The organism is Leeuwenhoekiella parthenopeia (assembly GCF_020782115.1).
Lineage (GTDB): Bacteria > Bacteroidota > Bacteroidia > Flavobacteriales > Flavobacteriaceae > Leeuwenhoekiella > Leeuwenhoekiella parthenopeia.
This window is the reverse complement of sequence record NZ_JAJGMW010000018.1, coordinates 1-57,671: the sequence shown is the minus strand read 5'-3', so window position 1 is coordinate 57,671 and position 57,671 is coordinate 1. Positions and strand designations below refer to the sequence as shown.

50 protein-coding genes (1 of these 50 running past the window's edge) are annotated in these 57,671 nt (G+C 44.0%); 35 read left to right on the top strand and 15 right to left on the bottom strand.

The genetic code is table 11. The annotated features are described in order from the left end of the window. Both LLW17_RS13430 and LLW17_RS13425 read left to right on the top strand, forming a co-directional pair. Positions 1–110 carry the 3' end of an NAD(P)H-hydrate dehydratase gene (locus LLW17_RS13430; protein ID WP_228230805.1) on the top strand. It extends 1,426 nt beyond the left edge of the window, so 110 of the gene's 1,536 nt are visible here — the last part of the coding sequence; its start codon lies beyond the left edge, outside the window; it ends in the stop codon at positions 108–110. 174 nt (positions 111–284) lie between these two features. Then, positions 285–797: a hypothetical protein gene (locus LLW17_RS13425; protein WP_228230804.1), complete on the top strand. Its 513-nt coding sequence runs from the start codon at positions 285–287 to the stop codon at positions 795–797. 208 nt (positions 798–1,005) lie between these two features. Here LLW17_RS13425 and LLW17_RS13420 read toward each other — a convergent pair whose 3' ends face one another. The 6 genes from LLW17_RS13420 to LLW17_RS13395 form a co-directional block, all read right to left on the bottom strand. Continuing rightward, a complete protein-coding gene (locus tag LLW17_RS13420; protein WP_228230803.1) occupies positions 1,006–1,518 on the bottom strand; it encodes a DUF6787 family protein in 513 nt (170 codons plus the stop codon). A gap of 37 nt (positions 1,519–1,555) precedes the next feature. Beyond that, complete coding sequence (locus tag LLW17_RS13415) at positions 1,556–1,987, bottom strand: DUF6146 family protein (RefSeq protein ID WP_228230802.1); 432 nt, start codon at positions 1,985–1,987, stop codon at positions 1,556–1,558. A gap of 90 nt (positions 1,988–2,077) precedes the next feature. Beyond that, complete coding sequence (locus LLW17_RS13410) at positions 2,078–2,713, bottom strand: DUF937 domain-containing protein (protein ID WP_228230801.1); 636 nt, start codon at positions 2,711–2,713, stop codon at positions 2,078–2,080. A 118-nt stretch (positions 2,714–2,831) separates the two neighbouring features. Next, complete coding sequence (locus tag LLW17_RS13405; protein ID WP_228230800.1) at positions 2,832–3,785, bottom strand: D-2-hydroxyacid dehydrogenase; 954 nt, start codon at positions 3,783–3,785, stop codon at positions 2,832–2,834. 29 nt (positions 3,786–3,814) lie between these two features. Next, positions 3,815–4,879: a 3-phosphoserine/phosphohydroxythreonine transaminase gene (gene serC / locus LLW17_RS13400; protein WP_228230799.1), complete on the bottom strand. Its 1,065-nt coding sequence runs from the start codon at positions 4,877–4,879 to the stop codon at positions 3,815–3,817. 184 nt (positions 4,880–5,063) lie between these two features. Beyond that, positions 5,064–6,122: an acyl-CoA reductase gene (locus LLW17_RS13395; RefSeq protein ID WP_228230798.1), complete on the bottom strand. Its 1,059-nt coding sequence runs from the start codon at positions 6,120–6,122 to the stop codon at positions 5,064–5,066. A 143-nt stretch (positions 6,123–6,265) separates the two neighbouring features. On the opposite strand from LLW17_RS13395, the gene LLW17_RS13390 reads away from it, so the two are divergent. The 4 genes from LLW17_RS13390 (at position 6,266) to LLW17_RS13375 (ending at position 9,743) form a co-directional block, all read left to right on the top strand. Then, positions 6,266–6,616 (top strand): 4Fe-4S dicluster domain-containing protein, encoded by a 351-nt coding sequence (locus LLW17_RS13390; RefSeq protein WP_228230797.1) that lies wholly within the window; start codon positions 6,266–6,268, stop codon positions 6,614–6,616. 300 nt (positions 6,617–6,916) lie between these two features. After that, positions 6,917–8,011 (top strand): redox-regulated ATPase YchF, encoded by a 1,095-nt coding sequence (gene ychF, locus LLW17_RS13385; protein ID WP_228230796.1) that lies wholly within the window; start codon positions 6,917–6,919, stop codon positions 8,009–8,011. A gap of 498 nt (positions 8,012–8,509) precedes the next feature. Continuing rightward, complete coding sequence (ybiA, locus tag LLW17_RS13380; RefSeq protein WP_228230795.1) at positions 8,510–9,046, top strand: riboflavin biosynthesis intermediates N-glycosidase; 537 nt, start codon at positions 8,510–8,512, stop codon at positions 9,044–9,046. A gap of 88 nt (positions 9,047–9,134) precedes the next feature. Continuing rightward, positions 9,135–9,743: a hypothetical protein gene (locus tag LLW17_RS13375; RefSeq protein WP_228230794.1), complete on the top strand. Its 609-nt coding sequence runs from the start codon at positions 9,135–9,137 to the stop codon at positions 9,741–9,743. Between the two features lie 61 nt (positions 9,744–9,804). Here LLW17_RS13375 and LLW17_RS13370 read toward each other — a convergent pair whose 3' ends face one another. After that, positions 9,805–10,212 carry a glyoxalase gene (locus tag LLW17_RS13370; RefSeq protein WP_228230793.1) on the bottom strand — a complete coding sequence of 136 codons (408 nt, stop codon included), beginning with the start codon at positions 10,210–10,212 and terminating at the stop codon, positions 9,805–9,807. Positions 10,213–10,429: 217 nt separating this feature from the next. Between LLW17_RS13370 and LLW17_RS13365 the strand changes: the two genes are divergently transcribed. Further along, positions 10,430–11,782, top strand: coding sequence for an NAD-dependent succinate-semialdehyde dehydrogenase (locus LLW17_RS13365; RefSeq protein ID WP_228230792.1), 1,353 nt, complete (start codon positions 10,430–10,432; stop codon positions 11,780–11,782). Between the two features lie 285 nt (positions 11,783–12,067). Further along, positions 12,068–12,541, top strand: coding sequence for a GNAT family N-acetyltransferase (locus tag LLW17_RS13360; RefSeq protein WP_228230791.1), 474 nt, complete (start codon positions 12,068–12,070; stop codon positions 12,539–12,541). Positions 12,542–12,687: 146 nt separating this feature from the next. Here the strand turns inward: LLW17_RS13360 and LLW17_RS13355 are convergent, their stop codons facing one another. Continuing rightward, on the bottom strand, positions 12,688–13,674 hold the full coding sequence (locus LLW17_RS13355; RefSeq protein WP_228230790.1) for an aldo/keto reductase: 987 nt from the start codon (positions 13,672–13,674) through the stop codon (positions 12,688–12,690). Positions 13,675–14,136: 462 nt separating this feature from the next. Here LLW17_RS13355 and ilvD point away from each other — a divergent pair, with 462 nt between their 5' ends. The 20 genes from ilvD to LLW17_RS13255 all read left to right on the top strand — a co-directional run bounded on the left by ilvD (position 14,137) and on the right by LLW17_RS13255 (position 40,262). After that, a complete protein-coding gene (ilvD, locus tag LLW17_RS13350; protein ID WP_228230789.1) occupies positions 14,137–15,819 on the top strand; it encodes a dihydroxy-acid dehydratase in 1,683 nt (560 codons plus the stop codon). A 7-nt stretch (positions 15,820–15,826) separates the two neighbouring features. Next, positions 15,827–17,560 (top strand): biosynthetic-type acetolactate synthase large subunit, encoded by a 1,734-nt coding sequence (gene ilvB, locus LLW17_RS13345; RefSeq protein ID WP_228230788.1) that lies wholly within the window; start codon positions 15,827–15,829, stop codon positions 17,558–17,560. Positions 17,561–17,562: 2 nt separating this feature from the next. Then, positions 17,563–18,090, top strand: coding sequence for an acetolactate synthase small subunit (ilvN, locus tag LLW17_RS13340; protein WP_228230787.1), 528 nt, complete (start codon positions 17,563–17,565; stop codon positions 18,088–18,090). Between the two features lie 57 nt (positions 18,091–18,147). Beyond that, positions 18,148–19,644: a ketol-acid reductoisomerase gene (gene ilvC / locus LLW17_RS13335; protein ID WP_228230786.1), complete on the top strand. Its 1,497-nt coding sequence runs from the start codon at positions 18,148–18,150 to the stop codon at positions 19,642–19,644. Between the two features lie 78 nt (positions 19,645–19,722). Next, on the top strand, positions 19,723–20,988 hold the full coding sequence (ilvA, locus tag LLW17_RS13330; protein ID WP_228230785.1) for a threonine ammonia-lyase IlvA: 1,266 nt from the start codon (positions 19,723–19,725) through the stop codon (positions 20,986–20,988). A gap of 26 nt (positions 20,989–21,014) precedes the next feature. Beyond that, complete coding sequence (locus tag LLW17_RS13325) at positions 21,015–22,610, top strand: NADP-dependent glyceraldehyde-3-phosphate dehydrogenase (protein WP_228230784.1); 1,596 nt, start codon at positions 21,015–21,017, stop codon at positions 22,608–22,610. Positions 22,611–22,999: 389 nt separating this feature from the next. Continuing rightward, entirely contained in the window at positions 23,000–23,656 is a 657-nt protein-coding gene (locus LLW17_RS13320) for a GNAT family N-acetyltransferase (RefSeq protein ID WP_228230783.1), read from the top strand. A gap of 83 nt (positions 23,657–23,739) precedes the next feature. Next, a complete protein-coding gene (gene argG, locus LLW17_RS13315; RefSeq protein WP_228230835.1) occupies positions 23,740–24,948 on the top strand; it encodes an argininosuccinate synthase in 1,209 nt (402 codons plus the stop codon). After that, a complete protein-coding gene (argC, locus tag LLW17_RS13310) occupies positions 24,945–25,922 on the top strand; it encodes an N-acetyl-gamma-glutamyl-phosphate reductase (RefSeq protein WP_228230782.1) in 978 nt (325 codons plus the stop codon). The genes argG and argC overlap by 4 nt, the downstream gene beginning before the upstream one ends. Positions 25,923–26,200: 278 nt before the next feature. Beyond that, on the top strand, positions 26,201–27,001 hold the full coding sequence (gene proC, locus LLW17_RS13305) for a pyrroline-5-carboxylate reductase (protein ID WP_228230781.1): 801 nt from the start codon (positions 26,201–26,203) through the stop codon (positions 26,999–27,001). Then, positions 27,001–28,134, top strand: a complete 1,134-nt coding sequence (locus LLW17_RS13300) for an aspartate aminotransferase family protein (RefSeq protein ID WP_228230780.1) — start codon at positions 27,001–27,003, stop codon at positions 28,132–28,134. The genes proC and LLW17_RS13300 overlap by 1 nt, the downstream gene beginning before the upstream one ends. Positions 28,135–28,298: 164 nt before the next feature. Next, a complete protein-coding gene (locus LLW17_RS13295) occupies positions 28,299–29,294 on the top strand; it encodes an N-acetylornithine carbamoyltransferase (RefSeq protein WP_228230779.1) in 996 nt (331 codons plus the stop codon). Next, the gene (gene argB, locus LLW17_RS13290) at positions 29,284–30,090 is read left to right on the top strand and encodes an acetylglutamate kinase (RefSeq protein ID WP_228230778.1); all 807 of its coding nucleotides are present in this window, start codon (positions 29,284–29,286) and stop codon (positions 30,088–30,090) included. The genes LLW17_RS13295 and argB overlap by 11 nt, the downstream gene beginning before the upstream one ends. Further along, positions 30,090–31,154, top strand: a complete 1,065-nt coding sequence (locus LLW17_RS13285) for a M20 family metallo-hydrolase (protein ID WP_228230777.1) — start codon at positions 30,090–30,092, stop codon at positions 31,152–31,154. Before argB ends, LLW17_RS13285 begins: the two co-directional genes overlap by 1 nt. A gap of 183 nt (positions 31,155–31,337) precedes the next feature. Further along, positions 31,338–32,636, top strand: a complete 1,299-nt coding sequence (gene argH / locus LLW17_RS13280) for an argininosuccinate lyase (RefSeq protein ID WP_228230776.1) — start codon at positions 31,338–31,340, stop codon at positions 32,634–32,636. A 220-nt stretch (positions 32,637–32,856) separates the two neighbouring features. After that, the gene (locus tag LLW17_RS13275) at positions 32,857–33,243 is read left to right on the top strand and encodes a hypothetical protein (RefSeq protein WP_228230775.1); all 387 of its coding nucleotides are present in this window, start codon (positions 32,857–32,859) and stop codon (positions 33,241–33,243) included. A gap of 150 nt (positions 33,244–33,393) precedes the next feature. After that, positions 33,394–34,476 (top strand): efflux RND transporter periplasmic adaptor subunit, encoded by a 1,083-nt coding sequence (locus LLW17_RS13270; RefSeq protein ID WP_228230774.1) that lies wholly within the window; start codon positions 33,394–33,396, stop codon positions 34,474–34,476. A gap of 22 nt (positions 34,477–34,498) precedes the next feature. After that, entirely contained in the window at positions 34,499–37,702 is a 3,204-nt protein-coding gene (locus tag LLW17_RS13265; protein ID WP_228230773.1) for an efflux RND transporter permease subunit, read from the top strand. Further along, positions 37,692–39,137: a TolC family protein gene (locus tag LLW17_RS13260; RefSeq protein ID WP_228230772.1), complete on the top strand. Its 1,446-nt coding sequence runs from the start codon at positions 37,692–37,694 to the stop codon at positions 39,135–39,137. The genes LLW17_RS13265 and LLW17_RS13260 overlap by 11 nt, the downstream gene beginning before the upstream one ends. Before the next feature lie 363 nt (positions 39,138–39,500). Then, positions 39,501–40,262 carry an oxygenase MpaB family protein gene (locus LLW17_RS13255; RefSeq protein ID WP_228230771.1) on the top strand — a complete coding sequence of 254 codons (762 nt, stop codon included), beginning with the start codon at positions 39,501–39,503 and terminating at the stop codon, positions 40,260–40,262. Positions 40,263–40,384: 122 nt separating this feature from the next. Here LLW17_RS13255 and leuB read toward each other — a convergent pair whose 3' ends face one another. The 4 genes from leuB to LLW17_RS13235 all read right to left on the bottom strand — a co-directional run bounded on the left by leuB (position 40,385) and on the right by LLW17_RS13235 (position 44,918). Then, positions 40,385–41,500, bottom strand: coding sequence for a 3-isopropylmalate dehydrogenase (leuB, locus tag LLW17_RS13250; RefSeq protein WP_228230770.1), 1,116 nt, complete (start codon positions 41,498–41,500; stop codon positions 40,385–40,387). Between the two features lie 82 nt (positions 41,501–41,582). After that, positions 41,583–42,167, bottom strand: coding sequence for a 3-isopropylmalate dehydratase small subunit (leuD, locus tag LLW17_RS13245; RefSeq protein ID WP_228230769.1), 585 nt, complete (start codon positions 42,165–42,167; stop codon positions 41,583–41,585). A 1-nt stretch (position 42,168) separates the two neighbouring features. Then, positions 42,169–43,554, bottom strand: a complete 1,386-nt coding sequence (gene leuC / locus LLW17_RS13240) for a 3-isopropylmalate dehydratase large subunit (RefSeq protein ID WP_228230768.1) — start codon at positions 43,552–43,554, stop codon at positions 42,169–42,171. Positions 43,555–43,745: 191 nt separating this feature from the next. After that, positions 43,746–44,918, bottom strand: coding sequence for a 2-isopropylmalate synthase (locus LLW17_RS13235; protein ID WP_228230767.1), 1,173 nt, complete (start codon positions 44,916–44,918; stop codon positions 43,746–43,748). A gap of 127 nt (positions 44,919–45,045) precedes the next feature. Here LLW17_RS13235 and LLW17_RS13230 point away from each other — a divergent pair, with 127 nt between their 5' ends. The 3 genes from LLW17_RS13230 (at position 45,046) to LLW17_RS13220 (ending at position 48,095) form a co-directional block, all read left to right on the top strand. After that, complete coding sequence (locus tag LLW17_RS13230; RefSeq protein ID WP_228230766.1) at positions 45,046–46,608, top strand: hypothetical protein; 1,563 nt, start codon at positions 45,046–45,048, stop codon at positions 46,606–46,608. A gap of 244 nt (positions 46,609–46,852) precedes the next feature. Continuing rightward, positions 46,853–47,725 carry a DMT family transporter gene (locus tag LLW17_RS13225; RefSeq protein WP_350355213.1) on the top strand — a complete coding sequence of 291 codons (873 nt, stop codon included), beginning with the start codon at positions 46,853–46,855 and terminating at the stop codon, positions 47,723–47,725. Positions 47,726–47,846: 121 nt separating this feature from the next. After that, entirely contained in the window at positions 47,847–48,095 is a 249-nt protein-coding gene (locus LLW17_RS13220; RefSeq protein ID WP_228230765.1) for a hypothetical protein, read from the top strand. A 53-nt stretch (positions 48,096–48,148) separates the two neighbouring features. Here LLW17_RS13220 and LLW17_RS13215 read toward each other — a convergent pair whose 3' ends face one another. Then, positions 48,149–48,853, bottom strand: a complete 705-nt coding sequence (locus LLW17_RS13215; protein ID WP_228230764.1) for an RluA family pseudouridine synthase — start codon at positions 48,851–48,853, stop codon at positions 48,149–48,151. An 83-nt stretch (positions 48,854–48,936) separates the two neighbouring features. Further along, positions 48,937–49,755, bottom strand: a complete 819-nt coding sequence (panB, locus tag LLW17_RS13210; RefSeq protein ID WP_228230763.1) for a 3-methyl-2-oxobutanoate hydroxymethyltransferase — start codon at positions 49,753–49,755, stop codon at positions 48,937–48,939. A 69-nt stretch (positions 49,756–49,824) separates the two neighbouring features. Here panB and LLW17_RS13205 point away from each other — a divergent pair, with 69 nt between their 5' ends. Together LLW17_RS13205 and LLW17_RS13200 are read left to right on the top strand one after the other, a co-directional pair. Then, positions 49,825–50,274, top strand: coding sequence for a nuclear transport factor 2 family protein (locus tag LLW17_RS13205; protein ID WP_228230762.1), 450 nt, complete (start codon positions 49,825–49,827; stop codon positions 50,272–50,274). Positions 50,275–50,360: 86 nt separating this feature from the next. Next, positions 50,361–53,747 (top strand): ankyrin repeat domain-containing protein, encoded by a 3,387-nt coding sequence (locus LLW17_RS13200; RefSeq protein WP_228230761.1) that lies wholly within the window; start codon positions 50,361–50,363, stop codon positions 53,745–53,747. Here LLW17_RS13200 and LLW17_RS13195 read toward each other — a convergent pair. Beyond that, positions 53,744–55,177, bottom strand: coding sequence for an L-serine ammonia-lyase (locus LLW17_RS13195; RefSeq protein WP_228230760.1), 1,434 nt, complete (start codon positions 55,175–55,177; stop codon positions 53,744–53,746). The genes LLW17_RS13200 and LLW17_RS13195 overlap by 4 nt on opposite strands. Before the next feature lie 116 nt (positions 55,178–55,293). Here LLW17_RS13195 and LLW17_RS13190 point away from each other — a divergent pair, with 116 nt between their 5' ends. Together LLW17_RS13190 and LLW17_RS13185 are read left to right on the top strand one after the other, a co-directional pair. Beyond that, entirely contained in the window at positions 55,294–55,665 is a 372-nt protein-coding gene (locus tag LLW17_RS13190) for a S24 family peptidase (RefSeq protein ID WP_228230759.1), read from the top strand. Beyond that, the gene (locus LLW17_RS13185) at positions 55,662–56,936 is read left to right on the top strand and encodes a Y-family DNA polymerase (protein WP_228230758.1); all 1,275 of its coding nucleotides are present in this window, start codon (positions 55,662–55,664) and stop codon (positions 56,934–56,936) included. The genes LLW17_RS13190 and LLW17_RS13185 overlap by 4 nt, the downstream gene beginning before the upstream one ends. Positions 56,937–57,671 lie beyond the last annotated feature (735 nt).

The following is a 57,671-nucleotide window of genomic DNA, read 5'->3' as shown; positions in this document are numbered from 1 at the left end:
TAAATCATACTGCCTACGAAGCGCTAACCGCCGGGACAATTATTGAATTCCTTGGAGCGGCAGTGCTTGATTTGTTTGAACAACCCGGGAAGGAAAATGGTAAAGGTTAATGGTAATTTGAATTACAGTGGAGAGGTTTGAATGTGAAGTAAGTTGTGAGAGGTGAGAAGTAAAAGGTTAAAAGTTAATGGTGGAATACAGTTGGCAGTAGCAGTGGGCAGGTTTTCAGGGGCTTATTTTTGAAGTAATAAAGCTTAAAATACTTTCTAAAAAACGTTTTTAACATGACAAAGGCTCTTATTTTAATATTCCTGGTATTGCTGATAGGTTGTGATCATAGGTTGAATTCAACTTCTATCGAAGAAGCCGCAATATTTGAGTCCAATGCTATAGTAGGTATAGAGACTCTAGGAAGGCCTGAAATAATTGGAATTTGGTATTCTTCTTTCTTAAACTTAAATGAAAGCCTTACTCTACTTGAAGACTCAGAGTCCATTGAGGGATCGATTTTGTACGAATTTCAATTTAAAGAAAACGGAAATTTAATATTTACGGACCTTACGGAAAGCTACGTTTGTGGACTTGGAATTTTAGAAATAAATAAAGGAACCTGGAAAATGCACCACGATAATTTCCTTACGGTCTTTATTGAAGGCGAGATAACTGGAGAATGTAGTTTTGAAAAGGAGTTACAGTACGAAATAATCCCCTCGAAAAAAGGAGTTCTACACTTGCGTCTTGATAATGTGAATAGAAATTGTGAAATAGGTTATGGAGGAACTGCTTTCGTTGACTAACACCAATGATTAATAAATAATAGAATTTATAAGACTCTCAAAATCGCATTCTCTTAAGTTGAATTAAGAATTCTCCCATTATTAGGTTTGTAGTTTTTTAAATAAGAAGCATAAAATTTGAAGCTCAAAGCAAACTGAAGCTAAGAGCTATAAACTGAAAACCCCAAACGGCAAACAGAAAACAGTAAAACAAATAAGGAATCACAAATCACTTAAAAAGGAACCCAAGCCCCATACGGCTGAGCATTTTCTTTTCAAACTGGTAGAAGAATTTATATTGGCCAAAAATCCAGGCTACGATGAGCAGGAGTATTTGATAGAGGGGGAAAATCAACAAAATGCGCAGAGGCCAGTAGAGCCAACCTGAAATAGCATCTCTGCCCAATCCCAGAAATTGCATCACGGGACTTGAAATGCGGCCTGCAGTGCTTCCGGTTATTGCAAATACCATAAAAACCGCAATAAACTGCCAGCGGTATTCTAAAATCCAGCGGTTTTTTAGTTTTCTAAAACAAAAAAGACTGATTACAATAAATATGTAGGTCAGGACCAACGTAACAACGGCCAGAAAAATGCCTTGCTGAACAGGTTTGCCAACCAAAAAGCCGTCAAAACGAGTGGCGATAAGTAAACCAAACCCCAAAGCGAGCAAGATGCCCAATACAGGATATATAAGTTGCCAGTTTTGGGTAATCTCCCAGTTTTCTTTGAATTTTTTCACGCGGCAAATATACTATTCTGTCTTCGAATAGCCTTGCCTAAATGCGTGTGGGAACTCCAAACCGCTGATTGTACTGCCGGCTGAAATACACAAAGTAATTGTAGAGTTTGTAATTCACTTCATACCCATAGTCAATCTGGCTGTTGTAATCAATTTGCTGCGGATAGAGATTGGGGTCAAAGCGGAAGGGCTGCTGTACCCGTTGGTTGTATTCTATAACGAGGAACTGGTTTTTGTTCTCCAGATAAGATTGCGAATAATAACCTTCCGGCCGAGCGATAGAATTGAGGAAGGTGTTAAAACCGGGTTCTATGATTATGATTTCATACTCCAGACTGTCGTTTGCGATACGTACTGTGTCATTAGCTGTTGCCGCAGGGTCTGAAGAGCCCATTTGTTTATCATTTTGGGTGCTGGCACAGCCGTACACAAATGCTGCTGTTATAAGGAAGTATATAAACGTTCTCATCTCTTTTTCTTTTAAATGTACAAAAATTGGATCTAAAGTCCGGGTATAAAAAAAGCCGCTACTGGAGCGGCTTCTAATAATTCAGATTTTTTATTTACCGAAAAGTCCGCCCAGCATACCGCCCAGGCCGCCTTTCTTTTTGTTAGATCCCAGAACCATATCGGCTACATCATCCAGTACACTGCCATCGCCATCAGCATCGATGAGTTTTTCAATAAGGCTTTGATTTTCGCGGGGCTGACCACCCAGCATACTGCCCAGAATCCCGGTAAGACCGTCTGAGTCGTTTACATTGTTCTGTTTGGTCTGTTTACCGATTATACCCAGAAGTACCGGGGCTGCAATCTTTAAAATTTGTGCCACTGTGCCGGCGTCCAATCCGGTTTTTTGGCTAAGGGTATTTTCTACAACGGGTTGCTTTCCGCCCAAAACGTGACCTAAAATCCCGGCTCCGTCCTGCATCACCTCCTGGTCTACGCTACCACAGCCTAAAATACTTCCCAGATTGTCGAGAATGCTGCCGTCGTGTTTTTTACTGAGCGCACCCATAAGTCCGGAAGCACCCTCCTGAGTAGAGGCATTTTTTTTCATGGCACCCAGTAATACGGGTAAGGCCATGCTGAGTACGTCTGCTGTTTTACTTTCGGAAGCGCCGGTTTCTGCGCTGGCTCCACTGATGAGCTTTTTACCCAGATCGCTATTTAATAAATCTAATAATCCTGACATGTTTTCGATTGGTTTTAGTTACTCTTTTAAAGATACTTATAATCGTTAAAAAATTAACAGAGGCGCATAAAAAAAGCCGAATAAAACTATTCGGCTTTTTGCTTTTATACGTTGTGAACTAGTCTTTTAAGATCGAAGCGATCTGTTCAGCAAGTTCGGTACCAATACGATCCTGAGCTTCGTTTGTCGCGGCACCAATGTGCGGAGATAACGAAATTTTAGGATGCATCAGAATTCTAATTTCAGGTTTGGGTTCGCTTTCAAATACATCTAAAGCAGCAAAGGCCAGTTTACCGCTGTCTAATGCATCGATAAGTGCGATCTCATCAACCACACCGCCGCGGGCAGCGTTTACCAGAGCGGCACCGTCTTTCATCAGTTCCAATTCGGCTTTGCCAATTACATATTCTTTTTGTGCAGGAACGTGTAGGGTAATAAAGTCGGCTTCCTTAAGTACGTCTTCTTTCGATTTGCTCTCAAATTTAAAAGTCACTTCCTGGCCGTCGAAGAAATCGAGTTTTACTTCGGCTTTTTCCATATACGGATCAGAGTAGATCACCTTCATTCCGGCACCTAAAGCTACTTTAGCAGTCGCCTGACCAATTCGGCCAAAACCAATAACACCTAAAGTCTTTCCGCGAAGCTCAACACCGTCAGCATAGGCTTTTTTAAGGTCACCAAACTTAGACTCGCCCTCCAAAGGCATATTGCGATTCGAATCGTATAGGAAACGCACCCCACCATATAAGTGTGCAAAAACAAGTTCGGCTACAGAAGCTGAAGAAGAAGCAGGCGTATTGATCACGCTTAGACCTTTGTCTTTAGCGTACTGTACGTCAATATTATCCATACCAACACCACCACGACCTATTAACTTAAGGTCCGGGCACGCGTCGATAAGATCTTTGCGCACTTTAGTAGCACTGCGCACTAACAGCGCGTCTACCTTATGCTCATTGATATAATTTACCAGCTGCTCCTGTGCAACTTTAGTGGTGATTACTTCAAAACCGGCTGCTTCAAGAGCATCTACGCCAGATTGAGAAATCCCATCATTTGCTAAAACTTTCATGTTTTTATTTTGAAATTAATAGTTGGTTTTTAGGCTTTGCGCTCTAATTCGCTCATCACGTCTACCAGTACACCTACACTCTTAAGCGGTAGTGCGTTGTACATAGAAGCACGATAACCGCCTACGCTACGGTGACCGTTAACACCACTGATGCCGGCTTCTTTTACCATTGCGTCGAAGGTTTCCTTCAGATTGTCTTCGGTAAGATTAAAGGTCGCGTTCATAAAAGAACGGTCTTCTTTAGCTGCAAAACCGGTAAATAGTGGGTTCAGGTCAATTTCGGAATAGATAAGCGTGGCTTTTTTCTCGTTTTCTTCTTCAATCGCGCTGATACCGCCTTTGCTTTTTAACCAACGCATGGTTAATAAGGAAACGTAAACGGCAAAAACAGGAGGTGTGTTGTACATACTTCCTTTAGAAACGTGCTGCGCATAATCGAGCATATTGGGGATCTGGCGGGTTACTTTACCCAAAAGATCTTCCTTGATCACCACAAGAGTAGTCCCTGCAGGTCCCATATTTTTCTGAGCTCCTGCGTAAATGATTCCGAATTTTGAAAAGTCGATGTTACGTGAGAAAATATCACTACTCATATCGGCTATAAGAGGTACATCGGTTTGTGGAATTTCTTTCAGCTGGGTACCAAAAATAGTGTTGTTAGTCGTTACGTGCAGATAATCTAAATCTGAAGGAACGCTGTAGTTTTTAGGAATGTAGTTGAAGTTCTTGTCTTTTGAACTCGCCACTTCTACCACTTCGCCAAAAAGCTTGGCTTCTTTGATGGCTTTATCACTCCAGGTACCAGTGTTTAGGTAACCGGCTTTATTTTCTAGAAGATTGTAGGCAGTCATAACAAACTGCATACTCGCACCTCCCTGTAAGAAAAGGGCTTTATAGCCTTTGCCTTCAAGACCCATAAGCTCAAGAGCGAGTTCGCGGGCTTCTTCCATCACATCCACAAAATCCTTGCTGCGGTGTGAAATTTCCAAAAGGGAAAGATTAAGATTGTTAAAATTTAATACGGCGTCAGAGGCCTGCTTCAGAACTTCCTGTGGAAGTATACTTGGGCCGGCACTGAAATTATGTTTTTTCATGGGTTGAATATTTGGTCTGATCCAATTAGTTTTCAGGTCGAAAAATTACTGCTTTTTGCACACAATGCGTGAGAATTTAAAGGGAATCTCTGCAAACGCAACTGCGTTTTAAAAAGCCATGCAAAGATGTGGAAAAGCTTGTCAAAACAGCTTAAGAAATCAATAAATTATGTAGGCAATTCAATTATATTTTTAATAAAAATGCAACGGTATCCACACCGTCTGCATAATCGTGAAGTTTGGGTTTTTGAGCCTGCCCAAAAGCGATTTCACCGGTGTCAAAACCCGATGCCACAACGCACTGTATTTCTTCGGTTTTAGCTTTTAAATAGGCTTTTAGGCTATCCTGGGATTCGTAGTATTCGTAAAAGACTACCGAGATGGGTGAGGAGAAGTTTTCGTCCTCTTTCAAAACCATAAACTCATTGTCCAGGATAGGGAAGAGGCTCATTAAATACACCGCCTTATTGTAATCGTAATTGTTGGCATATTTGTGATGGTGTATCACCTCTTTATGCTCGTACATCGCTTTAAAGAAGGCATCGAAGTTATACGCTTTTGGCACAAAAAGTTTGGAAACACTGCGGCAACCCATTCCAAAATAGCTGAAAATATCGTTGCCCAGCGCTACGAGTTGCTTGTGAGTCTCATTACCGGTAAGCACGGCTAAGGCGTTTCGGTTTTTGCGGATGATGTGGGGCTTGTCTTTAAAGTAGTACTCAAAATAGCGTGCAGAATTGTTGCTTCCGGTGGCGATCACCGCATCGTGATGGGTGAGCTTTTTGTCGGTAAAGCTTATGGCTTCCGCAAAGGCCGGTTCAAGCTGAATTAAGACTTTCGCCAGAAATGGCATCAGTAGCTTATCGTCGCTTGAAAGTTTGGCTAAAAGATGATGCCCGCTCAGCAAGACGCTTACAAAATCATGAAAACCCACCAGTGGCAGGTTGCCGGCCATAATTACGGCAACGGTTTTGGGATTTTGAGTATTTATAGCATAGGGCTCGAGCCAGTTCTTCAGGTTTTCCTGCTTTAATATATCGGCCCAGGAACTTAAGGCGAGGCTTATATGCTCTGGCGTAAACCAGGAATTGGCGCGGTAAGCCGCATCAATTACCGCCTCAAATTCTTCGGTCAACAGATTGTAATCTGCTAAGTTGAGCTCTGTTTTTTTGTCCTTTGACAGAAAATCGGTTAAAAATTGTCCGAGGTTTGCGAATGCGGTAATTCTTTGTTTTAAATCCATAAATGGTTTGGTAGAGTTCTACTCAGGTCTTAATTTTACACACCTGAAAAAGCTAAAGTCTATTTAATTAGTAGGATTTTAGGTTTACAGGTTTTTAATGCGTCTTGAGACGCCAAAATTACACATTAGAAAACGATTATACTATGGCAATTATAATAACAGACGAATGCATCAACTGCGGAGCTTGTGAGCCGGAATGCCCAAACACCGCTATTTATGAAGGAGCAGATGACTGGCGTTATGCAGACGGGACTGATTTGAAAGGCAAAGTTGTATTGCCTAACGGAAAGGAAGTCGATGCAGACGAGGCTCAGGAGCCTATAAGCGATGAGGTCTACTACATCGCACCAGATAAGTGTACCGAATGCATGGGCTTCCACGAAGAGCCTCAGTGTGCCGCGGTTTGCCCGGTAGATTGCTGTGTGCCCGATGAAGATCATGTGGAGACCGAAGAAGAGTTGCTTGGGAAACAAGCCTTTATGCACCACAACTAGAATTTATTTGAAATTTATATCGAAAGCCCGGTTTTACCGGGCTTTTTTATGCCTGGAGGCATAGCAAAAACCAAAGGATTAAGCAGAGTTCGTATATGTAACACCGGGTATAGTCTCCTCTGACTGAAAGGAAAGATTTGAGAGCGATTTATATGGATATTTTGTACAATGATGTGAAGTACCGAAACCTTTGAAAAGCTTGCTCAAAATCCAACTTCAAACCTCTTAAAACACTTATTAAATTAATAGGGCTGAGTTTTAACGAAGCTTCCTATATTTGCGCCTCAAAAATCGAGCGACATGAAAGCAGGTATCGTAGGATTGCCTAACGTAGGTAAATCAACACTTTTTAATTGTTTGTCTAATGCCAAAGCGCAGAGTGCAAACTTTCCGTTTTGTACCATTGAGCCTAACGTAGGGGTGGTAAATGTGCCTGATCCGCGTTTGTCTAAGCTTGAAGAGCTGGTTAAACCCGAGCGTGTGGTTCCGGCTACGGTAGATATTGTAGATATTGCCGGTCTGGTAAAAGGAGCGAGCAAGGGAGAAGGTCTGGGAAACCAGTTTTTGGCTAACATCCGGGAGACCGATGCCATCCTGCACGTATTGCGTTGTTTTGATAACGATAATATTGTTCACGTAGACGGAAAGGTAAATCCAATCCGCGATAAAGAAACTATTGATATCGAGCTGCAGCTTAAAGATCTTGAAACCGTAGAGAAAAAGCTGGAAAAAGTTAAGAAAGCTTCGCGAACCGGAAACAAAGATGCCCAGAAAGAAGAAGCCGTACTTACCCGGATCAAGCAGGGTCTGGAGCAGGGTAAATCGATTCGTGCGCTGGAGTTTTCAGATGATGATTATGCCGACTTTGTAAAGCCCTTGCAGTTTATCACAGATAAGCCGGTAATGTACGTGTGTAATGTAGATGAAGGTTCTGCCGTAAGCGGAAACGCCTATGTAGAGCAGGTACGCGAAGCGGTTAAGGATGAAAATGCTGAAGTTTTGGTGCTTGCGGTAGGTACCGAAGCAGACATAAACGAACTCGACGATTACGAGGAACGCCAAATGTTCTTACAGGACATCGGTCTTGAGGAACCAGGTTCGGCAAAGCTCATTCGTGCTGCTTATAAATTACTAAAGCAACAAACCTATTTCACCGCAGGTGTCAAAGAAGTGCGTGCCTGGACCATCAACATCGGTTCTACCGCGCCACAGGCTGCCGGAGTGATTCATACCGATTTTGAAAAGGGATTCATTCGTGCCGAAGTAATTGGCTATGAAGATTACGTAAAATACGGGAGCGAAGCCAAAGTAAAAGAAGCCGGTAAAATGGGCGTTGAAGGAAAGAATTACATTGTAAAGGACGGCGATATCATGCACTTCCTGTTTAATGTATAATTCAGTTTGCAGGCTGAAGTCGCAGTTGGCAGTATACTGAAATTGATAAAAATTGAAGAATCCCTTTGGTAGCAATGCCGGAGGGATTTTTTTATGTTTAACCGTTTAAAGGTTGAATCGTGGAATCGTGGAATTGTTTTTTTTCTTCTATTTCCTGATTGTCGATTCCTGTTTCGAGTGATAATTATAGAGGGAAAATAAAAATTATTTGAGATTACTTCATCATCGAGAGTAATGTTTTCCGGAAAAGTCCTAGATTATGACTAATTGAAAAATTAAACAGCTCGATATGGAACCAAAGCAAAAATGGTATAACCGATATATTGTAGGATACTTATTAATATTGGTACCTCCACTTGGGCTATACGGGGTCTATAAAAGTGAAACGATTCCGGTTAAATGGAAAAAAGTCACCTTTGGAGCTTTTGCACTAGCATTGTTTGGGGGTGTTTTAATTCATTCGTTATAACTATTTAGTGATTCAGTTTTTTTGTAATTATGGATAACGCCCAACTTATCAAACTTTTTGATTCTGGTGAGAATCTCAAGTTTCTCTTTTTCTGGGGACATCAGAAATCCGATTCGGTCACCAAGTCTTGTTTTAGTCAGTGGTATGAAATTTCATTCGAGATCGAGGGTGTAACCTATCATAATGCAGAGCAGTTTATGATGGCGCAGAAGGCGTTATTGTTTAAGGACCACGACATCTATAACCAAATTATTTCCAGTACTAAACCGGGTAAAGTAAAAGAATTAGGCAGACAGGTGCGTAATTTTGACCAGCAGGTATGGGAAGACAGGCGCTATGATATTGTGGTACGGGGTAATTACCATAAGTTTTCTCAAAATAAAGAGCTCTCAACTTTTTTGATAAATACGAACGACCGCATTTTAATAGAAGCCAGTCCGGTTGATACCATTTGGGGTATTGGTTTAGCTCAAGATGATGAGCGGGTTTTGAATCCAAATCTTTGGAAAGGTCAAAATTTATTGGGTTATGCTTTGATGGAGGTACGGGATCAGCTTAAAGGATAAATCCTTAATTGAGCTTTTGTTTTTAACTTAGGAGCTAATTGTTAAAATAGATTATACTTTAATCTGTTCATTTTATAAAATAAAAGAAGTGCGAATTTTAGTTTTTTTGCTTTGCGTTCTAGGTACTAATTGCTTTTGTCAATCTTCTGTTGAAAGCTTTGAAATGCGTCAAGACTCGTTACGCAGCGAACTTTTGAAATTCAAAAATGATACACTTTTATTCGGGACAGTTATCGAAGAGCATTACATCGGTGGGCTTGTTAAAAATGAGGGGGATCAACTGAAGTTTGTCCTTCCTTTTGATCTGCACGCTCCTGATTGTGGAGCCCCTGATTGCTACACCACTGAGTTGACATTTCAAATTTCAAATGAATACCCATTAAAGTTTCCCAATCAAATTGAAGTAAAGATATATGAGTATGGTTGTGTGAAAAATCAGGAATGGTCCAGTGGTTTTAGCCTTGCAAAGTTTGATAAAAAGCAGGTAAACTATTATTCTGCAGATTTAAGGAGCAACCTTTACTTTACTAAAGACGGGAGATTACTTTATTTCCCGCACAACGAAAGTAAATCATTAAGCTTGAAAGAGCTGGAAGAGTGGCTTTTTAAAAATGAGTCGGATGGTTTAGAAATCCCACCATACGAATCTACACTAATGAAATCATTTGAGTATATGAACTTTTTTGGAAAAAGATAGCTTAGCAAATAGAATTCCTTCTTTAAAGTCTCCCCAGTGTGACTGCCAACTGAAAACCCCCTTACACCGCCATCTCTTTTTCCAACAGCTGAATATTATTTTGAATACGCTCCTTAACCAGATTCATCATACGTTTGTTTAGCGCAGACGAATTTTGAATGTAGCTGCGGTATTCCTCAACCGTAAACTGGCCAATCACCATTCCCTTTAAACTGTTTCTAAACTTGATGTCTTTCTGAATCGCATTTTCGATGTAATTCATACGGCGCTCAATGGTCAGGTTGTAAAACACATTTTTATGCTTGGCGATGTAGTTGCGAAAAGCTTCCAGAAGCAGGTCGTTTTGCAATTTAACCACCGGTCTGAGTGTACCGTTTTGAAATTGCTCGTCAGCGCTCATCGAGTCGTTTACCTGAGCCGATGGAATTGAAGGTCTTAACGCAAGTAACTGGGTATCCCGGGTTTCCATAAAGTGAAGTTTTCTAAAATTACAATTATATCAAACGCTTCAAGTACGATGCCAAAAGAGTTGTAAACGACTTATAAACAAACTAACCTCCTTGACATTCAATCTGCTTTCTTTTGAAGGGAAGGCCGGGATGGGATGTTCCGTTAAAGTGCTCTTAATCCGCCCCCGGCTTTAGCCTGCGGTTGCTAACTTTAAGGAAAATATTCGCATAAATACTATGATTCAGTCTATAAATCCTTACAATCAGGAGGTTGTATTTGAAACCAAAGAATTCACTAAAAAACAAACCGAAGATGCCATAGATGCAGCACACGAGCGGTTCTTATCCTGGCGGAAAACATCGTTTACTGAACGCAGTAAATTGATGCAGGCTGCGGCAGACGAACTCAAAAAGAACAAACAGGAATATGCTGAAACCATGACGCTCGAGATGGGAAAACCCATCAGCCAGTCAGTCGCCGAGATTGAGAAATGCGCCTGGGTTTGTGAATACTATGCCGAGCACGCTGAAAGTCACCTGGCAGACAAAACCATTAAAACCGATGCTTTAGAAAGCTACGTGAGTTATGCGCCCATAGGTGTGGTGCTTGCGGTAATGCCCTGGAATTATCCATTCTGGCAGGTCTTTCGCTTTGCGGCTCCGGCTCTAATGGCGGGTAATATCGGGGTGCTGAAACACGCTAGTAATGTAATGCGCAGTGCAGATAATATTCAAAAGGTTTTTGAACGGGCGGGCTTCCCTAAAGGTTGTTTTACGCATATGCCCCTAAGTAGTTCAAAGATCGACGACGTGATTAAAAATCCCAAAATCAAAGCGGTTACCCTCACCGGAAGCAAACCGGCCGGTAGCGCTGTTGCAGCAACTGCCGGAAGCGAAATTAAAAAGTCGGTTCTCGAACTCGGCGGCAGTAATGCTCTGGTGGTTTTTGAGGATTGTGATCTGGACGAAACCCTGAAAACCACGGTACAGGCGCGTTTTCAGAATACGGGACAAAGCTGTATCGCGGGTAAGCGTTTGCTTGTACACGAGGATATTGCCGAAGCATTTACCGAAAAATACGTTAAAGCCGTACGCGAACTCAAAAGCGGCGATCCGATGGCGGAAGATACCTTTATCGGGGTGATGGCGCGACCCGATCTCGCTGAGGAACTTGAAGAACAACTGCAGGCCAGCGTTAAAGCCGGAGCTAAAATCCTCATTGGCGGGAAACGGGATAAAGCCTATTTTGAACCTACCGTTGTTACCGGTGTTACTCCCGAAATGTCCCTGTTTAAAGAGGAAACTTTCGGTCCGGTAATTGGCATCACGACTTTTAAAACCGAAGAAGAAGCGGTAGACCTGGTCAATCAATCCGCATTTGGTCTGGGTGTTTCCATTTTTACTGAAGATAAGAAGCGTGCTAAAAAACTCGTTCCTCAATTTGAAGACGGGGCCGTGTTTGTCAACGAACTTGTGAAAAGCGATCCGCGTTTGCCTTTTGGCGGCACCAAGATTTCCGGTTATGGCCGCGAACTTTCCGCAGACGGAATTCAGGAGTTTGTCAATAAAAAAACGGTTTATTTTAAATAGTAATATGAAAGTAGAAGGAGGAGTTATTTTCTCAGGAGAATTAAAGAATATAGAACAAAGAATATAGAACAAAGAATAAGGAAAAAGGAATAAGGAATAAGAAATAAGGAATAAGGAATAAGAAATAAGGAATTCATTTCTTACGATTCAACGATTCAACGATTCAACGATTCAACGATTCAACGATTCAACGATTCCACGATTCCACGATTCCACGATTCCTCCTTTCAACTCTTCCCTAAAAAGTATATCTTTTAACCATTAAACACCCTAAACCTAAAAAGCATGCCCGATATTAACATACGCCGCGTAAAAAAAAGCGATACTGATTTTATTTTGAATTTGTTGCCCAGCCTGGCTGACCCGGAGCTGCCCCATTGGCGCGATCCCGATGTGATGCTTGATATTGATCAGCGAATATTAAAATCGGAGATTCACGACGGGAGTGAAGACAATGCCATTTTTATTGCTGAAGATGTCGCAACCAAACAGCAACTCGGTTTTATCTTTCTGGAAATAGGTACCGATTATTACCATCGCGAACCCCACGGTCATATTGCGGACATCATCGTTTCGCCTGATGCCCGTGGCCGTGGAATTGGTAAAATGCTGATGGCAAAAGCCGAAGAATGGACCAAAGACTGCGGTTACAAACTGCTTACCCTTAACGTCTTTGACGACAACAAAAAAGCCCGAAAACTCTACAAGTCTCTGGGCTTTTCTCCCGATTTAACCAAATATGGCAAAATCCTGGAGTAAAAAATCGAAAATACGAAATTAGAAATACGGAGTTGTTTTTGAGAATTGAGAACAATAAACAATGCATTTATTTGTCCACCTTCCAACTATTCAAACTTCAGCTTTAAACCTAATATTAATAAAAATAGAAATAATAATATTTGAATTTACCACCTCTGGTGCACATCAGCTTTGATGTACTCTTTATAAATGCCATTCATCTTTTTGATTTGCGCCTGAGTCAATTTTTTTCGGTCTAGGGCAGAAAGGTTAGACATCAAATGCTCTTCTTTAGAGGCACCGGGGATGATGGTGCTTACTTCCGGATATTGTAATATCCATTGCAGTGCGATTGGAGCGAGATTGTCAGTATCCGGAAATAGTTGTTTCAATTCATTTACCGCTTCGATTCCTTTCTCGTAATCAACACCTGAAAAGGTTTCGCCTTTATCAAAAGCTTCGCCATCCCTGTTGAAATTACGATGGTCTTCCGCCTCAAAAGAAGTGTTTTTATCAAACTTTCCGGTAAGGAGACCGCTGGCGAGTGGCACCCGCACAATCACACCTACATTATTTTTTTCCGCTTCGCGAAAGAATAACTCCGCCGGACGCTGTCTAAACAGGTTAAAGATGATTTGCACGGTGGTAACGTTGTCGTATTGCATCGCTTTGATACCTTCTTCTACTTTCTCAACGCTAACGCCCAGGTTTGCGATTTTTCCTTCCTTTTTCAAATCGTCAAAAAGACCGAAAATCTCCGGTCTGTAATAGGTATCGGTAGGAGGGCAGTGCAGTTGTATGAGATCGAGACGTTCCAGTCCGGTATTTTTAAGACTGTCTTCCACAAATTTGCGTAGCGCTTTTGGTGTATAACCTGCATCCACGTGCGGATTGATCTGCCGCCCGCACTTGGTCGCCACATAAACGTTTTCTTTTCTGCTGCGAACCACACGGCCTACAGCGGCTTCGCTCATTCCGTTTTCATAAACGTCTGCGGTGTCAATAAAATTAACTCCGCTATCGATTGCACTATGGATTATTTTTTCGGCGTGAGCGTCGTCAAAACCCGAGCCCCATTTACCGCCTACCTGCCATGTACCCAGTGATAGTTCAGAAATTTTAAGGTTGGTTTTACCTAATGTGCGATAGTTCATGAAAATGTGTTTTAAAATTTGCACTAAAAGTACAAAACCACTTCAGTTCTGCTAACAGAATCCTCTTAAAGCGGTCTTAAAATAGTTGATTTTGAAAAATTACGCCGATAGCGCTCTTTTTCGGCTTTTGCCAAGGCTAAACGCCAATTAATAAATAGTTTTACAGCGTATGAAAAAACAAGTGGTAATCATCCGTTCTATTCGTGTCATCAGGCAAGCTTGATGCGGAACGGTGTATATTAACTCAAAACCTTCCGCCGGCCGGGAGGTTTTTTTTTGACCGCTTTTTTTTCAAACCAAAACAAGCTTTTTTGCAGTATTGAACATAGTAGTATTTTGTATTCAAGTATCTGTAAATCAGTTTTTTAATTAGTTTTTAAGATTTTTTGGTATATCCAAAGGTTTTTAAGACTAAAGCTATTAAAATGAATGAATAACTAATTTCGACTTAGAATTATACTAATGGAATTGAATAAATACAGTAAAACTGTTACTCAGGATCCCACATTGCCGGCAGCACAGGCAATGCTACACGCCATCGGTCTGACCGATGAAGATTTGAAAAAACCCTTTATCGGTATCGCAAGTACCGGTTATGAGGGCAATCCCTGTAATATGCACCTCAATGATTTGGCGACTCACGTCAAAAAAGGTGCTGAGCAGGCCGATATGGTGGGCTTAATTTTTAATACAATTGGCGTAAGCGACGGGATCTCAAACGGGACTCCGGGAATGCGTTTTTCGCTGCCTTCGCGCGACATCATTGCAGACTCTATTGAGACGGTGATGCAGGCGATGAGCTACGACGGTCTTGTGACTGTGGTAGGTTGCGACAAGAATATGCCGGGTGCACTGATGGCGCAGTTGCGTTTAAATCGTCCGTCGATATTGGTGTACGGTGGTACCATCGCTTCCGGTTGTCATAATGGAAAAAAACTCGATATCATTTCGGCTTTTGAAGCGTATGGTCAAAAAGTAGCCGGAACCATCGACGAGAACGAATACAAAGAAGTGGTACACAAAGCCTGCCCCGGTGCGGGTGCCTGTGGCGGTATGTACACGGCAAACACGATGGCTTCAGCGATTGAGGCTTTAGGTATGTCGCTTCCGTTTAACTCTTCAAACCCTGCGGTTACAGACAGTAATATTAAAGAGCAGGAATGTGTAAAGGCCGGTGAGGCGCTTAAACTGCTTTTAGAAAAAAATATTAAACCTTCAGATATCGTTACCCGCAAATCGCTTGAAAATGCGTTTAGGCTGGTAACTGTTTTGGGAGGTTCTACCAACGCAGTGCTTCACTTTTTGGCAATAGCCAAAGCAGCACAGGTTGAATTTACGCTGAAAGATTTCCAGAAAATCAGCGATAACACCCCGCTTTTGGCTGACTTAAAGCCTAGCGGAAGATACTCGATGGAAGATTTGCACGGAGTAGGCGGAATTCCCGGTGTGCTGAAGTATATGCTGGATAACGACATGCTGCACGGCGACTGTCTTACTGTAACCGGAAAGACTTTGGCTGAAAACCTGAAAGACGTACCCAATCTGATCGACGGTCAGGACATCGTACGCACTTTAGACAAGCCAATAAAAGATAGCGGTCACATCCGTATTCTTTTTGGTAACCTCGCCACCGAAGGTGCTGTTGCTAAAATCACCGGAAAAGAAGGTCTGGAGTTTAGGGGAACTGCCAATGTTTTTGACAGTGAAGCAGCGGTGAATGAGGGCATCAAAAACGGTAAGGTTAAAAAAGGTGATGTGGTGATCATTCGCTACGAAGGACCAAAAGGTGGACCCGGTATGCCCGAAATGCTGAAGCCTACTTCCTTCATTATGGGAGCCGGTTTAGGTAAAGATGTGGCTCTTATTACGGATGGTCGCTTCTCCGGAGGTTCTCACGGTTTTGTGGTGGGTCACGTATCTCCCGAAGCTCAGGTAGGGGGTAACATCGCACTGGTTGAAAATGGCGATATCATTGCTATTGACGCGGTTAAGAATACAATCAATATTGAAATTTCTGACGAAGAGTTAGAAAAAAGAAGATCAAAATGGACAGCTCCAAAACTTAGATTTGAGCGCGGGGCACTTTATAAATATGCTAAAACGGTCTCGTCAGCTTCTAAAGGTTGTGTGACAGACGAAATGTAGAAGGCTTATGGAAACACAAACAATTAAATTGCAGGACACAGCTGTAGAAGCTACACAGCGCATCACCGGTAAAGAGGCGATCATCAAGTGTTTGCTTGCAGAAGGCGTTGACACCCTGTACGGTTACCCGGGAGGGGCAATCATGCCGGTTTATGACGAGTTGTATAAATACCAGGATCGCTTGCATCACGTGCTTACCCGCCACGAGCAGGGGGCTACTCACGCAGCCCAGGGTTATGCCCGCGTGAGCGGTAAAGTAGGTGTGGCGATCGCGACTTCAGGTCCCGGTGCGACCAACCTGATTACCGGTATTGCCGATGCACAAATAGACTCTACTCCGATGGTATGTATTACCGGGCAGGTAGCTTCGCATTTGCTGGGAAGTGATGCCTTTCAGGAAACCGATATCATCGGTATTTCGACTCCGGTAACCAAATGGAATTACCAGATCACCAAAGCTTCTGAAATTCCAGAAGTGATGGCTAAGGCGTTTTACATCGCGCGTAGTGGCCGTCCCGGTCCGGTTCTTATTGACATCACCAAAGATGCGCAGTTCGAGGAGTTTGATTTCGCTTATAAAAAATGTACTGCGGTACGCAGCTACAAGCCGATTCCCAAGTTGAATCCGGAGTCGGTACAGGCTGCTGCAGCTATGATTAACGCAGCAAAAAGACCTATGATCGTTTGGGGTCAGGGTGTGATTTTAGGTAAAGCTGAGGAAGAGTTTAAGGCAGTTGTTGAGAAATCAGGGGTTCCTGCCGCATGGACCATCCTTGGTGTTTCTGCAATCCCAACCGAGCATCCGCTTAACGTGGGTATGGTGGGTATGCACGGAAATTACGGGCCAAACGTGCTTACTAACGAATGCGATGTATTGATCGCAATCGGGATGCGTTTTGATGACCGGGTGACCGGGAATCTTGCAACCTATGCGAAACAGGCAAAAGTGATCCACTTTGAGATTGATCCTGCTGAGGTGAACAAAAACGTAAATGCAGATATCGCGGTTTTGGGCGATAGCAAAGAAACCCTTGCTGCATTACTTCCTTTGCTTGAGCAAAAAGAATATCCGGAGTGGCACAACCGCTTTAAGGAAATGTATAAGATCGAGTACGATAAAATCATCAAAAACGATTTGAAACCAGAAAAAGAAGGCCTTACCATGGGTGAGGTGCTTGAAGGGATCAATGCCGTTTCAAAAGGTGAAGCGGTTATCGTTTCAGACGTGGGGCAGCATCAAATGATCGCCTGTCGTTATGCCAAATTCAACAAGTCTAAGAGTAACGTGACCTCAGGAGGTTTGGGTACTATGGGCTTTGCGCTTCCGGCAGCTATAGGTGCAAAAATGGGAGCTCCCGAGCGTCCTGTAGTTGCAATTATAGGGGATGGCGGTTACCAGATGACCATTCAGGAACTGGGCACTATTTTCCAGACTAAAGTTCCGGTAAAAATCGTCGTTTTAAACAACGATTTCCTGGGAATGGTGCGCCAGTGGCAACAGTTGTTCTTTGACCGTCGTTATGCTTCCACAGAGTTGATCAATCCTGATTTTGTGGCTATTGCAAAAGGTTATTACATCGATGCCCAGCGCGTGACCAAGCGTGAGGAGCTATCCGGTGCGATTGAAGAAATGATGGCTGCAGAAGGGCCCTATTTCCTTGAGGTTAAAGTAGAAAAAGAAGATAACGTATTCCCGATGATCCCAACAGGAGCATCCGTTTCAGACATAAGATTAGAATAGTGATGAGCGAGACAAAAACCTATACCGTATCTATTTATACCGAAAATAATATTGGTTTGCTAAACCGTATTTCGGCCATATTTCAGCGTAGAAAAATCAATATCGAAAGCCTGAACACTTCGATCTCTGAGATTGAAGGCGTATCGCGTTTTACCATAGTGATCAACCTGACTGAAGAGCGCATGAAAAAAATCATCGGCCAGCTTGAAAAGCAGGTTGAAGTGATCAAAGCTTTTTACCATACTGATGAAGAGACGATTTTTCTGGAAACCTGCCTGTTTAAAATAAAGTCAGACTTGCTTTTTGAAGAACGTCAGATTCAGAATATCATCAAAGAAAGCAACGCGCGCATTGTTACTGTAAACAAAGAGTTTTTTGTTTTGGAAAAAGCCGGGCGTCGCAGCGAGATCGAATTGCTGTACCGCGAGCTCAGTGCTTTCGGCATCATGCAGTTTGTGCGCAGTGGGCGCATTGCGGTGACTAAAGATGAAATGAAAATCTCTGCGCTTTTAAAAGAGTTTGCAGAGTAAATCAATTCCCTATCCAACAGAAATTAACGAATCATAATCAATAAAAACAGAATCAAAATGTCAAATTACTTTAACACCTTGTCTCTTAGAGAGCAATTGGCTCAGCTGGCGAAATGCCGATTTATGGAGTCTGATGAATTCTCAAACGGGATCGAAGCATTACGCGATAAAAAAGTAGTTATCGTGGGTTGCGGTGCACAAGGTTTGAACCAGGGTTTAAATATGCGCGACAGCGGCCTGGATATTTCGTATGCATTGCGTGAAGGTGCCATTAAAGACAAACGCGCTTCCTATAAGAACGCGGTAGATAACGGGTTTAACGTAGGTACTTACGACGAACTCATCCCAACTGCAGACCTGGTATGTAACCTTACACCAGATAAGCAGCACACTTCAGTAATCAACGCGATTATGCCTTTGATGAAAGAAGGAGCGACTTTGGCCTACAGCCACGGTTTCAACATCGTTGAAGAAGGCATGCAAATCCGTAAAGACCTTACGGTAATTATGTGTGCGCCTAAATGTCCCGGTTCTGAGGTTCGTGAGGAATACAAGCGTGGGTTTGGTGTACCAACACTAATCGCGGTTCACCCGGAAAACGATCCACAAGGAAAAGGTCTTGAGGAAGCTAAGGCTTATGCTGTAGCAACCGGAGGTCACCGCGCGGGTGTTTTAGAATCTTCATTTGTTGCCGAAGTGAAAAGTGACCTTATGGGTGAGCAAACCATTCTTTGCGGAATGTTGCAAACCGGTTCGATCCTGTGCTTCAACAAGATGATCGAAAAAGGAATTGACAAAGGCTATGCTTCAAAATTGATTCAGTACGGTTGGGAAACCATCACCGAAGCTTTAAAGCACGGTGGTATTACCAATATGATGGACCGTCTGAACAATCCGTCTAAAATCAAGGCTTTTGAACTGGCTGAAGAAATTAAAGACATCACCCGTCCGCTGTTCCACAAGCATATGGACGATATCATCTCCGGTCATTTCTCAAAAACGATGATGGAAGACTGGGCCAATGATGATGCCAACTTATTAAAATGGCGTGCCGAAACCGGAGAGACTGCTTTTGAGAAGACTCCTGCCGGAAGTATGGAAATCAGCGAGCAGGAATACTTCGATCACGGGGTGCTTATGGTTGCCATGGTTAAAGCCGGGGTTGAACTTGCTTTTGAAACCATGACCGAAGCCGGAATCATCGAGGAGTCTGCGTATTACGAATCCTTGCACGAAACTCCGCTTATCGCAAACACCATCGCACGTAAGAAATTGTTTGAGATGAACCGTGTGATTTCAGACACTGCTGAATACGGATGTTACCTGTTTGATCATGCCTGTAAGCCTATGCTTACCGACTTTATGAAGAAAATAGATACTAACGTAATCGGTAAAGCTTACGCTGCCGATAATGGCGTAGACAACAAAACCTTAATCGCTGTTAATGACGCTATCCGCTCACACACTGTAGAAGAAGTGGGTGCCTGGTTGCGTGAGTCTATGACTGCGATGAAGGAGATTAAGACCGTAGCCGCTGAAGAGGTTACTGCCTAATCAACCCAGAACTGAGTTTAACTGCCGGGCTTTAGTGAAAAGCCTGAAGCCCGTGCAGTCAATCAAAATAAATGCATTTTGAGCGACTTAAAAACCACCTATTTCCCCAGTTTAGAAGACGTTAAAAAGGCTGCACAAACCCTTAAGGGTGTTGCAGCCTTAACGCCTTTATTGCCCAGCCTGAGTTATTCCAAAAGACTTGGGGCAAACATCCTGCTCAAGCGTGAAGATTTGCAGCAGGTGCGATCCTACAAAATACGGGGGGCTTTCAATAAAATTAGTTCGTTAAGCCAGGAAGACCGCGCCAAAGGAATCGTTTGTGCCAGCGCCGGGAATCACGCGCAGGGCGTAGCTTTCGCCTGTGCGAAACTAAAAATAAACGGGACTATTTTTATGCCTGCGCCTACACCCAAGCAAAAGATCGAGCAGGTTGAGATGTTTGGCGGTGAATATGCCAAGATCGTGCTTACCGGCGATACCTTTGATGATGCGTATAAAGCTTCAAAAATTGAGTGCGACGCGCTGGGTAAGGTCTTTGTACATCCTTTTGATGACGAAAAAATCATCGAGGGGCAGGCTACCGTAGGACTGGAGATTATTGAGCAGGCCACCGAAGAGATTGATTATGTTTTTGTACCTGTTGGTGGAGGTGGATTAGCTTCCGGCTTAAGTACGGTTTTTAGCCTGTTGTCACCTAATACTAAAGTAATCGGGGTGGAGCCTGAAGGTGCGCCTTCGATGAGTACCTCGATCTTCAATAAAGAAAACACTACACTTTCGTTAATCGAAAAATTTGTAGACGGGGCGGCCGTGCAGCGCGTAGGGGATCGCAACTTTGCAATTTGTAAAGAAAACCTTCATAAAATGGTAACGGTGCCCGAAGGTAAAGTGTGCCAGACCATCTTAGATTTATACAATAAAGACGCGATAGTGGTAGAACCGGCCGGGGCGTTGACCCTTTCGGTTTTAGATCAGTTTGCCGAGGAGATTAAAGGTAAAAATGTGGTGTGTATCGTAAGCGGAAGCAACAACGATATTACCCGTACCGCAGAGATCAAAGAGCGTGCGCTCTTATACCGCGGCCTAAAGCATTATTTTATCATTCGGTTTCCCCAGCGCGCGGGTGCCTTGCGGGAGTTTTTGAATGAGATTTTAGGGCCTGAGGATGATATTACCTTTTTTGAATACAAGAAAAAGACCTCACGCGAAGATGGTCCTGCCGTTGTAGGTATTGAGATCAAAGACCGTGCAGACCTCGATCCTTTAATCGCGCGCATGAAAAAGCGCAACTTTTTTGGGGAATACTTAAATGATAAACCCGACTTGTTTGAATTTTTAATCTGATAGTTCGTTTGACAACCAACCTAACCATGAAACCATTAACTACAGAAATACCTGCACAGTTTAGCGTGCAGCCCATAGAACAAAAAGCCTATCTCATCAACGGAAAGCTGCTCAACTGGGAAGGAGAGACGGCTGACGTTTTTTCAAGCATTCATACCGAAGTTGACGGAAAGCGTAAACCTACCCGTCTGGGATCCATCCCAAGTTTGGGTGAGGCAGAGGCTGTTGCTGCAGTTGAAGCAGCGCATCAGGCGTATGAACGCGGGCAGGGGCTTTGGCCAACCATGAAAGTCGCAGACCGCATCAGGTGTATGCAGACTTTTGTTGCCAAAATGAAAGAAAAGCGCGAGCTGATCGTAAAACTGCTGATGTGGGAAATAGGTAAAAACCATCCCGATTCTCAAAAGGAGTTTGACCGTACGGTAGAGTACATTCTCGATACCATCGAAGATTATAAGGATATGGATCGCGACAGTGCCAAATTCCATAAGGAAGCCGGTATTCACGCGCACATTCGCCGCGGGCCCTTGGGCGTGGTTCTGTGTTTAGGGCCTTATAACTATCCACTAAACGAAACCTTTTGTTTGCTGATTCCGGCCCTGATTATGGGAAATACGGCGGTATTTAAACCGGCAAAACACGGGGTTTTGTTGATCACACCTCTGCTCGAAGCCTTCCAGGAAAGTTTTCCTCCGGGCGTTGTGAATATTTTATTTGGTAGAGGCAGGGCGGTAGCTACTCCCATCATGAAAACCGGAAAAGTAGATGTTCTGGCTTTAATTGGTCACAGTTCGTCTGCAAACGCGCTGCAGGCATTGCATCCCAAACAAAACCGACTGCGTTTGGTTTTAGGTTTGGAAGCTAAAAATCCGGCGATTATTCTTCCCGATGCTGATTTGGACCTTGCAGTGGCAGAGTGTATCGCGGGAACGCTCTCTTTTAACGGGCAACGTTGTACGGCGCTTAAAGTGATTTATGTACATGAAAATATCGCGGAAACCTTCAACCGTAAGTTTGCACAGGCGGTAGATGCGTTGAAATTTGGTTTACCCTGGGAGGAGGGAGTAAGCCTTACTCCGCTTCCGGAACCCTCAAAGCCGGCTTATATTCAGGGATTGATTGACGATGCAAAAGCCAAAGGCGCTTCCATCTTAAATGAAAAAGGCGGTACGCATTCAGAGAATTTCATTTGGCCAGCAGTATTGTTTCCGGTGACCAAAGATATGGAAGTGTACAAAGAAGAACAGTTCGGGCCGGTAATCCCTGTGCTCACCTTTAAGCATATTGATGAGCCGCTTGATGATATGGCAGAGTCTAATTACGGGCAACAGGTGAGTTTGTTTGGTAAAGAGGTCAAAGCACTTGCACCGCTTATCGATACGCTGGTGAACCTGGTATGCCGTGTGAATCTTAACAGCTCCTGCCAGCGTGGTCCTGACGTGTATCCGTTTACCGGAAGAAAGGATTCTGCTGTGGGAACCCTGAGCGTTCATGATGCCTTGCGTTCGTTTTCGATACGCACTTTTGTGGCTTCAAAAGACAACGCCTATAACAATGCCATTTTAAATGAACTTTTAGACACTAAAAAATCAAATTTTGTAAGTACCGATTACTTGTTGTAATCCGGTAATAATGGAAGATTAATTAAAAAATCAATAGTGATTATTGGAATTTGGAAGAAAATCTGAAGAAATCATAAAAAAAGTAGATTTATGTGATATTTACCTTTAAAAAGGGGCTGTCATTTAAATCTACTTTGTATTTTAGCACAACAAATGAAGGGAATAGTATTACATATGGAAGAATTCAAACAAGCCGTAAGCGCCTTGTTCCATTCTTTATATCCTGTTGCTAGAGAGACCCACAGTTCTTTAGTATTTATCCCCGTGCGTCGCCATGAGCGTCGTCGCCCCTAGTGGGTGCAGTTTTATTGGGAACTTAGGTGAGTCCGGTTCCGTCTTCAAATCAAATTTCAATTTCACTTTTTTTCTAACTTCCAATTCTAAAGAATATGGAAATTACCATTGCTAATAAATCCCATGCGGGATATGCACAATACATTTGCGACACGATCGCAGAATCTGCTAAAGTACGCGGTACCGGTATCGCCAAGCGCACTCCAGAATATGTAATTACCAAAATGGAAAACGGTAACGCTGTTATCGCTCTTGATGGCGATAAGTTTGCCGGTTTTTGTTACATCGAGGCCTGGGGACACGGTAAATTTGTAGCCAATAGCGGTCTTATCGTACATCCTGATTACCGGGGCAGCGGTCTTGCCCGGCAGATTAAAGAAGCCATTTTTAAACATTCGCGCACAAAATATCCCGATGCCAAAGTTTTTGGGATCACGACCGGTCTTGCAGTGATGAAAATCAATTCGGAACTGGGCTATAAACCCGTTACGTTCTCGGAGCTTACCGATGATCCTACCTTCTGGAAAGGCTGTCAAACCTGTCGTAATTACGATATACTGCAGCGAACCGAGCAGAAGATGTGCCTCTGCACCGGGATGCTTTACGATCCGGCCAAGGAGGAAAAGAAGAAAGCAGAAAACCCGGAAGAGCTTAAAAAAAAAGACAAAAAGCTAAATCCGAAGGCTTTTACACGTCTCAAGAGCATCAAGGAACATCTCTTTTTGAAAAAAGAAAAAAAGGAACAAGATTAACCCGGTTTTTACTCAATACATTAAAAACCTCAAATTAATACGTTTTGGATTCAACAACGCATTCACAAGCTATAGACACAAAAATACCGGCGGCTAACCCTGCCGGAGCAAAACTCGTACTGGCCTACAGCGGTGGTCTTGATACCAGCTATTGCGCTAAATACCTTTCTGCCGATAAAGGCTATGAAGTACACGCGGTAAGCATCAATACCGGAGGCTTTTCGCAGGAAGAAATCAACGAAATCGAATCAAAGGCTCTAAAAATCGGAGCTAAGACCTATAAAAACATTCAGGCGGTTGACCGCTTTTACGATAAGGTGGTGAAGTATTTGATTTACGGGAACATCCTTAAAAACAATACCTATCCACTTTCGGTAAGTGCCGAACGTATCATTCAGGCCGTTGAGATTATCAATTATGCCAAATCAATAGGTGCCAAATATGTGGCACACGGCAGTACCGGCGCGGGTAACGATCAGGTGCGTTTTGATATGATCTTTCAAACTTTGGCCCCCGAAATAGAAATCATCACCCCTATACGGGATTTACAGCTTTCGCGCGAAGCGGAAATAGAATACTTAAAAAGCCACGGCGTAGAAATGGCCTGGGAGAAAGCCAAGTATTCGGTAAACCGCGGACTTTGGGGAACCAGCGTTGGCGGTAGTGAAACCCTGACTTCACACAAAGGTCTGCCGGAATCGGCTTACCCATCGCAAGTTCAAAAAAGTGAAGCTGAGCAGGTGACTCTGACTTTTGAAAAAGGAGAACTCAAAGCCGTAAATGGCAAGACCGGAACTCCGGTAGAAAATATTGAAGCCCTGCAAAAGCTGGCTGCTCCTTATGGAATTGGCCGGGATATTCACGTAGGCGATACCATTATCGGGATCAAAGGTCGGGTAGGTTTTGAAGCTGCTGCGCCTCTGATCATCATCAAAGCGCATCATTTGCTGGAGAAGCATACGCTTACCAAATGGCAAATGCAGCATAAAGACTATTTATCTAATTTCTACGGAATGCACCTGCACGAAGGGCAGTATCTCGATCCTGCAATGCGCAATATGGAAGCCTTTTTGACCGATAGTCAGAAAAATGTTTCGGGTGAGGTGTATATCACCCTGCAGCCGTATCGCTTTACGCTGGAAGGAATTAAATCTGAACATGATTTGATGAATGCTTCTTTTGGAGCCTACGGCGAAATGAACAAAGGATGGACCGCCGAAGATGCCAAAGGTTTTATCAAAATCACCGGTAACCAGAATAAGATTTACAACCACGTAAACGGAAACTCATGATCAAAGCCGGAATAGTTGGAGGAGCCGGATACACTGCAGGAGAACTGCTGCGTATTTTGCTCAACCATCAATATGTTGAATTGAGCTTTGTCTACAGTACCTCAAATGCAGGAAATCTGTTGAGTGACGTGCATCAGGATTTACTGGGAAGTACACACCTGCGTTTTTCGGGAACTATTGATTTTGACGTGGATGTGGTTTTTTTATGCCTGGGTCACGGAAATTCGAAAGCTTTTTTAGAAGAAAACCAGTTTACCGAAAGCACTATCATCATTGATTTAAGCAATGATTTTCGCCTCAAACTCGATGCGGAGTTTCAGGGCCGCGAGTTCGTTTACGGTCTCACCGAATTAAACCGCGATGCTATTAAGCAAGCCGGTTCCATCGCAAATCCGGGTTGTTTTGCAACGGCTATTCAGTTGGCTTTGCTTCCTTTGGCCGATGCCAAAAAAATAAAGTCAGACGTGCACATCAATGCGGTAACCGGTGCCACCGGGGCAGGAACTTCGCTTTCAGCAACTACGCATTACACCTGGCGTGATAACAATTTTTCGTATTACAAGCCTTTTACGCATCAGCATATGGGCGAAATCAACCAGACGGTAAAGCAATTACAGGGAGCGTTTGATAACGAAATTTTCTTTTTGCCGAATCGCGGTAATTTTTCACGGGGGATTTTCGCAACGGCATACACCTCTTTTGAGGGCGATCTGGCTGAAGCGAAAAAGATCTACGAGGATTTTTATGCCGATGCACCATTCACCTTTATTTCAGATTCTGAAGTACATATGAAACAGGTGGTGAATACAAACAAGTGTCTGATTCACCTGCACAAGCACGGCAATCAGTTGCTCATCACGAGTTGCATCGATAACCTGCTTAAAGGAGCATCAGGACAGGCGGTAGAAAATATGAATTTGATTTTTGGCCTTCCGCAAACCGAAGGTTTAAATTTAAAAGGGAGTTATTTTTAGGCCCCCAAACCCCCAAAGGGGATTTTAAATCTGTTTTACTATTACAAAAAATAAAACAGAGATATAAGAATTTTGAAATAAGAAATGAACCAAACTCCCTTCTCCTTTGGGAGAAGGGTTGGGGATGAGGATCGAAAGATTTCCGTCTTCACGGAAATGAAAATAGAATTTTAAAAATAAATCCAACTCCCCTCTCTCCCGAAGCTTCGGGAGAGAGGGGCTGGGGGTGAGGATTAAGAGATTCCCGCCTGCGCGGGAATGATAAAAAGACTGTATAGATGAAAATAGCAATTATAGGAACCGGTAACCTGGGTTTGGCAATAGCCAAAGGTTTAATCACCAATAACGCGATCACCACGCTGTATATGACCAGGCGTAATCCGGCTACGATTGAGTCGTATGCCGAGTACAAGAATGTTTTTGTGACTTCAGATAACCTGGAGGCGGTGCAGAAATCAGACATTCTCATTTTTGCAGTGCAACCGGCACAATTGGCAAAGATTCTTCACGATATCAAAGACGAACTTACCGATAAGCACGTGCTGATCTCGACCATTACCGGCTACGCGATTTCGCAGATTGAAGCCATTGTGGGTACCGATCAGTTTATCATTAGAGCAATGCCGAATACCGCGATTGCTGTTGGAGCCTCGATGACCTGCCTGGCCAGTAATGAAAAGGGAATGAAACGCATAAAAGTAGCTGAAGCGATTTTCAATCGTTTGGGAAATAGTCTGATCATTCCCGAAAATCAAATGCAGGCCGCGACTGTGGTTTGCGCAAGCGGAATTGCCTTCTGGATGCGCCTTATACGCGCAACGACGCAGGCTGCGATTCAATTAGGCTTTGATGCGCACGAAGCTCAGGAACTGGCGATGCATACCTGTAACGGTGCGTCAAAATTGCTTATCGAATCGGGTAACCATCCGGAAGAAGAAATAGACCGTGTAACCACTCCAAAAGGCTGTACGATTGAAGGACTTAACGAGATGGAACATAAAGGCCTCAGTTCATCACTGATACAGGGAATGGTAGCCTCATTCAATAAAATTAACGTGATTAAAACCGACCAGAAATAATGAGTTTATTTGATGTTTATCCGTTATACGATGTAACTCCGGTTAAGGCTCAGGATGTTTGGGTTTACGATGCCACACCCACTAAATATCTGGATTTGTACGGGGGTCACGCAGTGATTTCCATCGGTCATGGGCATCCCAAATATGTGGAGAATCTTACCAAGCAACTTCACGATATCGGTTTTTACAGCAACGCGGTGCACAATCCCTTGCAGGAGGCTTTGGGCGAAAAACTACCCGCTCAGGCCAATACACCCGGCTATCAGTTGTTTATGTGCAGTAGTGGGGCAGAAGCAAACGAGAATGCCCTGAAAATGGCCTCTTTCGTAACCGGAAGAAAAAAAGTTGTCGCCTTTAACAACAGCTTTCACGGAAGAACTTCAGCAGCAGTTGCAGCCACCGATAATCCTAAAATTGTAGCGCCTATAAACGCGCAGCAGGAGGTCGAATTTTTACCTCTTGGAGATCTGGATGCTTTGGCAGCGGTTTTGGCTAAGGAAGATGTGTGTGCGGTGATTGTTGAATTTATTCAGGGTGTAGGCGGTCTGGATATCAGCACGGCTGAATTCTACGAAGGTGTTGACAAACTCTGTAAACAAACCGGAACCTGCCTTATCGCCGATGAAGTACAGGCAGGTTTTGGCCGTACCGGAAAGTTCTTTGCTTTTCAGGAATACAACGTAGAGCCGGAGCTGATTTCAATGGCCAAAGGTATGGGTAACGGCTTTCCGGTAGGAGGGATTTTGATTCACCCATCCATAAAGGCTGAATATGGAATGCTGGGTACCACTTTTGGCGGAAATCACCTGGCCTGTGCCGCAGCTTTAACCGTGCTTGAAGTATTGGAAGAAGAAAATCTGATAGCTAATGCCCTGCGTGTTTCCGAGCATTTTAAGGCCAAAACCTTAGATATTCCGCAGATAAAAAACGTAAAAGGCCGTGGCCTGATGCTGGGTCTGGAATTTGATTTTGATACGGCTGCCATCCGCAAAAAACTGATTTACGATCAGCATATTTTTACAGGAAGCGCTAAAAACAAAAACCTGATTCGTATTCTACCGCCATTGACGATTCAAAACGAACAAATCGATCAGTTTTTTGAAGCATTAAAAATAGAATTGGATAAAATGTAAATAGCATGTTAGTCTGTCCCGATAGCTATCGGGACAGTTTGACAGAAAATATAAACAAATTAGTAACATAGTACTACTCAAACCCCCTCTCCTTTGGAGAGGGCTGGGGAGAGGACAAAGCAGAGATTTCGGCTGCACATTATAAACCTGACAGGAATCAACAAATGAAAAAATACACCGGATTAGACGACATTACCGATCTAAAAGAATTAATCGCGGAAGCCCGCGAAATCAAGAAAAACCCCTATGCTTTTGAACATTTAGGAAAACGCAAACGCTTAGTAATGTTGTTTTTCAATTCCAGTTTGCGCACGCGCCTCAGCACAGAGAAAGCCGCCTGCAACCTGGGGATGGATGTTACGGTGATGAATTTTAACAGCGATGCCTGGAAGCTCGAGTTTGAAGATGGTACCGTGATGAACGCAGACACCTCCGAGCACATTAAAGAAGCCGCACAGGTCATTTCCCAATACGGAGATGTAATCGCGGTGCGCGCCTTTCCAACCCTTACCGATAAGGCCAAGGACGAAAGCGAGTATGTGATTTCAAGTTTTGAAAAATATGCTTCGGTGCCTGTTGTCAATATGGAAAGTGCCACGGCGCATCCGCTTCAGGCGCTGGCCGATGCGATTACGATAACCGAACTTTCGCAGCAATCCAAACCTAAAGTGGTTCTCAGCTGGGCGCCACATCCCAAGGCCTTGCCGCACGCGGTGGCCAATTCGTTTATCGGGATGATGCAGAAGATGGATGTGGATTTTACCATCACACATCCAAAAGGTTATGAGTTGAGTGCCGATGTTGTCAAGGATTCTAAGGTTGTTTACGATCAGGATGAAGCTTTGAAAGATGCCGATTTCGTTTACGTAAAAAACTGGAGTAATTATAAAGAATACGGAAAAGTTGTAGCCACCCCGGAAACCCATTCAGACTGGATGATCACTTCCGAAAAATTGGGAACTGCACAATTTATGCATTGCCTGCCGGTGCGTCGCAATGTCATTGTGGCTGATGAGGTTTTGGATGGCGACCAGTCGGTGGTTATTGAGCAGGCCAACAACCGTACGTTTTCGGCACAGGTGGTGCTGAAAAGGATATTGGAAAATTTAGCCCCCCATCCCCCAAAGGGGGAGTTAAAAGCCACTAGTTATGAAAACTAAATCAGTACCCCCTTCGGGGGCTAGGGGGCTTAACGTCGTCAAAGTAGGTGGAAACATCATCGAGAAAGAAGAAGATTTACAGGCTTTTTTAGATGCGTTTTCGGCTTTGCCCGAACCTAAAATTCTGGTTCACGGCGGAGGAAAGTTAGCTACTCAACTGGCAGAGCGTCTCGAGATCCCGGTACAAATGATTAACGGGCGTCGCATTACCGATGCCGAGACGGTTGAGGTCATCACCATGGTTTACGGCGGTAAAGTCAATAAAAGCATTGTAGCCGGCCTACAGGCACGGGATTGCAATGCGATTGGATTTTCGGGAGCTGATGGAAATACGATTCTTTCAGTTAAGCGGCCCGTTAAAGAGGTAGATTTTGGTTTTGTGGGTGATGTGGTAGGCGTAAATGCCAAACTAATCCGTGAGCTCACCCAAATAGGGATTACCCCGGTTTTCTGCGCCATCACGCACGACGGCAAAGGACAGCTGCTCAATACCAATGCCGATACCATTGCGTGTGAACTCGCAATCGGGCTGTCTGAATATTATGAGGTAACGCTCAATTATTGCTTTGAAAAAGCAGGTGTTTTACTGGATATTCAGGACGAAAACTCGGTTGTCAAAGATATAGATACAAAGAAATATGCCGATTTGCTGAAAGACGGTATTATCGCAGACGGTATGCTGCCCAAACTGGAAAACTGCTTTTACGCCCTAAAAGGCGGCGTTCACAAAGTGCAACTGGGCAAGCCGGAGATGCTGCACCATACAACTATTAATTTTACAACCTTACGACTGTAATGAGCATAGAAAGACTTACGCAAGAGGCGATAGAATTATTAAAAAACCTGATTTCAACGCAGTCTTTTTCTTCAGAAGAAGAAGGAACGGCTGCACTTATTGAAAACTGGTTTAAAGCGCACGACATACCCTTTAAGCGCCAGGCAAACAATATATGGGCGACCAACAAGCATTTTACGGAAGGTAAAACGACTTTACTGCTTAACAGCCATCACGATACCGTGCAACCCAATAACGGCTATACCCGAAATCCCTACAGTCCGGATATAGAAGACGGCAAGTTGTATGGGCTAGGAAGCAATGATGCGGGAGGATGTTTGGTATCGCTAATCGCAACGTTTACGTATTTCTACGCGCAGGAAAACCCAAAATACAATCTGATTATCGTTGCCAGTGGCGAGGAAGAAAGCAGCGGGTCTAACGGGCTCAACAGTATGCTTAAGGTGATTCCTCCTGTTGATGTGGCGATTGTGGGCGAACCTACGTTGATGAATCTGGCTATCGCCGAAAAAGGTCTGGTGGTATTTGATGCGAAAGTGCTGGGTACTCCGTCACACGCCGCACATCCTAACGAAAACAATGCGATTTACAATTGCATCCCCGTATTGCAGTGGTTTAAAGAGTATACTTTTGAGAAAGTCTCGGAAGCCCTGGGAGCGGTAAAAATGACCGTGACGCAGATCAAAGCCGGAAAACAACACAACGCAGTTCCGGCAGATGTGGAACTGGTTATTGATGTTCGGGTTAACGATCAATACAGCAATCAGGAAATAGCCGATTTGCTAAAGGCCGAAGCGCCTTGCGATTCGATTGTACCGCGCAGTCTGCGGTTGAATTCATCTTCCATACCAAAAGATCACGAACTCGTAAAAGCCGGTATCGCATTGGGTAGAAGTACGTACGGTTCGCCAACTTTGAGCGATCAGGCGGTGTTGAGCTGCCCTTCACTCAAACTCGGACCCGGCGACAGCACCCGTTCGCACAGCGCAAACGAGTTCATCTACGTCGCGGAGATTGAAGAAGGCATTCAGATTTATATAGATTTGCTGAAAAGCATTCTGTAGGCCCCCTAACCCCCGAAGGGGGAATGACTAGCGGGAATAGAAATAATACTAACACAGGTTCAATCGCTGGCGATTGAATATTAAATTTAATTCTTGGTGCTTTCGTCCCCCCTTTGGGGTTAGGGGGCTCGGGGTCAGGGGAGGACAAGATTCCCGCCTTCACGGGAATGTAAAAATTAGATTATGAAACTTTGGGATAAAGGAGCAAACATAGACGATAAGATCATCCGTTTTACGGTAGGTAATGACCGGGAAATCGATGCGCATATTGCGAAATACGATGTACAGGCATCACGTGCACACGTGAAAATGCTGAATAAAATTGGCATTCTGACTGATCAGGAGCTTAAAGATTTGTTGCCCCAGCTCGATATTCTGGAGGCACATACGCAGAACCCCGATTTCTTTATCGAACCGGAATACGAGGATATTCACTCGAAGCTGGAAGCCGAATTAACGCTTATTCTGGGCGAAACCGGAAAAAAAGTACATACGGCACGCTCACGTAACGATCAGGTGCTGGTGGCATTGCAATTGTATTATAAAGAGCAGTTGCAGCAAATTAAGGCGCGTACGGTTTCGCTTTTTGAAACGCTGATGTATTTGGGCGAAACGCACAAAGATCAATTGCTTCCGGGATATACGCATCTGCAGGTGGCTATGCCCAGCAGTTTCGGACTTTGGTTTAGCGCTTATGCCGAATTGCTCATCGACGATACCATCCTCATCAATGCCACGCAGGATATTGTAGATCAAAATCCACTGGGTTCTGCGGCGGGATACGGGAGTTCGTTTCCGATTGACCGCGAGATGACCACCAAAGAATTGGGCTTTACCACGATGAAATACAATGTGGTTGCCGCGCAGATGGCTCGTGGTAAAAGCGAGCGTACGCTGGCCTCTACTTTAGGAAGTTTGGCGAACACCCTTTCGCGCTTTGCGATGGATGTATGTCTGTATATGAGCCAGAATTTTGGCTTTGTAAGCTTCCCCGAGCAGTTAACTACCGGCAGCAGCATTATGCCGCACAAGAAAAATCCCGATGTGTTTGAATTGATACGCGGTAAGTGCAATAAAATTCAGGCTTTGAGTACCGAAATGATTTTGATTACAAACAACCTGCCCAGCGGTTACCATCGCGATTATCAGTTGCTCAAAGAAAATACCATCAATGCGGTGGAGTCTATGAAAGACATTCTCGAAATCTTTGATTATGCCATCAGTCAGGTGCAGGTTAAAGAGATTGACCTGAATGACGAGAAGTACAAATACCTGTTTACCGTAGACAGTATTAATGATCTTGTGGTTGAAGGCAAGTCGTTTCGCGAAGCCTATCAGGAAATAGGAGGACAGGTGCAGGCCGGTACCTATAAGCCCGAGCCGGGTAAAAAGCATACGCACCTGGGGAGCATTCACAACCCCGGTTTCGATGAAATCAGGGCTAAAATGCGCAAGGTTTCAACCGCTTTGAATATCAAATAAGCGGAAGTCGCTGTCACAGATAATTCAATAAATTCTTTAACAGGCCTTTTTATTATCGAAAAGGCCTGTTTTATTTTGTGCTTTTGTCAATTTGAAACGGTGTATTTTGTTTCTTTAATAAAAATGCTACTCAACCAACTAAATCGATAAACTTTTTTAGTCTGTTCATTGTAGGAGATTATTCCTTCCCATACTTTTGCTGCATCTTTTTCAAGATATTATGAAGGTAGCCCTTTCTATTTTCAGTTTACTTCTGGCCGGAATTCTAAACATTTCCGGATGGGCATTTATACCTCAGGAAGCATCAGATTCGGCCTGTATATTTGAAGAGCAGGTTCAGGAAAATGCCAGTAATGCCGGTTTTCATTACAACCCCAATCATAAAGAACATACCGAATACAAAGTTGCCGAGTTTGAGATCGAGGAAGATTCAGAAAAAGTTTCCCGATCCAAACAGGTTCGATTTACCCAACCGGTCATTACCGGTTCTCAACTGGAAGGGGTTTGTAATTTTCACCTAAACCTTCCCTTTACTCCAACACGGGCCCGTGCAAATCTTGCCGGTGCCGTAAAGCCGTATATCCTTTTTCAGGTATTCAGACTTTGATTTAAAACTTAAGCTCGCGCTCGCGGGCTAAACGCATTTTCTGTAACTGGTTTACCTCACACTATAGCAGACCAGGCAGGGAATTCTGTGTCTTTTCCATTAGGGAAGAGCACCTCACATCAAATCATTTATCGTAAAACTAAAAATCTCATGAAAAGAATTCTCATGATGCTAGGCCTGGGTGCGCTTTTGTTGCACGTAAGCTGCAAATCTGAACACCACAAAGAAGAAGAAAAAACCACTTTTTTAGTCACCAACCCCATTAAATTAGATACGGTAATCACCAAAGATTACGTAGCGCAAATACAATCAAGCCGCCACATTGAACTGCGTGCTCAGGAGCGCGGTTACCTTCAGAAAATATTTGTAGATGAAGGTCAGGCCGTTAAAAAAGGGCAGTTGCTGTTTCAAATTATGCCCAAATTGTATGAAGCCGAAATGCAAAAAGCCAAAGCCGAAGCGCGTTTCGCAGAGATTGAATATGAAAACACCAAGAAGCTTGCCGACAGCAATATTGTTGCGCCAAACGAACTGGCAATGGCTAAAGCCAAACTGCAAAAAGCCAATGCCGAATTGTCCCTGTCTCAGGTACATCTCGAGTTCACGCAGATCAGAGCACCTTTTGACGGTATCGTAGACCGCTTTCACGTAAGACTGGGAAGTCTGGTAGATGAAGGCGAGTTGCTTACCAGTCTGTCTGATAATAATATTATGTGGGTATATTATAATGTTCCCGAAGCCGAATATCTGGATTATCAGAGCAATTTAACCACTGCTGAAAAGCCAGAGGTTAAGCTTTTGATGGCTAACAATGCCTACTTTAAACACCCCGGAATCGTAGAAACCATTGAAGCGGATTTCAATAACGAGACCGGAAACATTCCGTTTAGGGCGACGTTCCCAAATCCTGAAGGTCTGCTGAGACATGGGGAAACCGGTAATGTGCACGTTACCATTCCACTTAAAGATGCTTTGCTGATTCCGCAGAAATCCACCTTTGAGGTACTCGATAAAAAATATGTTTTTGTGATAACCGAAGAAGGCATCGTGAAATCACGGGAAGTACAGATCGCTAACGAAATGCCGCATCTCTATGCAATTGCTTCCGGTCTTTCTCCCAAAGACAAAATCCTGCTGGAAGGCTTAAGACTGGTACGTGAAAATGAGCAGATAGCATTTGAGGTAAAAGATCCCAAGACGGTACTAACCGATTTAGATCTGTACGCCGAGTAATCTCACCCCAAAAACACAAAACATGTTTAGTAAATTCATAAAGCGACCTGTATTTGCGATCGTAATCTCGATTATGATTGTCTTTGTAGGTGCGTTATCTATAAAACAACTGCCTATTTCGCAGTTTCCGCAGATTGCCCCTACCACAGTAAACATCTTTATCGCCTATCCCGGTGCGAGTGCAGATGTACTGGTAAAATCAACCCTCATTACCCTCGAAAATGCGATCAACGGGGTGCAGGATATGCGCTATATGGCTACCGATGCGACCAGTGCCGGTGAAGCCACCCTGCGTATCATTTTTGAACCCGGCGTTGACCCCAACGATGCGGTGGTTCGTGTGAAAACCCGGGTTGACCAGGTTATGCCATTGCTGCCCGAACTGGTGCAGCGCGAAGGGGTGATCATTACACCCATTCAGCCCAGTATGTTGATGTACGTAAACCTGTACTCTAAAGACAAGAGTATGGATGAAAAATTTCTCTACAACTATGCTGATGTCAAGATGATCCCGGAGATCAACCGTCTTAAAGGGATCGCGCGTTCACAGATTTTGGGTAGCCGTCGTTATGCGATGCGGGTTTGGTTAAACCCCGACCGTATGCGGGCTTATAATATTTCGGTGGAAGATGTAATGGAAGCCATGCAGGAGCAGAGCGTGGTAGGTCGTCCCGGGCGTTTGGGACAGAGTTCGGGTATTGAAGCCCAGTCTTTAGAATATGTATTGACCTATAAAGGGCGTTTCAACGAGCCCGAAGAATACGAGAATATCATTTTAAGAGCTAATGCCGAAGGAGAAAGTATTCGTTTAAAAGATGTAGGTACCGTAGCTCTGGGTAGCGAATTCTTCGATATTTATTCCAATCAGGACGGGCATCCTTCCGCAGCGATTGTATTGAAACAAAACTACGGCAGTAACGCGAGTGAAGTTATTGAGGAGGTAAAGGAAAAACTGAAGGAACTCGAAGCCGATTTCCCTCCGGGAATGGAATACAGCATCAGCTACGATGTATCCAAATTCCTCGATTCTTCGATAGAGCAGGTGGTAGACACCCTGCGCGATGCGTTTATTCTGGTTGCCCTGGTGGTATTTATATTCCTGGGCGATTGGCGCTCTACACTGATCCCGATCATCGCCGTGCCGGTATCGCTCATCGGAGCATTCTTTGTGATTCAGTTTTTTGGACTCTCCATAAACCTGGTGACGCTATTTGCTTTGGTACTTGCCATCGGTATTGTGGTCGATGACGCGATTGTGGTGGTAGAGGCGGTGCACGCCAAGTTTGAGCAGTACCCTACAATCACGCCCTATCAGGCGGTGAAGCGGGTTTTGGGCGAAATCACCGGCGCGATTATCGCAATTACCGGGGTGATGGTTTCGGTATTCTTACCCATTTCGTTTATGTCTGGCCCTGTGGGGACTTTCTACAGGCAGTTCTCGATCACGATGGCGAGTTCGATTGTGATTTCGGCATTGATCGCATTGACGCTCACTCCGGTATTGTGTGCGATGTTGCTCAAAAATCACCATGCCAAGCCGCATAAACAAAATATACTCACCCGTTCGCTTGATAAATTCAACCACGTGTTTGACAAACTCACCGGAAAGTATGTGGCTCTACTACGCCGAATTGTAAGTCTGAGATGGCTCACTTTTGCGGTACTTCTGGTATTTTGTGCCGGGATTTACTGGCAGAGTCAGGTATTGCCTTCGGGCTTTATCCCCAGTGAAGATCAGGGTACCATTTACGCAATTATTCAGACGCCTCCCGGAGCGACCTTAGAGCGAACCAACAAGGTTTCTCAGGAACTTCAGAAAATCTGTGAGGACATTGAAGGTGTTGAATCGGTTTCATCTCTTGCGGGTTATGAGATTATGACCGAAGGTCGCGGTTCTAACGCCGGTACCTGTTTGATCAACCTCAAACCCTGGCATGATCGGGATCACGATGTGAAAGAAATCATGGAAGAGCTCGAAGAAAAATCAAAAGGTCTGGGTGCGGTAATCGAGTTTTTTGAACCCCCTGCGATTCCCGGTTTTGGTTCATCAGGTGGTTTCTCCTTACGTCTTTTAGATAAAAACACAGAGACCGATTATCAGGATTTTGACAAAATAAACCAAAAGTTTCTTGACGATTTAAAAGCCCGTCCCGAACTCACCGGTCTCTTTACCTTTTTCGCAGCAAACTATCCCCAGTATGAACTCGAGGTAGACAACGATCTGGCAATGCAAAAAGGGGTGACCATTGGTAAGGCGATGGAGAATCTGGATATCATGATTGGTAGTACTTACGAGCAGGGTTTCATCAAGTTTAACCGCTTCTTTAAGGTTTATGTGCAATCTGACCCCCAGTATCGAAGATTGCCCAGCGATGTACTCAATATGTATGTGAAAAATGATGAGGGCGAGATGGTTCCGTATTCGGCGTTTATGAAGCTGAAAAAGACCCAGGGACCCAACGAGGTTACCCGGTACAATATGTACAATTCTGCCGCAATCAGAGGTTTGCCAGCTAAAGGCTATTCTACCGCAGATGCGATTGACGCGATCAAAGAAGTGGCGGCAACCAGCCTGCCCAGAGGTTATGACATCGCCTGGGAAGGTTTGTCTTATGACGAGGCCGGCCGCGGTAATGAGTCGGTGTTCATATTCCTCATCGTACTGGTCTTTGTGTACTTTGTACTGGCAGCACAATACGAGAGTTTTATCATCCCGATGGCGGTGGTGTTCTCGTTGCCTGTGGGAGTTTTTGGTTCGTTCTTTTTGCTGAAATTGATGGGACTCGAAAATGACATTTATGCACAAATCGGTCTTATCATGCTGGTGGGTCTGCTGGGTAAAAACGCGGTGCTTATCGTGGAATTTGCCGTGCTGAAACGTTCTGAAGGTGCTTCGATACTGGAAGCAGCCATAGAAGGAGCCCGGGTGCGTTTCAGACCTATTTTGATGACTTCGTTTGCGTTTATCGCCGGGTTGATCCCGCTTATTTTGGCAAGTGGAGCCGGAGCGATAGGTAACCATACCATCGGGGCTTCGGCTTTGGGAGGGATGCTGTTTGGAACTATTTTCGGGGTGATTATCGTTCCCGGTTTGTATTTCATTTTTTCTTCTCTTGCCGATGGGCGAAAACTCATCAGAGATGAAGAAGATCATTCGCTTACCGAAGGTTTCGTTCACGAAATAGACACATTCACAAAATCTGAAGATGATAATTATGATAAGTAATCGTTATAAATCCCTATACGTTCCCATCCTGCTTTTAATTTTAGCTTTTTCAAGCTGTAAAGCACCGGGACTGATAGAAAAAGACGTTGATCTGAGCGCGCTTCCGAAGCAATACGCCGGGAAAATGCAGCGCGATACGACCAATACTGCGCTTATAAACTGGAAGGCGTACTTTACCGATCCGTATTTGGCGAAGCTGATTGATTCTGCTTTGGTACACAATCAGGAACTGAATATGATGCTTCAGGAAATCGCGATTTCGAAGTCTGAAATTCGGGCCCGAAAAGGGGAATATCTGCCTTTTGTAGGTTTTGGGGCAGCCGCCGAAACTGAAAAAGTGGGTCGTTACACCAGTCAGGGAGCTAATGATGCCAATACTGAGATCAAAGAAGGTGTTGAATTTCCGGAGCCCTTGCCTAATTATAAATTTGGGCTTCAGGCGACCTGGGAATTGGATATCTGGGGTAAGTTACGCAATGCGAAAAAAGCGGCGGTACTCAATTACCTGTCCAGTGTTGAAGGTCGAAACTTTATGGTTACCCAGCTGGTAGGTGAGATCGCACAGTCGTATTACGAGCTGCTGGCGTTGGATAATCAGCTGGCAATCGTAAACCGAAACATCGAAATTCAGGGCAATGCCTTTCGAATTGTAAAACTTCAGAAGGAAGCGGCTAAAGCGACCGGACTGGCCGTAAGTAAGTTTGAAGCTGAAGTTTTGTCCACACGCAGCCTGCAGTATGAAATTCAGCAAAAGATTACCGAAACGGAAAACCGAATCAATTTTCTGGTAGACCGTTTTCCACAACCTGTGGAGCGGACTGCGGTTTCATTTATGGACATCAGGCCCGCGATGCTAAACGCCGGTATTCCTGCCCAATTGCTTGAAAACCGAACCGATGTAAAACAGGCCGAACTCGCTTTACAAGCGGCTAAACTCGATGTTAAGGTAGCCAAGGCTAGGTTTTATCCTTCTCTGGGGATTTCGGCAGGTGTGGGCTTTGAAGCTTTTAAGCCTCAATTTTTGTTGAATTCGCCCGAGTCGCTGTTGTACTCGATAGCGGGCGAACTCACCGCTCCGTTGATCAACCGAAACGAGATTAAGGCTGCCTATATAGGTGCCAATGCGAAGCAGGTTCAGGCGGTTTATGAGTATGAGCAAACCGTGTTGAATGCCTATATCGAAGTGGCCAATCAGCTTGCAAAAGTTTCCAATCTGGAGAAAAGTTATGATTTAAAGACGCAAGAGGTAGAAGCGCTTAACCGCTCGGTGGATATCGCGGGGCAGCTTTTTGGCTCTGCCCGTGCAGATTATATGGAAGTATTGATGACCCAGCGCGATGCTTTAGAATCCAATTTTGATTTGGTTGAGACCAAAGTCGCCCAGCTTAATGCCTATGTACAGTTGTATCAGGCACTAGGCGGTGGCTGGAACTAAAATTTGATTAGTGTTGAGGAGGTTGTTGACTTTTCACCCCTAAAAATAGAAGTCAATAAACCTGAACCGCCCGGATGTGACGTCCCGGGCGGTTTTTTTTGGCCTCATCCCCAATCCTTCTCCATCCCGATAGCTATCGGGAGAGAAGGGAGCTCAACAGGTACTACTTGTCGTATTTCTGATTTCATATTTCCGCGTTGGTATTTTGTATTTTCAGAACTTGGCTGATGCGATTTCTCCCTGCGGTCGAAATGACGACAACTAAATGAGAACAATCTCAAACTCCTGTCTTCCCGAGCGCAGTCGAGGGGCTTGATTTAGACTATTTTTGTTTGGTACACGTTAGCTTTAAAAATACCCGTTATGTCAAATTTTGTAGCAAAAGATTCTATCGTGCGTAAAATCTGGGGAACCAGTGATACGGTTCTGCTCATTTTTGCTGGTGCTGCTGCCGAATTTGCGTTGAATAAAGCTGTAGACTGGTTGTATTTTACAGGGAAACTTCCGGCAGACCCTTTGGGGCGTTTATTTTCGACGGTGACTTATGCGCGCAGCATTATTTTTGCAGAAGAGACCCGGGCGTATCAAACCATTGATTCCATCTATCACATTCATAAAGCAGTAGAGCAGGAGCGCTCGGCGCAAATTCCCGATTGGGCCTACCGTGATGTGCTGTTTATGCTCATTCATTATTCAATTGCTTCTTTTGAAGTTTTAGAACGAAAACTTACCGCTAACGAAAAGCAGGAGGTTTACGATGTATTTTACCGGTTTGGGAAGCGCATGCAACTCGAAGATTTGGCCACAGATTATGAAAGCTGGTTGCCGCAGCGTGAGGCGCATCTGAAAGAAAATCTCTATAAAAGTGATTATACGAAAGACTTATTCAAACAATACAAGAAACATTTGGGACCGGTGCGTTATACTATTTTAGTGGAAAGTCAAAAGCTTTTAGTACCAGAACCGGTAAGAAAACTGCTGGATTATTCCCGGTTTTCAGCGTTAGAGCCACTGATCCCGGTTTACAAATTAAGCCGAAAATTGAATGCAGATGCCCTGATCAAAACGTTGCTGCTTCCTAAAGACTACAAAGAGCAAATTGATGCTCTGAATGTAGCGGTTTAATAAAGTGTTTTGTGATAGAGAGGATTTTCTTCCAAACGACTGTTTCTGCTTAAAGAATAAAAAAAGAGCGATCTCAGACGAGTCGCTCTTTTTTCTATTCTCTTTTTTCTAAATTCTCACATCTAAATAATTGTGCTCTGCCCCATGTGGATGTTCTTAAAATTGCGATTGGTATCATCAGGATGGGTTAAGAAATCTGCGATAAAATCGCCCACTTTTGAAGTGGAAAAAGGTTTTTCAGGGTTGATATCGCCGGTCGTTATGCCTAATTCCAGAGATTTTTCAACTGCTTTTTCAATCGCGTCTGCTTCTTTATGCAGATCCAGATGACGCAACATCATCGCTGCTGAAAGAATGGAGGCTAGCGGATTAGCCATGTTTTTACCGGTTGCCTGAGGGAACGAGCCGTGAATAGGCTCAAACATTCCTACCGTGCTGCCCACCGAAGCAGAAGCCAGTAAACCAATAGAACCACCTATCACCGAAGCTTCGTCTGAAATGATATCACCAAACAGGTTTTCGGTAAGGATCACGTCAAACTGACTCGGGTTTAAGATCATTTGCATCGCCGCGTTGTCTACAAACAGGAAGTCGAGTTCCACATCGTCGTATTCTTTGGCGATTTCGGTAACGGTTTTTCTCCACAGGCGTGAAGTTTCCAAAACGTTAGCCTTATCAACCAGCGTTAATTTTTTTCTTCGGTTTTGAGCTTCCTTAAAAGCCAAATGTGCGATACGGCTTATTTCTTCTACCGAATAGGAGCAGCCATCAGTGGCTACCTGACCGTCTTCGCTAAGGTGTTTATCCCCAAAGTAAATTCCGCCGGTCAATTCGCGATAGATCGAAATATCAGTCCCCTGAATGATTTCTTTTTTAAGCGGAGAACGATCAATCAACCGGTCAAAAGCCTTTACCGGTCTGATGTTGCAAAAAAGTCCGAGCGATTTTCTAAGCTTTAATAGGCCTTGTTCAGGTCTTATTTTAGCTGAAGGGTCGTTGTCGTATTTAGGATGCCCAATAGCACCAAACAATACCGCATCACTGTTTTTACACAGCTCAATCGTCTCATCGGGCAGCGGATTTCCGGTCTGGTCAATCGCGATAGCTCCCACGGGAGCTTTGGTAAACTTAAACGTATGATCGTAAACGTCTGCAATGGCATCCAAAGCTTTAACCGCCTGATCTGTGACCTCCGGCCCAATTCCATCACCTGCTAAAAGAGCTATATTAAATTTCATAATAGTTACTTATTTATAAAACATTTTGGTTGACTGTCTGAGTAACTTGAGTCTTCGACAGGCTCAGACTGACAACATATTTTTAGAAGCTGCGCTCGCGCTCGAAAGCTTCGATTTTATCTTTTTTACTGATTAAAAAGTCGATGTCGTCATAGCCGTTAATCATACACACCTTTTTATACGGGTCTATCTCAAATTCCAGTTCGCCTGCGGGAGAGCTGAGGATTTGATTTTCCAGATCTACAGTGAGTTTGGTTTCCGGTTTTTCCTTTATGGTTTGAAGCAAATCCTTTAAATATTCGGGAGTTACCTGAATAGGAAGAATCCCGTTGTTTAGCGCGTTTCCTTTAAAGATATCTGCGAAAAAGCTGCTGATCACCACTTTAAAACCATAGCCTGCAATCGCCCAGGCCGCGTGCTCCCGGCTTGACCCGCAACCAAAGTTGTCTCCTGCGACGAGGATTGAACCGCTGTACGTAGGATCATTCAATACAAAATCCGGATTTTTATTGCCTTCGTGATCGTATCTCCAGTCTCTAAACACATTGTCTCCAAAGCCCTGCTTATCGGTAGACTTTAAGAAACGTGCGGGTATAATCTGATCTGTATCTATATTTTCAATAGGTAAGGGGACTGCGGTATCGGTAATTTTTCTGAACTTTTCCATTTTAATTCAATTGTTTGGTAATGTCTGTGATTTTTCCGGCAACGGCGGTGGCTGCTGCCATAAGCGGACTCGCTAAAATGGTACGGGCGCCCTGTCCCTGTCTTCCTTCAAAATTTCGGTTTGAGGTAGAAACGCAATATTCGCCTTCCGGGATTTTATCGTCGTTCATCGCTAAACAGGCCGAGCAGCCGGGCTGTCTGAGGGCAAAACCGGCTTCGGTAAATACTTTATCCAGCCCTTCTTCTACCAACTGTTTAGCAACTTGTTGTGATCCGGGAACCAGCCACGCGTTTACGTTAGCTGCTTTTTGTTTGCCTTTCACGTAGTTTGCCGCAATGCGGAAGTCTTCAATACGCGAATTGGTACAACTGCCTATAAACACATAATTAATGGGTTTATCGATCAGACTTTCACCTTTTTTGAAATTCATATAAGCCAAAGCCTTCTCGAGGTTGACATCATCCTTATCCGGAATTCTTCCGGTTACTTTGATTCCCATTCCCGGATTGGTTCCGTAGGTAACCATAGGCTCGATGTCTGCCGCATCAAAGGAGTATTCCTTATCAAAAACCGCATCCGCATCGGTAGGAAGCGTCTTCCAGTATTCCAGTTTTTGTTCCCACTCGGCACTTTCAGGCGCAAATTCACGCCCTTTTACGTAGTCAAACGTAGTCTGGTCCGGAGCGATCATTCCCCCACGGGCACCCATTTCGATACTCATATTACAGACGGTCATACGCCCTTCCATAGACATTTCTTCAAAAACGTTTCCGGCGTACTCGCAGAAATATCCGGTACCGGCGTTGGTTCCTATTTGCGAGATCACATAAAGGATTACGTCTTTAGGCAGTACATTGGGTTTTAATTTTCCGTTTACATTCACCCGAAGACTTTTCGGCTTGGTCAATAACAAGCACTGGCTTGCAAAAACCTGCGCCACCTGGCTGGTACCAATTCCAAAAGCAATCGTACCAAACGCCCCGTGCGTAGAGGTGTGGCTGTCGCCGCAAACCATCGTCATTCCGGGCTGGGTGATCCCAAGCTCGGGAGCCATCACGTGTACAATTCCGTTGTATTTATGTCCCAATCCGTAAAGCGTGATGCCGTGTTTTTCGCAGTTTTCAGTAAGTTGTTTCAACTGATTTCTAGAAAGCAAATCGCGCACGGGTAAGTGCTGATCTACTGTAGGGGTGTTGTGGTCTGCTGTTGCCACAATCTGATCGGGACGTGCCACAGGGATACCGCGCTCTTCAAGCTCTGAAAAAGCCTGCGGACTCGTTACCTCGTGAATAAGATGTTTGTCTATATACAATACCTGCGGGCCGTTAGGCACGGTGTCAACCACGTGCGCGTCCCATACTTTGTCAAATAAAGTTTTTCCTGCCATTTTAATGCAATTGGTTCTCTCGAACTTTTGGTGTTTATTGGCAAAGTCAAAGGTTTTAATACCTCGAGGGTTGCCGCTAAATTGAAAAATTTGTTTTAATGAATTCCTTTTGGGCTTGTCGCAAGGTTTCTATTCAAAAAATAAGGATTCTAAACGAAGAATCCTTATTTAAACTATTAATTTATAATGTATTAAGCTTCTACCTGAGCCTGAATATTTGCGACTTTCATAATCTCGTGAATGTCTTCATCATGAATTTCCTTCTGTTTGTCTGCAAAGCTAAGAAAGACATCGTAAACTTCGTCTAATTGTAGCTTGGTTAACTCGTATCCTACTTTTTTAGAGCGGTAAGCCAAAGCAGCGCGGCCACTACGCGCAGTAAGAACAATCGCGCTTTCGGTTACACCTACTTCTTCAGGATCCATAATTTCGTAAGTCTCGCGGTTTTTGATCACGCCGTCCTGGTGAATACCCGAACTGTGAGCAAAAGCATTTGAACCTACCACAGCTTTGTTAGGCTGTACCGGCATTCCCATCTTGTCGCTTACCATCTTACTGGTATCCCACAACAAACGCGAATTGATACCCGTATCCAAACCTAAATCGGGGTGCTGACGCAGGATCATCACTACTTCTTCAAGAGCCGTGTTACCGGCACGCTCGCCAATACCGTTGATGGTACATTCAATCTGGCGCGCACCATTAATCACCCCTGCAATGGAGTTTGCAGTTGCAAGCCCCAGGTCGTTATGACAATGGCAGGAAAGAATCGCTTTCTCAATGCCTTTTACGTTCTCTTTAAGGTATTTCATTTTTGCCCCGTATTCTTCCGGAAGGCAATATCCCGTTGTATCCGGAATATTCAATACCGTAGCACCGGCCTTAATAGCAACTTCGCAAACACGAGCCAGATATTCATTGTCGGTACGACCGGCATCTTCTGCGTAAAACTCTACATCTTCCACAAAAGTTTTGGCGTAAGCCACCGCATCATAAGCGCGTTTAATAATCTCCTCGCGGTTAGACTTAAACTTGTATTGAATGTGTGAGTCACTGGTGCCAATACCGGTGTGAATACGCGGTCTTACAGCATATTTGAGCGCTTCTGCAGCTACTTCAATGTCTTTTTTAACGGCGCGGGTAAGGCCACAAACCGTAGCATTTTTTACTAAACGGGCGATTTCTTCAACAGATTTAAAATCCCCGGGGCTTGAGATCGGGAAGCCGGCCTCAATAACATCGACGCCCAGCAGGTCGAGACGTTCTGCAATAATCAGCTTTTGCTGGGTGTCTAATTTGCAGCCGGGAACCTGTTCCCCGTCTCTTAATGTGGTGTCAAAAATCTGGACTTTGTTATCAGTCATAATGCTTTTTTTCTCAATTTAAGTGTGAATATAGATATTGGTAGTACTTTTGATGTAACCTACGGCAGAAAACCTACGATGTTTAATTAATTTTGTCGTTATTCAAATTGTTGATATTCAGTTTTTTATGCGTAAAATCATTACAACAGCAAATGATTCAAAAGATTCACTTTATGTTTTGATCAAGTCGTTGTCCAAGTCCGAAAAGCGTCAGTTCAAGCTTTACGTGGGCCGTCTGGATGGAAATGCAGATTCTAAGTATTTGCAGCTTTTCAATCTGCTCGACAAAATGAATTCGTATGATGAAAACGAGATTTTTAAAAACAACATCGTTAAGAAGCAACAGCTTTCTAACCTGAAAGCGCACCTCTATAAACAGATTCTCATTTCGCTTCGCTTAAGCCCTGCGCATCAGAATATACGCGTGCAAATACGGGAACAGCTTGATTTTGCTACTGTTTTGTACCAAAAAGGACTTTACCAGCAAAGCCTGAAACTCCTCGAGAAGGCTAAGCATATGGCAATTGAAAACGAAGAGAAAAACGTTGCCTATGAGATTGTCGAGCTCGAAAAGGTAATTGAGACGCAATACATCACACGCAGTATGAGTACGCGCGCCGAAGAATTGGCGCAGGAAGCTAAATCCTTAAGTCGGCAAAATCTCATGACCAGCAAATTATCCAATCTGTCTTTGCAGTTGTACGGATTGATGCTGAAAACCGGTTATGTGCGTAGTGATGCCGAAAAGCAGGAAATCACGACTTTTTTCAACAAGTCGATGCCCAAATACGATTTAAACGAACTCGGTTTTCGCGAAAAATTGTGGCTGAATAAAGCCTATTTGTGGTACAGTTTTTTGGTTCAGGACTTTTTATCCTGTTTTAAATACGCCACGCGCTATGTAGAGCTTTTTGAGGAAAGTCCGGCGATGATTGCCCGAAACCCCGTTTTTTATCTGAAAGGGAATCATTATTTGCTCGAATCGCTGTTTTTTCTGAAACACCATACTAAATTTCAGGAAAGTCTGGAGCGGCTTGAAGCGCGTCTGGCTTCTGATGATTTCCCCACTAGCGATAATCTGGATATTCTGGAGTTTCTTTACGTCTATTCCCACAAGCTGAATCTTAAATTTATGGTGGGGGATTTCAGTACCGATGATGGTCTGATTACCAAAATTGAGAAGTACCTCAAGCAAAACGGTCAGCGTATGGATGAGCATCACATTATGGTGTTTTACTATAAGATTGCCAGTTTGTATTTCGGCAACGGACAGCACAAAAAATGCATCGAGTATTTAGGGAAAATCATCAACAATAAATCGCTCAAGATGCGTGAGGATTTGATGTGCTTTGCACGAATTCTGAACTTGGTGGCGCATTATGAAGCGGGTATGGATTATCATTTGGAAACCCTGCTGAAGAGTACTTACAAATTCCTGATTAAGATGGATGATCTGCACGAGGTTCAGAAAGAGATGATCAAATTTTTAAGGAATTTGGGCGAAATATTCCCCGGAGAACTTAAAGCCGAATTTAAAAAGCTGCGGAGCAGACTCGAGGTGTATGAGGAAGATCCTTATGAACGTCGCGCTTTCCTGTATCTTGATATTTTATCCTGGCTTGACAGTCGTATTGAAAACCGCCCGGTAGCTGAAATCATTCGGGAAAAGGCCTTGTTGTTGAATAGGTAGATTTAGATTTTAGAATAAAGAGTAGAGAATAAAGAAAAAAGAGCAGAGATGAAAAGTGAAAAGTGAAAAGTGAAAAGTGAAAAGTGAAAAGTGAAAAGTGAAAAGTGAAAAGTGAAAAGTGAAAAGTGAAAAGTGAAAAGTGAAAAGTGAAAAGTGAAAAGTATTTTTCATATTCAACGATTCAACGATTCAACCTTTTTAAAGCTTAAGAAACCAGAAACCAGAAACCAGAAACCCCTTCCTTTTGCCAAACCATTCCAACTCTTTTGTAAAAAATTTGCTTCAACTCAATCTGGCCATGCTTCTGGTAAGTACCAGTGGTGTTCTGGGCAGGGCGGTGACTTTGACTCCAGTGGTGACTATTGGTCTGAGAGCCTTACTGGCGGTAGGATTTCTTGTGCTGTTTTTAAAGTGGAAAAGCATCTCGTTTAAAATTGAAAAGGAAGACCGGTTACAGGTAATACTGGGCGGAATTTTAATGGGAATTCACTGGGTGGCATATTTTAAAGCGCTGCAGCTGAGTAATGTCGCTATTGGCATGCTCACTATTTTTACCTATCCGGCTTTGACGAGTATTCTCGAACCCCTGATTCTACGATTACCTTTTCAAAAAATACACTTGTTTCTGGGTCTTTTGGTTCTAGCCGGAATCGCGTTTTTAATCCCCGATCTGGATTTTGAAAATCAATACACAGAGGCCGTTGCTTATGGTTTGGGTTCGGCATTGGCCTATGCCTTGCGGAATATTTTGATGAAAAAACAAGTAGCCCGTTACCACGGCAGTTTGTTGATGATGTATCAGGCCTTGATTATTGGGGTGGCTCTGCTTCCGTTTAGCACTCAGGTTTCTTCTGAAGCTTTATTGGAAAATAGCATCTGGATTCTGGCTTTGGCTTTGCTGACTACAGCTTTAGGGCATACCCTGTTTTTGCTTACGTTCCGGTATTTCTCCATCACAACTGCAAGTATCATCAGCAGCGTTCAACCGGTTTACGGGATTTTGCTGGGTATCTTATTCCTGGGAGAAGTGCCACAGGTAATGACCATTGTAGGTGGATTACTGATTATTAGTGCAGTGGTTGTAGAGAGTTTGCGCAGCGCAAAGAAAACGGGATAAGCCTTTGATCTTCTTATTCTTTTTATTCATTCTAAATTCAAATAGCTTATAGTCAGTAATTTAATTTCATTCTTTGTTTAGTTGTCTTTACATTTAAAAGAACTCTTAAAAAAATAATGTTATGGCAATCAGACTCGGAAATAGCTGTTCAAATTGTGATAATTTGACGGCATCAAGCGAATGTAAATTACACGGCGTACACGTAACGGCCGGGTATACTTGTGACAGCTTTGAAATGAAAGCAGCACTGAAAAATGATCCTAATTGTGCAAATTGCGCACGCTTTCACGGACCCACCTGTGCAAACCCCCAAAAGGCAGCACCAGAAATGCTTTGTTCACAATGGGCTCCTAATAACAATATGGCTTAAATCGTAGGTGTATTTCAGAATAATAAAAGCCCGCTATTGAGCGGGCTTTTTTATTAGCTGACGCAGGCCTTCCAGATCGCATCGTCTGCCGGAGGCGGGGCCACAAAGATCATCTCTTCTTTTTGAACCGGGTGGGTGAGCACCAGTTTTCGGGAGTGGAGGTGTATACTTCCGTCCGGATTGCTTCGGTCGAAGCCGTATTTTAAATCGCCCTTGATGGGGCAACCAATGGCCGATAATTGCGAACGAATCTGATGATGTCTGCCGGTATGCAAGTCTATTTCCAGCAGGTAATAATTATTCAGTTCCTGGATAACCTTATATTCTAAAATGCCTTTTTTACTGTCGGGCACCTCATTAATGTGACTATAGGATTTATTCTGCTTGGGATTGCGTTTTAAATAATGTACGAGGGTATCCTGAAGTTTTGGCGGCGCATTTTTCACCACAGCCCAATAGGTCTTTTTAGCTTCCTTTTGCGCAAACAATTTATTGAGTCTGGGCAATGCTTTTGATGTTCGTGAGAAAATCACAATCCCACTGGTAGGGCGGTCCAGCCGATGCACAACACCCAGATAAACCGCTCCCGGTTTGTTGTATTTCTCGCCGATATAGCTTTTGACCACCTCGCTTAACGGCTTATCGCCGGTTTTGTCACCCTGCACAATATCTCCCGCCCGCTTGTTGACCACAATGATGTGGTTGTCTTCGTAAAGAACCTGCAGGTTGTCTTTTGTACTATGGTCGGATGAATTCAATGGTATTGTTTAAGCGATTATCAGATAGTCATTTTATACCTCGAAACACTATTTGGTATTTTGTATTTCACATTTTGTATTTTTCAATACTGTTCCTCTTCATTCGGGAAGTCCACAGCTTTTACATCGGTAATGTATTGCTCAAAAGCGCCGGTCATCAGCGTATGCAAATCGAGATACCGTCTTAAAAAGCGCGGACTAAACTCCTTACTCATTCCCAGCATATCGTGCATTACCAGTACCTGCCCGTCAACCCCATTTCCGGCACCAATGCCTATAACCGGGATGGTAAGACTCTCTGCGACTTCTTTGGCCAGGGCGCTGGGCACTTTTTCAAGCACCAACGCAAAACAACCCAGTTTTTCGAGTAACAGGGCATCTTGTTTTAGTTTTTCGGCTTCTGCCTCTTCCTTAGCGCGTACGGTATAGGTGCCAAATTTATAAATAGATTGCGGAGTAAGACCCAAATGTCCCATCACCGGAATACCTGCATTCAGAATGCGTTTTACCGATTCTTTGATCTCTGAACCGCCTTCAAGTTTTAAGGCATGGCCACCGCTTTCTTTCATAATGCGTATGGCTGAGCGTAAAGCTTCTTTAGGATCACTCTGGTAGCTCCCAAAAGGTAAATCTACCACCACCAGAGAGCGCTTTATAGCCCGTATTACCGATGAAGCATGGTAAATCATTTGGTCTAAAGTAATAGGAAGTGTGGTCTCGTGCCCGGCCATCACATTAGAAGCCGAATCACCCACCAAAATCACGTCAATACCGGCACGGTCTACAATTTTGGCCATGGTGTAATCGTATGCGGTGAGCATCGCGATTTTTTCACCGTGGCTTTTCATTTCGGTAAGGGATTTTACCGTTATTCTTTTGTATTCTTTTTTTGCTGCAGACATATGCCAATTTTAAAATGCGGGTAAAAGTAGTAAATTACTCACGCATTCACCATAAAACTACACATACAGATGCGTACCGGCTTTTTAACTTTAGCATTGCTTTTTTCACTTGTTCAGGCGCAGGCTCAGTTCTTTTCTGAACCTGAGGAAGTTGTCATTGCATTCTTCAACGCTTTTCACCAGCAGGACACGCTGGCGATGCGCGAGCTTGTACACAGTCGTATCAAAATGCAATCGCTTGGTGTAAAGGACGATGCGGTACGCTTGAGTACAACAGCATTCGATGATTTTCTAAAATCTATTGCTTCCATCCCCGAAGATATGGTTTTTGAAGAGCGTATTCTGGATTACAAAACCCAATCAGACGGTCTGATGGCCAATGTGTGGACACCTTATGAATTTTACATCAATGATGAGCTGAGTCATTGTGGTGCTAACAGTTTTCAAATGCTGTTTGAAGAAGACCGCTGGAAGATTTTTTACATTGTAGACACCCGCAGGGGCGAAGGTTGCGAATAAGTTTTTGCATTTTAGAACTATTCCCTATCTTCAAACTCCCTTAGCAAGTTCCCCTATTTTAATAATTTTTAAAACCAACTTTAAAAGTGGGGCTACGCTTGTGTTTCTTTATTTTTCTGGCTGTCTGTTCAGTTTCAGAGCTGTTTTCGCAAGAAGCGAAAGACTTTACATCCTTACAGCTCGGTTTTACGGTTGACATTCGGTTTACAGATGGTTTTGACCTGGATAAAAGTTCAGTGATTTCAGACCGAGGTTTTTCGGTTTTTACCGAGACTAAAAACCAGAAACTTTCAGCATTAAAATTAAAAACTCAAACACCTTCAAGTCTTAATTACTACCTGCTCAACACAACGCAGGAGTTTGAGCAACAAATTCTTCAGGTCGATACTTCAGACCGGGCTTTTTCGGCACAGTATACCAAAGCTTACAACACCAATGTTGATGCTGCCCAAAAAGACAAACTCCTTTTTGTTTATACCCTGCGGAAAGTACCGCTCTACGATTTACGTCTTTCAAACACTACGCTTTCAGAAGCTTTTACAGATGCGGTGAAACGTTTGGGCAGAGATCTTTCGCCCGAAGGTTTTATCTCCTGGTTTGGCACGCATTACACCGATCATGTGACCTATGGCGGAATTTTTCTTACCCGAAACTTCGTTAGCAATGCAGATTTTATCAATTCGCCCTATACCGAAGACGCATTTAAAGAAGAACTTTTAAAAGAGGTTGGGCGGCAACAACGCGGCGATTCGCTTACCAATCCGTATATCAACCTGGGTCCTCCTCAGCGATTTACCCGCGGGGGTGATGTCAATGAAATCTGGGATGAGCGCTGGGCGCAGACCGTGACCAAAGCCAATGCTGTGATTTTAGATGCCAATCTGGTCGAGCTTACTAATTTGCTTTCTACTAAAAACTTTCCCGATGTTCCAGATCTGGATCACCGGCGCTACCTGCTTCAGGCTGCGATAGATCGTGCTAAAAAGCAGTCTGTTTCCTGGCAGGCGCAGGAAGAAACCTCAGATTTTTTTAAAAAATACAGTCTGCAGTTTCGGCAAAAGGTACATACGATTGTTAAAGCCAGCGAAGGCAAGGCTGAACAGCAGCAAGGCACAGACTACATCGGCGATTTGTTCTACGGCAGTTTTAATGCCCGTGGCGAACCTATGCGTACTGCAGCTTTGATCGAATATCAGGGTATTGACCTTAACACCCTGCTCACCGATGAAGAAATTACATTAAATAAAGTATTGGATTTTACGATTTCACCGGAAGAATTAAAAGCGGCTTACGTAAGCGTTTGGGACGATACCAAAAAGCTCGAGAAAGGGCAGGGGCGCACAAGGCTTTTTGTCTCCGGTCCGCCCGAAGCCCACGCGTATTTTAAAGATGCCCTGGTGGGAGTGGTGCAAAAAGAAGTGGAAATTACAACCATTGACGGCGATGTGTTTAAAATAACCTACAGTCTTGAGCAGCAAAAAGCACAGCAGCCTCTGGGCTCGCGACCCAACTCCTATAATTATGCGTTGAGTTCAGAAGTAGTGTCGGCTGCGGCCCGCGGAGATCTTGATTTGTTGCGGGATTTGTATTTTCAGGGGGTTTCTACGCGAACTGAGGCCGTGGTAAAAGCGGCTGTTCAAAATTTTGACGATGCGCAGGTGCTCAATACCATTTTTGATTTTGGAGTACAACCCACCACCGAAGATCTGGATGTGGCTTTTGATCCTGAGGTATTCAGCAAAGCGAAAGCACTCACCTTGCTGGAGCGGGGCGCTAAGCCAAAAAACAATATGATTTACAAGGCGGTTGCTTATCAGGAGCCCGAGGTGATTTACGCACTGCTGCGTGAAGGTGCAGAACCGCGCAATAATGATGTGGCCTTTGCTGTAGAACTCAACAATTATGAAGTGACTAAAGCATTGATGAGTCTGGAGTATGCCGAATTTAAAGCAGATGGCGAAATGCTCGCTCTGGCGGTTACCAACGCAGACACCTCCCTTACCGAAAAGTTTATTGATTATGGGGCTGTTGCAGACCCGCGCATTCTGAAGCTGGCTACCGGGACTAAAAATCAGGAGGTAATTGACCGCGTTAAAGCGGTAACCCCGGCTTCTGCCGAAGCGCTTGAAGTGGTTGCAGATGCCAGTGACACTTCTTTATTCCGTTATTTTCTGGAAAAGGAGAAAGTGCCTGTTACCGATGCGGTGTTAAGCAGTTCGATCTTAAATGACAATCTGGAGCTTTTAGGGTTGGCTTTAGACGCCGGTGGTTCGGCCAATTTCGCGCTATCGAAATCTATTTTAGAAAAGAATACGCCGGCCGTAAGGCTCAGTCTTAAAAAAGGAGCGCAGGCAGACCCTGTTTTTGAGTATGCATTGAATACCCAGGATTTCGATCTGTTTCAAGATGCTTTGGATGACTTTTCCGGGAATCCGCAGCTTGCGTTGAGTAAGGCGGTAGCGGCTAACAATCTGGATTTTTCGGCTTATGTGCTTAAAAAGAATAAGAATGAGGTCGATGCCGATACGCAGGTGGCACTGGCTGCAAGTAATGAAAACCTTGAGCTGGTTAAGCTTTTGGTTACCAATGATGCGAGGCCACAAACGGCACTTGAAGAATCTGTGAGTATTGGCAGTGTGCCCATCACGCAGTTTTTAATAGGGCAGGGGGCTTCGGTTAAAAACCCCGAGCTCATACGCAGGGCTGTTAAGGCCGAAAATGTTGCGCTGGCCGGAGTGCTTTTAGATACCAAAGAAATTGATCCTGATGCGATTATGCTCGACCTTATTCAGCTTAAAAATCAAAAACTGATAGATCAAAATCTATCCTATGGCGCCCGCGTGGATGCTGCTGCTTTGCGTACCGCTTTAGACACCAAAGAGGACAGTTTGGCACTCAATCTCTTACAACAGGCAGATGCAGAATTGATTACCAAAAGCCTGTTGTTCAACGCTGTTAAGAACGAGCTGACGGCGGCCACACGTTATTTGATAGTACAACTTCAAAATCCTGATTATGCTTTGCAGGCGGCTTTTGAAGTAAAAAATACTGAAGCTTTAAAACTGGCCTTAGAATTGGGTGCCAAACCCCAAAATCAGGATCTCATCACCGCGGTAAAAGCCCATTTTAACGAGGCGTTGCAACCTCTTATTGAAGCGGGACTCGATCCTACGGTGACCGATAACGAGGCCAACTCGCTTCTGCATTTTGTAGCGTATCGCTATGATGACGGTGATGTGCGTCTTATTGAAAAGCTGGTGGAAGCCGGTGTTGATGTAAACGCCAGGAACGAGATCGGAGAAACCCCATTGCATTGGGCTGCAAAAGCAGGAATGGATGGTGCGGAGTCGGTTAAAACCCTTTTGCGTCTTGGCGCCCTGCCCGAAGCGCGAACCTCAAAGCGTCAAAGCGTACTCGATTATGCTGAAGACCGCGTGATGCGTCAATTGCTGAAAACTACAAGTGTGCGCTAGCAATCACTCATGGCCACATTAATCGCCAGGCCACCCTCACTGGTCTCCTTATATTTAGAATTCATGTCTTTGGCAGTCTGCCACATGGTCTCAATCACCTTGTCCAGAGGTACTTTCGCATTACGGGCATCGGTGTCCAGAGCCATTTCGCAGGCGTTAATAGCTTTAATGGCACCCATCGCATTGCGTTCAATACAGGGAATTTGCACGAGTCCGCCAATAGGATCACAGGTAAGCCCCAGGTGATGCTCCATCGCGATTTCGCTGGCCATAAGCACCTGCTCGGGAGAACCTCCCATCAATTCGGTGAGTGCACCGGCTGCCATTGCACTCGATACGCCAATTTCGGCCTGACAACCGCCCATCGCTGCCGAGATGGTCGCTCCTTTTTTAAACAGGCTACCAATTTCACCGGCGACGAGCATAAACTGGCGTACATCTTCAAAATTGGCATCGTGATTTTCGATTACCATATAATACATCATCACGGCAGGAATCACCCCGGCGCTACCATTTGTAGGCGCCGTAACCACACGGCCCAGCGATGCGTTTACCTCGTTAACGGCAAGTGCAAAGCAGGAAACCCATTTCAGAATCTGTCTGAACTTCACTTCGGTGCCGCGAATGGCGGTAATCCACTCTTCGGCGTTGGAGTAGGACGAGTCGCCAATAAGGGTTTTATGTGTATCAAAGGCTCTGCGGCGTACGTTGAGACCACCCGGAAGCTTTCCTTCGGTGTGACAACCCGTGTACATCGAATCGAGCATCACATTCCAGATGTCTTTCAGGCGTGAGTTGATTTCCTCCTCACTGCGCAGGGATTTTTCGTTAGCCAAAACCAGCTCCGAAATTTTAAGCTTGTGTTCCGCACAAAACGCCAAAAGTTCTTTACCCGATTGAACAGGATAGGGAAACTCTTTCAGTTTTTGCTGCTGCTTTTTACTGTTTAAACGTTCTTTCTGAACCACAAAGCCGCCGCCGATGGAGTAGTAGGTCTCTGAATTGCGTTTTCCGCTGGAAAGCTGTGCGCGAAACGTGATTCCGTTAGGGTGAAACTCTTTAAATTTTTTATTGAAAACGATTTGCTCGGAAGGATTGAATGCAATTTCCCGCTCCGAATTGAGCAGCAACAGATTTTTAGTTTTAATGCGTTCGGTAATCTGGGGAATCTCTTCCACCGGAAACTGTTGCGGGTCTAAACCTTCAAGACCCAGTAAAACGGCTATGTCTGTAGCATGGCCTTTACCGGTGAGCGAGAGAGAGCCGTAAAGTTCTACCTGGATTTCGCTTACCTGATCAAAGTGACCTTTGTCTTTTAGCTTCTCAATCCACCGCATTGCTGCCCGCCAGGGACCGAGCGTGTGAGAGCTTGAAGGACCAACGCCTATCTTCAACATATCAAAAACACTGATGCTTTCAATCTTACGCATAACTTCAATTTGGGTCGCTAAGTTAGGTTTTTTTGAAGAGCTCAGCGCTGTTTCTATGGGCTGTTAATTAACAGGATTATTTCCAATAAAATGGATTATTTCCATATTTTTGAATTATGGAATTTGATTTTGTAGCCCCAATAACAGTACCCGATGAGGTTCATCAGGCCGGAACCTCAGATCAGACCGGTTTTCCGAGTCCGGCAACGCATTACCTCGAAAGTCGTATTGACCTTAATCGTATACTTACGAAAAACCGGGATGCCACCTTTTTTATTCGGGTAAAGGGCGATGGGTATCGCGAGCACCACATCCTGGATCGGGATGTGCTTATCGTGGACCGCTCGCTTACCTCACGCGCAGGCAAGTTGGCCGTTGTGGTCGAGGACGGAAACTTTAAAATCGAACGTCTGGCCTCATACCCCAAAGACCGCAAGGAACTCACGCTTTGGGGAATGATTACGTTCATCATTCACGATGTCGCATGATTGCTTTAGTAGATTGCAACAGTTTTTACGCTTCGTGCGAACAGGTTTTCAGGCCTGACTTGTGGGGCAAGCCTGTGGTTGTGCTCAGCAATAACGACGGTTGTGTGATCGCGGCTAATAAGGAAGCCAAAGCCCTAACCGAAATACCGATGTTTGAACCGGTTTTTAAAATCAAAAAACTGCTGATTGAAAACCGGGTTGAGTTCTTTTCGTCAAACTATACCCTGTATGGCGAAATGTCTCAGCGGGTGATGAATACACTGAAACTCTTCTCGCCGCAGGTAGAGATTTACAGTATTGATGAGTCTTTTGTAGATCTGGCGAATATGCGTTTTGTAGATCTGCGCCAGCACGGTGTAAACATCAAGGAAACTATTTTCAGGCATACGGGCTTACCCGTAGGTGTAGGGATCGCTCCCACCAAGGTTTTGGCAAAGCTGGCCAACAAGATGGCTAAAAAAATAAAGAAGTACGACCATGTATGCGTTTTGGATACGCAGGAGAAATGTATACAGGCACTCCAGGCAGCCGAACTCAAGGATGTTTGGGGAATCGGGAAAAAGCACCGGCAGCGATTGCACAACAGGGGGATTTTTAAGGCCTATGATTTTGCTTACGGCGTTTCGGTAGACTGGGTGCGTAAACATATGACTGTGGTTGGTGAGCGCATTTGGCGGGAATTGCGGGGCGAATCCTGCCTATCACTCGAGATGCTGCCCCGGGCTAAAAAGGCCATTGGTACTGCAAAATCCTTTGGATCTAAACTGACCAGTCTCGATCTGATTGAAGAAGCCTGTGCCTATTATATTGCTGAGGTAAGCGAAGTGTTGCGCAAGCAGCATTCGTGTGCGCAGTACGTTCAGGTGTTTTTACAAACCAATTACCACAGCGAGCGCGACAAGCAGTATTCTAAGAGTGTGACGGTCACTTTGCCTACTGCCTCAAACAATACCTATATACTTACCCGGGAGGCCAAAAAGGCCCTGCACAGCATCTACAAACCCGGTTACCGCTACAAAAAAGTAGGAGTGAATCTGTGCGGACTCATTCCTCAGGAATATGTACAGACCAGTCTTTTTGATGCCGAAATTCCGGCCTTCCGGTCTGATCTGATGAAAATCATAGACAAGATCAACCAGAAGTTTGGGAAATCAACGGTGTCTTCAGCTTTGGTAGGTAACCGAATGAATCAGTGGGAATTGATTAAAAAGGATCGAAGTCCGCGGTACACGACGCAGTGGGGTGAGCTGCTTACGATTGATGCGGGTTAGATTTTAGATGGTAGAGGTGAGACTTTAGACTAAAGAGAAAAGACGAAAGACAAAATTGGAAATTAGAAATACAAAATCTGGAAACTTAAAAGAAGACCTTGAATTTTGGACTTTAAATTTAGGATGCCGGAGTCATTTCGACCGTTAGGGAGAAATCGCATTAGCCGGTTTGCAATACGAAGTACAATTAGAATCAGGAATACAAAATCTGGAAGTTTGAAATAAGACCTTGAATTTTGGACTTTAAATTTAGGAAGCCGGAGTCATTTGGAGCGTTAACTTTTGAAAATAGGAGGTGCGAAATCACAATACAAAATACAAAGTACGAAATGGGAAATGAGAAATGAGTATTACAGAATTCATCTTGAATTTTCAATTTTGAATGCTCTAGTCATTTCGACCGCTAGGGAGAAATCGTATTAGTCGGTTTGCAATGCGAAGCACAATTAGAATCAGGAATATAAAATCTGGAAGTTTGAAACTAGACCTTGAATTTTGGACTTTAAATTTAGGAAGCCGGAGTCATTTGGAGCGTTAACTTTTGAAAATAGGAGGTGCGAAATCACAATACAAAATACAAAGTACGAAATGGGAAATGAGAAATGAGTTGTAAGCTTCCCCTAAAACCGAACTGTTTAGAAGTATAATAATTCTTAATTTTAAACAGTATGAGACGCAGTAAATTCACACCTACACAGATTGCAAAAATTTTAAAGGAGTTCGACAACGGTAAGA

Bases quoted from the DNA above. Each gene is read 5' to 3' on its own strand.
- LLW17_RS13410 (WP_228230801.1), bottom strand. From the start codon at position 2,713: ATGTCAGGATTATTAGATTTATTAAATAGCGATCTGGGTAAAAAGCTC.
- LLW17_RS13260 (WP_228230772.1), top strand. From the start codon at position 37,692: ATGATAAGTAATCGTTATAAATCCCTATACGTTCCCATCCTGCTTTTA.
- serC (WP_228230799.1), bottom strand. From the start codon at position 4,879: ATGAAAAAACATAATTTCAGTGCCGGCCCAAGTATACTTCCACAGGAA.
- LLW17_RS13425 (WP_228230804.1), top strand. From the start codon at position 285: ATGACAAAGGCTCTTATTTTAATATTCCTGGTATTGCTGATAGGTTGT.
- LLW17_RS13355 (WP_228230790.1), bottom strand. From the start codon at position 13,674: ATGAACTATCGCACATTAGGTAAAACCAACCTTAAAATTTCTGAACTA.
- LLW17_RS13270 (WP_228230774.1), top strand. From the start codon at position 33,394: ATGAAAAGAATTCTCATGATGCTAGGCCTGGGTGCGCTTTTGTTGCAC.
- LLW17_RS13395 (WP_228230798.1), bottom strand. From the start codon at position 6,122: ATGGATTTAAAACAAAGAATTACCGCATTCGCAAACCTCGGACAATTT.
- LLW17_RS13235 (WP_228230767.1), bottom strand. From the start codon at position 44,918: ATGACTGATAACAAAGTCCAGATTTTTGACACCACATTAAGAGACGGG.
- LLW17_RS13325 (WP_228230784.1), top strand. From the start codon at position 21,015: ATGAAACCATTAACTACAGAAATACCTGCACAGTTTAGCGTGCAGCCC.
- ilvB (WP_228230788.1), top strand. From the start codon at position 15,827: ATGGAAACACAAACAATTAAATTGCAGGACACAGCTGTAGAAGCTACA.
- leuC (WP_228230768.1), bottom strand. From the start codon at position 43,554: ATGGCAGGAAAAACTTTATTTGACAAAGTATGGGACGCGCACGTGGTT.
- LLW17_RS13360 (WP_228230791.1), top strand. From the start codon at position 12,068: ATGCCCGATATTAACATACGCCGCGTAAAAAAAAGCGATACTGATTTT.
- ychF (WP_228230796.1), top strand. From the start codon at position 6,917: ATGAAAGCAGGTATCGTAGGATTGCCTAACGTAGGTAAATCAACACTT.
- LLW17_RS13205 (WP_228230762.1), top strand. From the start codon at position 49,825: ATGCGTACCGGCTTTTTAACTTTAGCATTGCTTTTTTCACTTGTTCAG.
- LLW17_RS13415 (WP_228230802.1), bottom strand. From the start codon at position 1,987: ATGAGAACGTTTATATACTTCCTTATAACAGCAGCATTTGTGTACGGC.
- LLW17_RS13220 (WP_228230765.1), top strand. From the start codon at position 47,847: ATGGCAATCAGACTCGGAAATAGCTGTTCAAATTGTGATAATTTGACG.
- LLW17_RS13320 (WP_228230783.1), top strand. From the start codon at position 23,000: ATGGAAATTACCATTGCTAATAAATCCCATGCGGGATATGCACAATAC.
- ilvN (WP_228230787.1), top strand. From the start codon at position 17,563: ATGAGCGAGACAAAAACCTATACCGTATCTATTTATACCGAAAATAAT.
- LLW17_RS13365 (WP_228230792.1), top strand. From the start codon at position 10,430: ATGATTCAGTCTATAAATCCTTACAATCAGGAGGTTGTATTTGAAACC.
- LLW17_RS13195 (WP_228230760.1), bottom strand. From the start codon at position 55,177: ATGCGTAAGATTGAAAGCATCAGTGTTTTTGATATGTTGAAGATAGGC.
- leuB (WP_228230770.1), bottom strand. From the start codon at position 41,500: ATGAAATTTAATATAGCTCTTTTAGCAGGTGATGGAATTGGGCCGGAG.
- ybiA (WP_228230795.1), top strand. From the start codon at position 8,510: ATGGATAACGCCCAACTTATCAAACTTTTTGATTCTGGTGAGAATCTC.
- leuD (WP_228230769.1), bottom strand. From the start codon at position 42,167: ATGGAAAAGTTCAGAAAAATTACCGATACCGCAGTCCCCTTACCTATT.
- panB (WP_228230763.1), bottom strand. From the start codon at position 49,755: ATGTCTGCAGCAAAAAAAGAATACAAAAGAATAACGGTAAAATCCCTT.
- LLW17_RS13405 (WP_228230800.1), bottom strand. From the start codon at position 3,785: ATGAAAGTTTTAGCAAATGATGGGATTTCTCAATCTGGCGTAGATGCT.
- LLW17_RS13370 (WP_228230793.1), bottom strand. From the start codon at position 10,212: ATGGAAACCCGGGATACCCAGTTACTTGCGTTAAGACCTTCAATTCCA.
- argH (WP_228230776.1), top strand. From the start codon at position 31,338: ATGAAACTTTGGGATAAAGGAGCAAACATAGACGATAAGATCATCCGT.
- ilvD (WP_228230789.1), top strand. From the start codon at position 14,137: ATGGAATTGAATAAATACAGTAAAACTGTTACTCAGGATCCCACATTG.
- argB (WP_228230778.1), top strand. From the start codon at position 29,284: ATGAAAACTAAATCAGTACCCCCTTCGGGGGCTAGGGGGCTTAACGTC.
- argC (WP_228230782.1), top strand. From the start codon at position 24,945: ATGATCAAAGCCGGAATAGTTGGAGGAGCCGGATACACTGCAGGAGAA.
- LLW17_RS13300 (WP_228230780.1), top strand. From the start codon at position 27,001: ATGAGTTTATTTGATGTTTATCCGTTATACGATGTAACTCCGGTTAAG.
- ilvC (WP_228230786.1), top strand. From the start codon at position 18,148: ATGTCAAATTACTTTAACACCTTGTCTCTTAGAGAGCAATTGGCTCAG.
- LLW17_RS13190 (WP_228230759.1), top strand. From the start codon at position 55,294: ATGGAATTTGATTTTGTAGCCCCAATAACAGTACCCGATGAGGTTCAT.
- LLW17_RS13185 (WP_228230758.1), top strand. From the start codon at position 55,662: ATGATTGCTTTAGTAGATTGCAACAGTTTTTACGCTTCGTGCGAACAG.
- LLW17_RS13275 (WP_228230775.1), top strand. From the start codon at position 32,857: ATGAAGGTAGCCCTTTCTATTTTCAGTTTACTTCTGGCCGGAATTCTA.
- LLW17_RS13265 (WP_228230773.1), top strand. From the start codon at position 34,499: ATGTTTAGTAAATTCATAAAGCGACCTGTATTTGCGATCGTAATCTCG.
- LLW17_RS13390 (WP_228230797.1), top strand. From the start codon at position 6,266: ATGGCAATTATAATAACAGACGAATGCATCAACTGCGGAGCTTGTGAG.
- LLW17_RS13230 (WP_228230766.1), top strand. From the start codon at position 45,046: ATGCGTAAAATCATTACAACAGCAAATGATTCAAAAGATTCACTTTAT.
- LLW17_RS13255 (WP_228230771.1), top strand. From the start codon at position 39,501: ATGTCAAATTTTGTAGCAAAAGATTCTATCGTGCGTAAAATCTGGGGA.
- LLW17_RS13285 (WP_228230777.1), top strand. From the start codon at position 30,090: ATGAGCATAGAAAGACTTACGCAAGAGGCGATAGAATTATTAAAAAAC.
- LLW17_RS13295 (WP_228230779.1), top strand. From the start codon at position 28,299: ATGAAAAAATACACCGGATTAGACGACATTACCGATCTAAAAGAATTA.
- proC (WP_228230781.1), top strand. From the start codon at position 26,201: ATGAAAATAGCAATTATAGGAACCGGTAACCTGGGTTTGGCAATAGCC.